Below are 54,484 nucleotides of genomic sequence, written 5' to 3' on the forward strand. Positions count from 1 at the left end.
GTTCTTCGGGATGGGTCGCACCGACGACGGCACCGAGATAACCGAGGTTAGCGTCCCATTCCATGATCTTGTCGGCCACGGAATAGAAGGCTTCGGCAACGTCGCGCGGGTCGTCGCTACGGGACACAGGCAAATCCTGGAAATCATGGGCGCCCTTGTTGCTCGTGCGGAGCAGCACGTAGGCTCCGTTTTCGGAATTTTCGCGAATGAACGGACCCACGGAATCGGCGCCCATCCACGGAGAAACCGTCACGGCATCCGCCTTGTACACGTCATAGGCGGCAGTTGCGTAAGCGGCACTGGACTTACCGATATCACCGCGCTTGGCATCCAAAATAACGGGGATACCGGCACTGCGATAATCAGCAATCAACTGCTGCAGCACGAGCATCGCCTGCACGCTCACGCACTCGTAATAGGCGCTATTCGGCTTCACCACGGCGGGCATCACGTTACGCTTGAGGCCGCATTCCAGAATTTCGGAATAGAAACGCTTGATCTTGTCTTCGGCGGAACCTTCGGGACAGCATGGGTCAATCAGCTTCATGACCGGATCCATGCCGAGGCAAATCGGATTACCGCACTTCGCGATACGTTCTTCTAAACGGGCCTGAAAGTTCATTACTTAAGTTCCTCTTGAATCTGTGCAGCTTCGTAGCTGAGGATACCGTGAGCGACAGCGACGTTCAGGGATTCGAGTTCACTGCTCATCGGAATCTTCACCGTTTCGTCGGCAAGCTCGATGAAGTACGGATTGGTTCCGGCACCTTCGTTACCCACCAGGAACGCCATCTTACGAAGCTTATTCGAAGGAATCTGGCGCAGCGACTGCTTGGCGTGCAAGTCAGTTGCGATAATGGTGTAACCCTTGCTGCGCAAAAAGTTGATCTGGTCAATTAGATCCACTCCGAATTCGAAAGGCACGCGCAGGAAAGTTCCCGAAGAACCGCGTACCACCTTCGGATTGAAGGGGCTCACGGTACCACGGCCAAGGATCATTCCATCGGAACCGAAGCCAAGGCTTGTGCGGAATAACGTACCGAGGTTACCCGGATCCTGCACCGCATCCACGAGAGTAATCACGCTACGGCTTGTTTCGTATACGGGCTTCTTGCTCGCAATGCGAGCGACAGCGATAATCCCCTGCGTCGTCACAGTCGAAGAAAGACGCTTCATCTGTTCATCGGTCAGAATATTCAGCTTGATTTCCGCTTCGTTGATTTCTTCGATCAAGGCTTCGTTCTCGAAGGATTCAGTCACGTACACGCCTAGAACGATTTCACGATGATGGCTGACCAGTTCCTGTACCACATGCACGCCTTCACCCAGGAAACGGCCTTCGCGGTCTCGGCCCTTTTCAGTAGTGAGGGACAAAAGTTTCTTGAACCAAGGCGGATTGAAGCTAGCATCTTCGCTCGCTTCTGCAGCGGCCACGCGGGCTTCGAGTGCGGCCTCGTCCAAGACCTCTTCGACAACTTCTTCTTTCTGTTCCGGACGCTGACGGTAAACCGGTGCACCGGCATTAGCAAATTCGCGGCGTGGGCGGCGGTCGCCACCAAAGCGACCCTTGTCACCGAACGGACGGCGGCCTTCGCGTCGACCGAAGGAACCATGGTCATCACCATCGCGATGCGGACGACGTTCACGATCAAAGCGGCCTTCGCGGTCACCAAACTTCCTATCGCCAAAGCTCTTGCGTTCACCCTTACGGTCGTCGAAAGAACGGCCACCGCGTTCGTCGCGGTCATCATCACGACGCGGACGGCGGTCAGGCTTTTCGCTCACGCCGAACTTACGGTCAAGGGTCACTTTTACGGTGCGTTTGTTGTTATTTTCTTCACTCATACTTTTTCCATGATTTGTTTGGCGACGGATTCCCCGTCAATTTTCAAAAGCTTGAACAAGGCCGGTATTTCGCCCTGTTCCACAAAATGGTCCGGCAGGCCGAAGCGCAGCAGACGCTTATCGGTGTAACCAAGATCCATGAGCAGTTCACCCACGGCAGATCCATAACCACCCACCAGCGTATTGTCTTCGAGGGTCACAATCGTCTTGTGCGCATCAAAGAGCTTGCGGTAAACCTCGGTATCCAGCGGCTTGACAATGCGTGCATCCACGAGAGTCGGGTTCATGCCGTTTTCGCGGAGGACGGCAGCCGTTTTCTTGAGTTCGTTTGTCATGAACCCTGCCCCCAAGAGCAAGATGTCCTTGCCTTCTTCCAGAACCTTCGGAAGCCTCACGTCCACGGTTTCGGGAGCGGGCTTCAGGTGTTCTTCGAGGGCGGTGCCGCGCGGATATCGAATCGCGACAGGGCCCTTCATGTCGATAGACGCGCGCACCATGTCGCGCAGTTCGTTTTCGTTGCTCGGCGCCAAGATGGTAATGCCCGGCACCGTGCGCAGGTAAGACAAGTCGAACGCGCCATGGTGGGTCGGGCCGTCGGCGCCGACAAGCCCCGCCCGGTCAAGCACCATCACCACATGCAAGTTCTGCAAGGCGATGTCGTGCATAATCTGGTCGTAGGCGCGCTGCATAAAGCTCGAATAAATCGCGACCACCGGAACCACGCCATCGCAGGCGAGGCCCGAGGCAAACGTGAGCGCATGTTCTTCGGCAATGCCCACGTCAATCACACGATCCGGCAATTCCCTTGCCACGATATCCATGCCGCAACCTGTAGGCATGGCGGCCGTAATGCCGATAATGCGTTCGTCCTTCTTCGCAAGTTCCAGAAGCGTCTGTCCGAACACATGAGTCAAAGACGGGTTCGGGCTACCCGGAGAAAGCGGAAGTCCGCTTTCGGGGTCGAAAGGTCCAATACCGTGCCACTTGGTCGGGTTCTTCACGGCCGCATCAAGTCCGCGTCCCTTCTCGGTCAGGATATGCACCAGGCACGGGCCCGGCTGTTCCTTGACTCGCTGCAACAGCATAATGAGTTCATTGATGTCGTGACCATCGATCGGACCAAAGTAGCGGATACCGAGGTCCTCGAAGAAACGGCCCGGTTTCACCGCAGTCTTCGCGGCACGTTCCGCCTGCAAGAACAAATCGCGGAACCTAGAACCGAGTACGCCCGGAAGGCGCGTCATCAGGCGATCCAGGTCCGAGCGCATCTTGTTGTAGACCGGATCCGAAATCACCCTGTTCAGGTACTTGCTGAAGTTACCTACGTTCGGGGCAATGCTCATCTTGTTGTCATTCAAGATGATGGTCATGTTCTGCTTCGAAAGACCGGCGTTGTTGATGGCTTCGTAAGCCATACCGCCCGTCATGGAGCCGTCACCGATGACTGCGACCACGCTGTTTTTGCGCTTGAAGTGGTCGCGCGCCACGGCAAAGCCGAGGGCTGCAGAAATAGAGGTCGTCGCGTGTCCGGCGCCGTAGCAGTCGTACTCGCTTTCGTTCCTCTTCAAGAATCCGGAAATGCCACCCTGCTGGCGAAGCGTCTCGAAACGGTCGAAACGTCCCGTCAAAAGCTTGTGCACGTAAGCCTGATGTCCCACATCCCACACGATCTTATCGTCGGGCGCATTGAACACGTAATGCAAGGCAAGCGTCAGTTCCACGACACCCAGGCTAGAAGCCAGGTGACCGCCATGCTTCGCCACTTGACCGATGATGGTCGAGCGGATCTGCGACGCCAGGTTATAAAGCTCCTCCACCGAGCAATGCTTTATGTCCTGGGGGGACTTGATATTCTTAAGGTCCATTATTTAACCCTGGTGATGATGAATGCGGCTATGGAGCGCAGGATCGTGGTATCGCACTTGAGGCCATCCAGAGCCTTGAGCGATTCCTCGTACAGTTCATGCGCTCGCTCGCGGGACTTTTCGAGCCCCACGAGAGCCGGGTACGTTGCCTTGCCCTTTTCGATGTCGGAACCGGCATCCTTGCCCAGTTCCTCTGTCGTAGAAACGATGTCCAGAATGTCGTCCACTATCTGGAACGCAAGGCCGATGGCGCGGCCGTAGTCGCGGATAGCCTCGATAGACTTGTCGTCGGCACCGGCAAGCATCGCACCCACCTGGAGAGCCGCCTCGATGAGGGCCGCCGTCTTGTGGTAATGGATGTAATCGACCGTATCAAGGTCCACCTTCTTGCCTTCGCACTCGATGTCGATCATTTCGCCACCGATAAGGCCGTAGGTGCTGAGCAGGTGCGCAAGCACTTCGATCGCCTTCGCATTGCCCGTCTTGCCCATCAGTTCAAAAGCCAAAACGCAAAGGGCATCGCCCGCCATGACGGCTGTAGCCTCGCCGAACTGCTTATGGCTCGTGGGCTTTCCGCGCCTAAAGTCATCGTTGTCGATGCAGGGCAGGTCATCGTGAATGAGGGAGAAGGTGTGGATCATTTCAAGGGCGCTCATGGCGTAATCCACCGAGTTGCCCTTTCCACCGAACATGTCAAACGCAGCGCGAACAAGTGCCGGACGGAGTCTCTTACCGCCTGCAAACATCGAGTAGCGCATCGCCTCGTGGAGCCTTTCCGGACGGTCGGACACGGGCGGCAAAAATTCATCAAACTTCTTTTCCGCTTCCTTAGAAATGCGGGAAAGGTAATCAAGAGCAACAGATGCTTCTTTTTCAAGATTTTCCATATGTACAAAGATACTTAAATTCAGAGTTTCACACAAGTCTAGAAATATCAAAACAGCACTTCTACATGTGTTAAAACACAATAAAAAAACGCCCTAGCCGGGCGTCTTTCCGATGTAAGAAAAAAGTATAAGCAGTCTAGAACAAGGCGCCATAAAGCGTCACATCGTCGATGTAGAATTCGGTGCCATCCTGCACAAAAATATGGAACTGCTTGACATAATCCTTGATGGTACTCCAGGTAGTGAAGCAGCTTTCGTCGGTGGCGCTACCCACGCACAGTTCCGCCGGGTTCACGCTAATGCGCTGCCACTCCGATGAAAGCGAAATCCATTCGGTTGCAGCCTTCAGATTCTTCGTCGGATCGATATAGTTTTCAAGCGAGAGCCTAATGTTGCCATCGCCCTTTGCATAGAACACGACGGAATCGATTGCGGAGAAGTTCATGTAATGATCGAACGAAGAGCCGACCAGCACCCACGCGTAATCGTCATCGGCAAGTTTATACTCACTGTGGAACACTTTGGACTTGCGATCAGAATCATATTCGATACCATCCTTGACACTGGATGCCGAAATGACGGTTCCCTTCTTGAGCGAATCCGAATTCAAATACCAGCCGTTCACATCGCCCTCGAAATCCTGTAGCACCATCACGGGGCTCAGGAATTCGGTACTATAAGGTTCCCCTACCGCGTTCCATTCCTTGTACAAGGCCTTGGTGCTATCGGCCATCACGAAGTAGATTTCAAGGGAATCATTCGCTGGAACATTCGGAAGTACATAGGCTCCCAAGTCATTCGTCTTGACTAAAAGATCAAGCCCATAGACACCCACCCACAAATATTCGAAGCTAGAACGAAGTGTCACCTTGCTCGAAATCGAAGCGGTCGCATCTAGGCGCAATGTATCGATTTTCGAAAGATCCTTTGCGGCAAACACCTTGGAGAACGCATAGCCATCCGTCGTCACCGTCAGGCGGAAATTTCCCTTGTCCGGCCAGTCCAAGTCAAAACGGCCCTGACCATCGGCGCGCAAATCGGACTCCACCATCGAGTTACGGACAACATAATCATCAACCATTGCATCTGCTGCGCGAAGAGCGATTGTCGCATAGGCGGCAGGAGTCCCATCGTCCAAGAGAGCAACAATTTTTGGCAGCGAATCCCGGGAAGTTGTATCCGGGTTGACCTTTTCAATGCGGTAATCCTTCATCGCAGATTCCCTCGGAATCATGTAGACGGATTCCTCGCCCAGGTTCTGGTCAAAGTCCTCATTCATGAAATAAAGCTTCAGAGAATCGTTCGCCGGGAGCGACGGAAGCGCGAACCAGCCGCGTTCATCAGTCTTGACGAGAACATCCATTCCGACGACACCGACCCAGACCGCGGACGAGCCTTCGGGAATATCCACGACACCGGCCATCACGGCCGTCGGATCGAGCTTCACCGTATCCGGTCTAGTAGCCTCGCCCACCTCGGCAAAGTCTCCGTGCTTCACAATTCTAGAATATGCCACGCCGTCATGCACCACTGTCAGGCGATACTTTCCTTCGGCCGGAATATCCAGATTGAACATGCCGTTTTCATCGGCATAGATGTCGGCCTCCACCAGCGCGTTCTTTTCGACAGGTTCTTCAGCCTTAAAATCAACCTTGCGAAGAGCCACCGTCGCATAGGATGCGGCACGGCCATCGACAAGCGCAATTCCATTGGTAGTAATGCTACCCGGTCCACCGGCAACGTCGTCTCCCTTATCGGAACAGGCGACCAAGCCTACTACTAGAGGCAAAAGAAAAAACAGTCTTCTCATTTTTCTTTCTCCTTTAGAGGTTTAGTGAACGCGAGCGGGAACATCTGGATATTCAACTGGAACACAGTGTCATCATCCGTCCCTTCTTGAGATAAACGTAGTAAATCTTCACGGAAAGCGTTTATCTTTTCGCGAAGCAACTGAATATCATCCATGCAAAAAGTCATGGTGACCGTACTAATGTCTCTAAGGAACGGCTGGTGGCGGTCCAAGGACTCGTCAGCGAGACGGATGGTTTCATGCTGAAACGCGCGCACAGCCTGCGAGCGCCAGTTTCCACCGGTACTCACAAAGGTATCGTTGACCTTCCAGTAGCCATCGCGGTCCGTCGAAATCATGTTCAAGTCCGAAAGCAGTTTGACCGCGTCGCGGGCTTCCTTTTCGGAAATGTTCGGGGTACAGCTCTCGGCAAGGCCCTGGTAATCGTCCTTGAACTTGCAAATACCGATGACGGAACGAATCGCGTTGTAGTACCAGTGGCGGTAGAACTCTAGTTCCTTCTTCTGCAAAAGCTTGAGCGAGACGCCCTTGAGCGCCTGCATGCGCTCGTAATGCTGAAGAGCGTCGGCATCGGTCTTTGCACGACCGAAGTATACCATCTCGGCCCAGTAATCGGCTTCCTTGCCCTCCAGTTCGAAGAACTCGGCCGCGGGCTTAATCAGGCTCAACGGCAAGTGGATCTTGCCCTGAGACACGCGAAGCAGGTTGCCTGGATCGGCCCCCATCTTCATGGCCATGTAACGCCAAGAAATGACAGTCTTTCTCTGTTTAAAGTCGTCAAAGGCATCGCGCAACCATTCCCGATAGTCGGTATATTCAAAAATCTGCTTCATACCTAAAAAGATAAATCCTTGACTACCAAAAACCTACGCTGCCGGACTAATCTCCGTTGTGGAATTTTACAACAGTTTTTAGGTCCTGGTCGCAGCTGGCATGCCACTTGCACTCCGGTTTGTCCATTATGGTCAAATCCCTGCAAATTCCTTCAAATTCAAGGATTTCGGAGTTTTCGAGATTCCTAGATATCGTTACGTCGTAGCTAATTTCGTCAATGGAGGACCCCTGTACCGCAGACTCCCCCATCAAGCGCGAAGTGAGCAAAATCACGCAGTTGTCCTTGCGGGGCATAAGGGATTCATCCTCACCCTCGGCAATCTTCCAGCGCAGCTGGAGAGGACGAAAATCAGGTTCTGGAACCCGGTTCGCACAGGAAAGGAGCAATAGCGACAGAAATAGGAGGGTAAGTGGCAATTTCATAGGGAGCTTCCCCAGAAGAAACTACCTTGCACGCTTGGAAATGGCAATGGTAACGCGGTTGCGTCCATTTTCCTTGGAATCGTACATGGCCTTGTCGGCCCGGTCGAAGAGACGCTTGGGATCCTCGCCCGCAATCATCTCTGTCACGCCAAAGGAGCACGTAATCTTCTGCTGCTTGATCAGCTGCGCATTTTCGATTTCAAGGCGGAGCTTTTCGGCAAGGATCTGGGCACTCTGCAAGGGAGTCTCTCCACAGAGAATAACGAATTCCTCGCCGCCCCAGCGCACGAGGCTGTCGCTGTTACGAATCTTTCCATGAATAAGCTTGGAGAGATTCACCAGGACTTCGTCGCCCACGTTATGGCCGTAAGTGTCGTTCACTTCCTTGAAATGGTCAATGTCAAGCATGATGAACGAGACGGAACTGCCATTCTTGTTCTGGTTTTCCTGTTCGCGCATCAGCACGCTACTGAAGCCCGCACGGTTGAGACATCCCGTCAACGGGTCCTCGCGGCTGGACTTCTTGTAATCGTTCATCTCGATTTCAAGAGCACGCAGGTTCTTTTCAAGTTCTTCGCGCTTTTTCTTGTTGTAGGCGCGTTCGCGGCTATAGTCAAAGAAGCGGATGACAAGGATTATAAGGAAGGTCACGAACCAGAGCGCAACGAGAGTCGTCACTAGATTGACCTTGGAAATAACCTTTCCCTTGAAGCAAAGGCCCCTGATTTCGAGTGTTCCGTAGCCAAGCGGGGCATTGGTACCCGTCTGGATTTCGATGAAGGAAACATTGGAGAGATCGACGCCTGCCTTGTGAACGTTAATGTTGTTCTGCGCAACCCACCAGCCCGCAACACGGAATTCGTTCGGAACGAACACTGCCGGATAGGTCTCTTCCAGCGGGAAGAATTCAATTTCGTTGAACTTGAGAGAAGATTCGTCGCCCGGCTTCGAGAAGGTACTGTCGTAATTACGCATGTAAAGACGAACGGAGCCTTCGCCACGGGGTTTCACCCACACGAAAACACTGTCATAGTGGGAGAGATCGCGGCCATGCACCAGTTCCTTGTCGGGAGCGGAACCTTCTGCACCCAGGAAAATCTTAAGGCCCACATACGGATACGCATACCCTTCCTTCAGTTCATAATCGACGATAATCGTCGAATCGGTACGGGTAAGCTGCACGACAGAGGTTCCACCGACAACGGAGTCACTTTCCGCCTCGACATAGGCATACTTGGACAAGCGGATATATTCGATATCGTCCAGACCATTCTGATACGCCAAGAGCGCTATGACCGTAACGGCCAAAAGCACAAAGATCAAGACATTCATCCTGAACAGCATGTATATCTTTTCCAATAATCTGGACATAAGAACTTTCCTAGAGTCTAACCTAACCTAAATATATAAAAAAGCCCTAAAAGTCAACCCAAATTGCACTCATTATGGCAGCCGATTGCCCCAAAAAGAGCAAATTTATCTAGAAAGCCACTTACCAAGGCGTCCCACAATGGGGCGCAAGGTCTGCGCCATATCCTGATGCGAATGAAGATTCGGGTGTCCCAAAAGCGCCGTATTGTCCGTCTGGACCGTCACGAATTCCAAATCCTTCCTGCCAGCCGCAATTTCAGCATCGTATACGGCCTTGACAGTCGGAATAAGGTCATCATTGGGCCAAATCTTGGTAGACACTAGCACAAACTTGACACCCGGGTGGGCCTTGCGAAGTTTTTCAAGCAAATTCGCATAAGCCTTCCTGAAAGCCCCCTTGTCACCATAAGGTGGGTTTCCCTGGAAATCGTTGATTCCGATAAAGAGGACTATGACCTGCGGATGAAAGCTATCAAAATCATAACGAATCGAAGCATCGTCCACCCCATTGGCAACATCCCCCGGAGCCTCGCCCGGAACCGTATACTCGTAAAGGCGCTGAATGGTCCAGTCAGGAACGATGTTGTCGTAGTTGCGCACAAGACCGCGGCCGCTAAAGGCGTTCACCTGGAAATCGGCCTTATAACCGTCGGCAAGCAAGAACGCATAGCTTTTGGACGCGTTCGTCTTTTCAAAAAGGAGCGATTCATCCTGACCATTCTCACCCTCGTTACCGAAACCCACCGTAAAGGAGTCACCGATAAACTCGATACGACGGTTCGCATGCTTCGGAGGGGCCGCAAACTTCCCCGACTTATCCGTCGCTACCTTGTACAGGCGTACGCCACCGGGATTGCTCTCGTTAATCTTGATCAGACGGTAACGGTGGACCGCTCCATCACCGGAAAGCTTTATCTTGGAAACGGCTCGGCTGTTCGTCGTGAAAATCGTCACCAACTTGCCATCTTCGTCAAGGCGGAAGCGGCCTTCGCCCTCAATCTCAAAGGACAGTTCTTTCGCCGATGCATTGAATTGCACCATGGCGGCAGGCGCACTCGTACGGCTGTATTCCTTGCCATGTTCCCAACGGCCGCTAAACAACAGGTTTTCAGAGAACTGATTCACGAGGACCTCCGCTCCAAAAGTAAATGACGCCGTAGCCAGGGCAAGCGACGCCCAAAGACGAGATAGATATTTCATGGGGAAAATGATAGTAAAGTCTTTTCGTCTTTTTCTACATTGTTTCTCATGAATCGGGGTAAATGGACATTGACGGGACTGACGCTATTCCTGGCATACGGACTGCTGCTGGGCGTCTGCGCCTTTGCCGACGATTCAGCCCCTGCAAAGGCCCCCCTGCCGGGGTCCCCGGGCGACACGCTCACCCGGGAAGACGCCCGCATGGCCCTTCTTGTCTATAAGCTGCTCGACAAGGACGGCAAAATCAAGGGAGCAAACATCAAGCGCGGCGAAAAGCTGTTCTACCAGAACTGCAGACCATGTCACGGAAGCGACGGCAAGCGCATCAACTTCGCCCCCTATTATGAAGCGCCCGCCTATATCGGGCAACGCGCCCGCGAAGAAACGCCCACCTTCTGGTATCAGGTGAATTTCGGCGATAAGGAACGTGGCATGGAAGCCTACATTGACGAATTCGAATTGCAGGAGCTCATCGACATTGCGGGATTCGCGCAGACCTTGCCTTAAAAAAGCCCGCTGCTATGCGGGCAATTCATTTACTTAGGGTTGCTTGCCGTTATAGACCTTGACTTCCTGAATGAATGAAAGGTCTATAAACTCCGACTCTTCACTACCATAGGGCTGAATTTCGATTACCTGCGGGCTCTTCGCGAGCTTTAGCGCATGCACGAAGAAGTTTCTCTCAAACTCCTTCTCGCCACGTCTAGCCGGATTCCTAATCTTGGCTCCGATAAGGTTCCCCATGGTCTTGGCATAGCGCAGAACCTTGACCAGGTCAAACTGGCTCAGGCGCTGGTACGTATTGCCATACTTGGTCGAATTTATCGCAGAGGATTCGTTCCCGGAAACATCCTTCAGTTCGTAGTCAGGAGCCTTCGCTTCAGGCCAGACGGCGACAAAGTCCTTGCGCCATTCTTCCGTCGGAGCCGCAGAACGGCCCTCATCGCTCCTTTCGACCGATGGACAGTAGCCATAGTTCGTCAGGATTTCAAAGGCACGGGACTCCATTTCGGGTTTCAGGATAAAGCCGTAATTAGGAATATGCTCCAAGGTACAGTCCATAAACTGCGGAAAGCGCGACAATTCTTCGACCACGTCCGAACTTTCAATCTTGAGCAAACGGACGGTCTGCACGCGGGCTCCATAATAGGCCGAATTCCATTCCGCAATCGTCGATTCCACGTTTACAGGGGGCTTAAGCCAGTTCTTGAAATTTTCAATTTCCGATTCGGCGATGCCGCTCTTCAAGCCGCGCAGGTACGAGTCGCGGTCCAGGGAAAATCGCAGGAAGGTCTCGTCGTTTTCCACCTTGGCAAGGCATGCGAGCAAAAGCAGCACGCGAGGCGAGGTCCCCGTCGAGGCAACCAGTTCAAAATTCGGGAGACAGGAAATGTTCTGCTCCGGAATCGATGCAATCGACGACTCAATCCAATCTTTCGCCGACTGTTCCAAGGAAACAGACTGAATCTTGGAACCGTTCATGTTGAAACGAAGCAGACCGAGAATCCACATTTCACGAAGCGGACGCGGAAGAAATTCCCAGGCGACATCCCCCATCTTTTCCTGCAACCTGAATGTCGGATCAAGACTCCAGAACAGATACGACGCATCCATGGCAGAAACCGTACCATCCAATTTGCGAAGCAAGCGGACGCAGTGGCTACGATCACCACGGAAACGTTCCTTGAGCCACCATGACAAAAGATCCTGATGCAGGCGGAAACCGTTCTTACGAATAAAATCTAGAGCCTTTTCGGAGGGAACAAGGCACGAGTCCTGCTGCTCGATCCAACCATTGCCGAGCATGAAGTTGAAAATCAACGACAGCTCAGCCTCGGCAGCCTTTTCGGAAATACGGTGGGCCGTTGAGAAGGCGTCCACGCAAACCTGAAAGCTGCGACGATGCATCAGATTGCTGTTGTTCACCTTGAGCTCACCCTGCAACGCAAGTGCGAGCACTTGGCAAATATGCCAATCCACCAAATTTTGATAAGCGACGCCAACAACCTTGGCCGAGCACTCGGCAGATGTTATCGGCAAGCTGAAGCAGCCTTCAAAATTCGAGAATCCGTAATAAACTGTCGTACTGGTAGACGGAGAGCGCCATAGGAAAAATTCACGGCACATGTTCAGCAGGAATGTCTGCAATTCTCGAGTCTTGCTAACAGGCACCGCCAGACGCAGTTCGTTAAAGGTAAGTCCTCTGGATGCGCTATCATAAATCAAGTTAAGGCAGCGACGCTGCCACAATTCCATTTTTTCAAAAGCTTCTATCGCGCGCTTTTTGTCACTATAGAATGATAGCGTTTCATCCTGAATCAAGGCATTGTTCAAAAGGCCCTTGTGGCCAAAAGCCTTTGCATGCGCATTACGCAGCAACGGCTTGGACATCCCGTCAAAAAAAGCGTTCAAATCAAACATCTAATTCACCCTTCGTAGGGTGGCCAAATATAGAAAAATAAATGTCAGGACGCAGAGCGTAGGCTGCGAACATCTACTTCAGAGCAGCTTTCACTTCGTCTACGGATCCGGCCAGTATCTGCTTACTGTTCCAGATGCGCATAAAACTCTTACCGTAGTGTTCCGTCACGACACGGTTGTCAAGAATCAACACCTTGCCAGAATCCTCTTCGGACCGAATCAGACGACCGAGTCCCTGACGCAATTCCATATAGGCTTCCGGTACAAAAAATTCCTTGAAGGCATTCTGGCCTTCAGCCTTCATCTTGTTCGTGATTCCCGCAACTAACGGATCGACAGGATTCGGGAACGGCAGTTTCGGAATGACGAGCAATTTGAGCGCATCACCCGGGAAATCGACTCCTTCCCACAAGCTCTGGCAACCGAGCAGGCATGCGCCACGCGACTTGCGGAACATTGCCACGAGACCGTCGAGAGCACCATCTACATGCTGGCAAAGGAGTAATTTTTCCCTTGCGGCAAATACGGGGGCAAGTGCAGCCTGCGCCTTCATCATCGCAGAAATACTCGTAAACAGCACCATCGTATTCTCGGAAACATCCGGCAACAACGCGCAAAGCGTTTCGTTCACGGAATCATTGTACTCAGGTACAGAAGGCTTGGGCAGATACTTTGCAACAATTACCGACTGGCGGGAATCCTTGGCATGCGAATCGGCATAAACGCGAACGAACGGATTCTTCTTTCCCTCCAGGGCATCCATTCCCATTTTTTTAATAAAGTAACCCAATTCTCCCTGCACAGAAAGCGTCGCCGAAGTAAATGTCGCCGATTTGATCCAAGGATAGAACTTTTCCTTCCATGGGCCACTTGCGCTGAGCGGACATGCATGCAGCTTAATCGTATGCGGATTGAAGGGTTCTTCCATAAAGAACACCCAGTCTTCGCGTCCCGCCTTCACCAGGAACTCAAAATCCTGCAGGAATCGTGACAGTTCCGTCATGCGACCGTTCAAGTCACTCAGAAGTCCCGATTCCTTGTCCAAGTTACGCAAGGAATTCGACAAGGTTTCCGCAAGCTTGATAACATTGAGCCCCTGATCCATAAAGTTGGCAGGATCAGCATCGTAATCAGCGAGAATTCCCGACACGTAAGAATATCCGTTACGGTTGTTCTTCTGCTTTGCAAGCTTCTTGCCAATCTTCATGAAGAACCGGTGTAGAGCCTTCTCGGTTTCGCAAAGCGACTCCGACAGGTTTACACATAGTGCGTGCAGCTCCGTCTCTTCTGCAGGAATGCGGGCTTCAATTTCAGCAATCAGACCATCTCGGTTTTCTGCATCACGGTTGCGGGACGGAACTAGAGTCTTGATGATGTTACGAAGCGCAAAGAACGACACCGTACGGCCGAATGCCTGGCTACTCACCTGCGGAAGGCGATGGGCTTCATCAAAAACAATATGCTCATACAACGGCAAAAGCGCAAAATCCAGCGAAAGGTCTGCAAGGAATAGCGAATGATTCACTAACAGCAAGTTCGAGTTCATGGCACGACGCTTAGCAGCGAGAGCCGGGCATTTCCCATAATAGGGGCACTTATCGCCAAGGCAGGATTTTGCGGAACTTGCCATTTTGGACCACAAAACGCGATTACGGCCCTGACTAAAGGAATTACATTCGTTTACGTCGCCCGTTTCGGTAGTGTAGGCCCATGGCACAATAGCCATAAAGGAATCTATTTCATCTGGCGTCAACAAATTGCGAGGAGCCTTCATAATTTCCTCGAACTTGCGTACGCATAAATAATTCTCGCGACCCTTGAGCACGGCAGGTTTCAGCAAGCCGTCGTACAGGCCCTCAATCAGCGGAATATCGCTTTTCAGTAATTGCTCCTGAAGGGCGCGAGTCGCCGTACTAATCACAACGCGTTCGCCCGACACGGCCTTGTTCGCCGCAGCCACGAGATAGGCTAGAGTCTTTCCAGAACCCGTCGGAGCCTCCAAAATACAAAGGCCGCCCTTGTACATGTTGCGTTCCACTACCGAAGCAAAATCCTTCTGGTCATGACGCTGCTGGAACTTCTCGACCTTCTGCGACAAAAGGCCGTCTTCAGCAAAGAACTCGCTCACGCGCGGGACCTTGCCCTTTGCAGGAACATCTTCTAGCGGGACATCGGGCAAGCGGTAAACGGGCTTGTCCTCATCCGACTCCACAGAGGACCACACGCGTTCCCAATCGCTTCCCTTCGCAATCTTCGACAGCACTCCGACAAGCCACGGATCACTGTCGGCAATCTTATCCAGAGCCATTACAAAAAGGCGGCCGCAGGCAACAGCATCGGGAAGGGCGCGGTGTGCGCGGCTACGCTCAATTCCCAGTTCCTGAACGAGAGTGTCCAGACGGTGATTCGACACATTCTGATAGGCTATACGAGACACCGTCAAAGAATCCCATACCGGATGATCGTCAAAAGAGATTCCCACCTTCGCGAATGTCTGCTTGAGGAATTTGGAATCGAACATCGCATTGTGAGCAACAATCGGTAAATCGCCAATAAACGAAAAAATCTTACCCGCTACGGCGGCAAACGGCTCGGCATTCTCAATATCGGCATTGCTGATACCCGTCAAACTTTCGATAAAAGGACGCAACACAGCCGAAACCGGCTTCACTAGGTAATCCACAGACTCCGTTTCAACACCGTTCTCAAAGCGGACAAGCGCCACTTCAATAATCTCGTCTTTTTCGAAATCGAGACCGGTCGTTTCAAGGTCTATTGCAACAAAAGATTTCTGATTTTGCATGTAGTTCCTCTATAAATTCACTCACACTCAGCAAATACCCGTTCACTTCAACGAAGGTATATGTTCAGTAAGACTTTCAAGGGCATTTTCGCCGTTTGTAACCTTGAGCGTATCATCAATGGCTCGCCATGCGGAACCATACCGCAAAGGCTCGACAGCACCACCATCGGGCAGATCTTTCCCCTCCTCAGGGAAATAGTAATCCATCAGGTATGCACCTTCGACCAAGTCGTCAAATACGAAACTGCCATCTTCCCTGCAACGTTCCAAATAATACATTCCCGTTTCAGCCGAAAGCAGACGCACCATCGCCTTGGAATTTCCTCCCGGAATAGTCCCCTTCAATTTAGCGAGCTTAAGCTTGCTCACCGTTTCAAACTTCTGAAGTCGCTGATACTTCAGTTCGATAACCGTATCGCGCTTGCCGCTGCTATCGGCCGCAGCCAGGGTCGTGTCCATGTATCCTTTCAGGAAGCTTATCGCTACATCGGTTCCCCACGGAGCCGGCTTTTCAACAACAAAGCGCACCGGATCAATTTGTTTCACCTGTACCTGTATCGTATCCTTATTTACCGACAGGTAAAACGTCTCGGTAAGCGAATCCAGCTTTGGCTTGTCAAAGTACACCACTAACGAATCGTCCGGGAAAAGCACCTTCGCCTTGGAAAGCGCCTTCACGCCCTTTACAGCAGGCGGAAGCGTATCGGATTCCATCTTAAGCCATTCCCATTCAACCTCGTTATGCAGCGTATCAAGCGGACGGAAAAGGGAATCTTTCGCGGTATTGCAGGCAAATTTATAAAGGATCTCTTTTTTGGGTGCAGGATCAAAATAGAACTGAGGCTTATTGGAACTGGAACCGAGATAGACCTTCTTCGGATAAATTTTCTTGTTCTCGGGAGAGGTCAAGCTGCAATTAGTCGTATCGGCAAAAGTCGAATCAAAATACACGTTACGTGAAAAGCTCGCTTCAAGCACATTCGCAAAAGGCTGACTCACTGATTCCAGCTCAAGCTTTGTTGAATCCATATCGGCCACGGCAAGCCATAAGGTATCGCTCGATTCCGCAGTCAGCAGAAGATCTCCAGTCCAGAGCCCCACCTGTTCCGTCGAAAGTTCCACCTTCTGGTTTCCGTTACCATCCATAAAAGCCACGACGCGGTAATGCCCCGCCTTGAGCCCCGTCAAGGTAAAGTGTCCCGCGCTGTCTGCACGAGTCACATAGAGTGGCGGTTCCTTCAACAGCATCGGTTCCGCCCCAATTTCCTTCGTCGTCGAATCGCGGAACTTGTCAAGATAATGTCTCGACTTACGCTCCGCCCCCATCAAAAACAGACCCACGCTCGGGTATTCCTTCTTGCGCGACATTTCTTGGTTCACCAAGACGCGTCCCGAAACTGTCAGCGAATCAATGACAGAACCCGTCGAGAATACGACCTGGAAAGGCTTTGCAAGCGCATTCCCATGCAAGTCCTTGATTCCACCCGCAAAAGTAATCGTGTAAGTCGTTCCCGTATCAAGAACGGCTCGCGAAGTCAGCAGCAAGGTCCTACCACTGACCTCGAAACGCAGCTTCTTGTCTATCGGCGGGGATATCGATACGGCACCGCGCGGAATCGATGCATTGATCCATTCGTCAAACTCCAATTTCACCATGAGCTCATTCGGATGATTCGTCGTATTCGGAGCTGGATACACGCCGGCCACACGCGGCGGCAGCTTGTCTTCGGGGCCACCACTAGGAGCCACCTGTGTCGCACAGGCAATAAGCAACAAGGCCGCAAGGGCGTATAATGGAGCAACGAACTTCATCAGTCTATCATGTGAATGATCTTGCCAAGACGGTTCCAACGAATCTTGAACGGCAGGCGCCACCAGGTAAACGGATTTCCAAGAGAGAATGTTTGATCATCATTATCAAACGAGAAGTAGATGACAAATGCCTTGGCGCGGATATTACGGAGCGAAACAAAGCCCCAGTAACGGCTATCCGCAGAATTGTCGCGATTATCACCCATCATGAAGAACTGCGGAGTCTGTACGACATAGCTTTCCAGAGGCTTTCCACCGAGAAGCAACCTGCGGCGGATTTCAAACCTAGATTTCGGGGCGGCATCCAGCGTGTCGCCGGCAACGCCTTCCACCGTCGTCGTTCCATCCTGAGGAGCATCGACATCGACCCTTTCTTCCGTTCCCGCGATATCTTCTTCGGCCTTGTTCAGCAAGGCGACATTCCCCTCAAGATCGCGCAACAACGAAGCCTCAAAAGCGACATAACTCACCTGACGAGTAAAACCGCCTTGAATATTCGGATCAATCATCGGCAAGTAAGCGATACGGGCCAGTTCCCTAAAGTAAGAGAAGGACATCGCTCCCGAAACCGTATCGCCCTGAATCAAACGCTGCTGCAGTACGACATGATTGCGGCGGAAATACTCGTTCAGCGCAAGGCCACGGTCATTCTCGACAGGAATTCTAAAATTTTCAAATTCATAATTGTTGACTTCCGTACTATCCTGCCACAGCGAAATATCCAGCGTCACGATTTCGTCGGGATTTTCCTGCGCCACCAGCGAACGCAGCCACCATAGTTTTTCTAACGGGAGAGAATCGACATAAAAAGTATCCCCCACCGAAGGAACCACAAAAGTTTCCCTTTCGTCACGAGGCGAGAAAGTACGCGCACTCGCCGTCCACATGCCACGACCGGGCAGAGTATCCTGTCTTACGCCATTAATGTAGAGACGTCCCTTATGAACGGCAACCGTATCGCCACTCACAGCCACGCACCGCTTAATATAGTCCTTTGGGCCATCCGCATAATGGACCAAATGCGGCTGGCCACCTTTCGGTTCGTGGTCCCAGTAAAAGTTTCCGAACATAAGCGCATTGAACAAGTGCGTATAGCGTTCCGGATTTCCATCGGGATATTCCGGCTCACCCGGATAGCGGAAAATCACCACATCGCCCTTCTCGGGCTGCGCATATCCAGGAAATTTCTGATTGCTAAAAGGAATCGGCGAGCCGTAAGTGAACTTAAGACCAAGCAAGAAGTCTCCCGTATGCAGGCTTTTCTCCATCGATCCGCTCGGAATCTGGAAAGCCTGGATTACATACTGAATCACAATCAGGGCAAGAGCCACCGGGACCACAATTTCCCTCAGAAGTCCCTTCAAAAATTTCACGGCCGAAAACTTTTCTTCTTTCTGTTCCATCAGATTACATCATTAAAGGTTACGAATTTTTTTTACCAAAGAACGGCTCACAACCAACTGAGTTGCCGCTTTGTCCCGAAGCATCATCACCATGCGGCCAGCGTCACCCTTGCGGCACTCGGCGATGTAGTCTATCGCCACGATATGGGAACGGTGCACGCGAGTAAATCGCCTCGGATCAAGTTTCTTTTCAAGTTCAACAAGCGGAGTGTCGATGACATACGACCCATTCACGGTATAGACCGTCGTATACTTTTCTTCACTGTGAAAACGAATGACTTCATCGATATTCACGAACAGAATCCTGTCGCCCACCTTCACCTGGAGGCGCTGCAGATAAAAGTCACTCATGTCAACCAGATTTCGCAATTTTTCCCAGCTGAATCCCGGAGGGAATGCCGTGTCATCCACTTGCGGGATCATACGACGCAATTTTTCGACAGCCGTCGCCAAGCGTTCGGTCTCTACCGGTTTCAGCAAATAATCAACAGTATTTTCCTCAAAAGCCTTCAACGCAAAATTATCAAAAGCCGTCGTAAAAACGACCAAGGGAACTTCATCCGGCCGCAAGGAATGCAGCACCTCAAAAGCATCCATGTCCGGCATCTGGACATCCAGGAATACGACATCCGGAAGCATCTCCTGAATAGCCTTAATCGCTTGAGTTCCTGATCCCGCTTCACCGACAATATCTATTTCAGATGCATAGGGTTCCAACAACGACAGCATGCGTTTACGCGCTAGCGGTTCATCATCTACAACAAGTGCGGTACATTGCATCGCTACTCCTTCAGACTATCGGTTTTATCGCTATCTATTTTTACGCTATCCTTTGTCGGATTTTTCTTTCCTGGAGCCACTTTGAAAATCTTGATGAGCTCGGCACGCAGGCCATCCTTGTCTTCGTACACGGTACCAGCACTCGTCAAGTAAGCGAGATTACCGAATTTGCCACGCAAGAAACTCCAGCGGATCGACTTGTCGGAAAGTTCTATCGTGACAACGCTATCGCTTGCCGCAAAGGTTCCCCTGAGCGTATCCACTTCGAGCGTATCCCGGACTATCGTCTGCACCACTTCTGCAGAATTATCTTCGGAAAGCGTGACCCGGACCATCTTCGCCGTACAATCGTCGCAAGGAAGGCGACCCGAATAAAGTCCCGGCAGTTCCTTGGGGATTTCGATGGGCGGAAGGTCCGGCAATGGTTCCGATTTTTCTTCGGAACAGCCAACAAGTGCAATTGCAACAACAGCGAAGGAAAGGGCAACACCCAAAAGATAGGCTTTCATTTTCAAAATACTCATAAGTTCCAATTTAGCAATTCAGGGATTATCAAGACTGCGTTTTCTCCTAGAAACCCGTCGAATAGACAATCCTGAACCCTACGGTTTGTCCTGCATACAGAGGAATTTTCTTGTCCCGTTCCCCCGAAGCAAGTGCTGAAGCCTTGTCAGACCAGCCACCACCTCGTACAACGCGATACTCGCCATTTTTCGGACCTGTATAATTTTCACTAGCCGAAGTCGGATAGACGCCAAACCAGTCATTCACCCATTCGGCGACATTGCCGCCCATATCATAAAGCCCGTACTCATTCGGTTCATACTGAGCCACTTCCACAGGGCCCTTACTTTGTGCATAATACGCATATTTGGAGGCTTCTGCCGTCCCCCAATAATAGGTCGTATTCGTCCCTGCGCGAGCAGCCACTTCCCATTCCGCTTCCGTCGGCAAGCGGACCGAGACTACATCGTATGCAATTCTCAAGCCGACCAGTTTACCATCGACCCCTACAGAATCGTACACATAAGCAGTATCTGCGCCGATCGTCTTGGAAAGGGCATTGCAGAACAGCACCGCTCCATACCAGGAAACATCCGTTATCGGCAAGGCATCGTCTTCAGCAATCCGGTTCTCCTTAGGAGTCATCACCTGTCTATAGACACCCCTTGTCACTTCCGTTTCGCTAATGAGGAACTCGTCCACATCGAAGTCGGCAGCACTGCGCACAAGCCTAACCGCCGGCACGCTCACCATTTTAATGTAATCATCCAAAGACGCGTCACCAGCATCCGAACTTCCACTTGACGAAGTAGGAACATCGTTATTCGAGTTTCGATTGATGTCATCGCCAGGATCAATCCGTTCGTCTTCCATAGACTCTCCGTCTGCCGTACACGCGACAAAAACGAGCGCGAACAGACTTGCCAACAATACGCTAAATTTAAACGGTTTCATATATTCCCCTATTTCACTACACCGACACGATAAAGCTTCTGCTTGGTCTTGCCGCTTTCGAACTTCACCTTGAGTCGCGCCGTGTATACATCGGAACCGAGATGTTTCAAATCAAGATTTTCAAACTGATTGCGGCCTTGTTCCAAGTCACTCATCTTAGCCTTGAATACACAAAGCCCCGTAATGTCATAAAGTTCTAGGGTGGCGTTCTTTGCTGCAGCGCCAATTTCGAAACGAGCTTTTGCTTTGCCACCACGGACAGGATTCGGGAACATGAAGAATTCAGAAATTTCATCCTTTGCGGTCTGTTTTTTCACATCGCCAAGTTGCGATGCGTCAAAGTAGCCGGTGCGTTCGTTTCCACCCGCCGGGAGCGTCCATGCCGCAACCGATTCCGCAGCACCTTCCGAAGCCTTGCGCAGACGGTAGGCAGACAGATTACTGCGATGCAAGGCATAAAGTTCCGGGCCTGCAGATTTCTTGTCCGAAACCGCATTCACCACAAAGATGCTCATCGGCTGCAAAGCCTTCGTAGAATCGATATATTCAAAACTTCCGGCCGAAAGGGGGAACCCATCTGTCGCCTTCTTTCCATTACCGGTATAGGCATAAACTAGACCATCACTGCTCGGTACGAGAATTTCGGGAGAGTCATCGCCCGTCACATCCACGAGAAGAGGGTCGCTAAAGAATCCATATATTGATGTTCCGCGAGAAATCTTCACCGGAAAGCCTGTGATAGGAAGCCCCGAGCGATCGAGGGCGTACACCAGGTTATCGCCCAGGAAGACGATTTCCGGATATTTGTCGCCATTGATATCCCCGATGGCAATACCCGAAGTTTCATCCTTTAAACCGCTAGTGCCTGCGGCACCGCGTTTATAGGCCTTTGTCCAGTTGAGGACATTCTTGCTATCGGCGATACCCGATACCGTTACGGTTCCGCGACTTCCCACAGCAATGACATCGACAATGCCGTCACGGTCCATGTCAGTGCAGGCCAGACGGAATGTCTCGCCATTTTTGCCATTCAACTTGATTTCGTGGTCCTGCACATAGGCGACGCCCTTGTCGGTCGCATAGGCAAACGCATCCTTTCCGTCAACCGTTCCGCAGTATACGATATCGTCAATGCCGCCACGTTCGTCGAGCAATTTCATTTTCCCGTCCGCCTTGTTGAAAGAGACAAGTCCCTTTTCCGTCGCAAAGCGAATCACACCGCCAACAATCACCGGCCCCGCCAGGGCGGAATCAATCGCATAGTCGTATTGCACCGGAACTCCTCCCGTAAGCGATGTCTTGACAAGCTTATTCCTATGCAAACTATAGACATCCTTGCCGTCGCTTGCCATGCCCACCAACGGGCCATAACTTGCGCCCACGCGGTACAGCGAAACTTCGGCAGCGGTATCCCTCTGCGATATTTTTCTCTGAATAACCGAGGTATCCGAAACAAAGAGCGTATCACCTAAAGAGCCGAAAGCCTGCAATGTACCGTCTTCTGCTCCCACCACGATAATCTTTTCTCCGTCGTGTTCCGAATCATCCACAAACACCGCCCCGCGCACCGCAGATGCAAGCCCCACATTGCGCGGGAACTGGGCACCATCAATGCTTCCGTCATCGATACTGATGGTCACACTGATTTCGTTGGCTGCGAAGTTCACGACACTATCGCCCATAAAACTGTTTTCCGTCTTTTCGATGCGCGCATTTTTCGGAACCGCAACCGTAATCTTGATTCCGGTATAGCCCCCCTGAGTCGTCATGGTATTCGCATATCCCGTAGCCCCAATAGTCTTTACCGTATCAAACTTCTGCTTCGAATCTTTGCTAGGCTTGCGCAAATGCGGCAACAGATCCGTACCCGAACCGTAGTCGTAAGTATCTTCGCCAATAGCATTCTTGAAAGTCTTGCCGATGCTTAATATCCCGTCGGCTTCCACCATCGAAATGCCAAACTGGTGATCTCGCAAGGTGTCTCCACCCCAGAAGTTCGCTACACCGTACTGCAGCGTTTCGCGCAAGTACCAATCATTCACACGCCACACTACAATTCCGCTCGCCGGGAGCCCTGCATCAAAGCTGCTCACATCCAATATGATGCCGCTTGCCTTCTTCTTGTTTACTTTGCAGGAGCCCTTCACGCACACGCTATCTTCAAAAACGAGGTTCAGGCTGTCCACCGGGACCGTCTTGATGATCGTATCACGGCTATCATCGGCTTCGCCGAGAGTCACGCTCACCATTCCGTTCTTGTCCCAGCTACGCTGGCGGTTTTCAATCAGCAGATATTCACTTGCGCTCAGAGGAACCTTTACGATTTCCGTTCCCTTGCCCGTTCCCGCTGCAGCAATCTTTACCGTCACGGGCTTACCCGCCACGGGGCGAACTTCCTTCACCGGAGTCCATCCCATATAGGCGCGTCCCCAAGCCGCAGGCATCGATGGCAAGAAACCATTGCCCGCATTGTAGCCCGCAAAATCCATCATGTCGTAATAACCCAGACGGCTAATTCCCTTCACCACATCGTAGGTATTCGGGAGTCCGATTTCACGGGCAATCTGGTTCACGATAATTCCATTCACACCCCAGTTGAGTCCATCCTGCGATGCCGTTTCGCTAGTAATCATGATGCTGCGCAAAGTATCAATCGCCGCATCCTTTAGCACCAGGCCATCCACCACCGACGAATCCTTGCTAACCTGCCTGACAGCCACCGAAGCAAGCGTATCGGGCAAGTACTCCCAGGCATCGCGGCTAATGTACACATCCATAAAGTCACCCGGCGTATCAGCGCCACGCGTCCCCATGCTACCACCGTCAACAAGCCTGCTCGCTCCCGCATGAATAATCATGAACACGCGTTTTACGTTAGGATTCTTAGAAAGCGGTTCGCTAAAAGGAGATTCGCCAGACTCGTGCGCCGCCATCACGGCATCGTAAACAAACTGCAGGTAATCGCGGCTACGGGCCTCGTCAAATTCCGCCGTCTTCTCGCCGTCCATTCTGCTCGTGCGATTGTAATCAATAATCTGCTTTTTCAGTTTGTAGGCGCTAGATGATAGCGGAAAAATTTTGGAGGTCACCACCAAATTTCCGTTGCTAGCCTTGTTAAAATAGGCATTCGCAAACTCGAAATGTTTTTCCCAGTAGGGAGCGCCATTACGCATTCCCGAAGGATCCAGCTTATAGTTGTCCTTCGTTCCCTTGTCGGAATCAAAAAGTCCCGTACCTGTCGTAAGGCTATTGTCCGGCTTTTCTTCAGCAAACTGCACGCGGATAGCGTATACCTGCAATGTATCCACCGCAAACAACGGCGTAAAAGAGAATAGCCCAAAAACCAATGCGAAAATCTTAGCATTTAACTTCATAACCATAATTTACAAAAGTAGAAAGTCCGAAGCAGACCGCAATGCAGGCTTAGGACCCAGAAAGTTCCCCGACTCGCTTGAAACTCTTCGGAATATTCAGGCGCCAGGTTCCCGAGCTGAAGGTCTTGTTGCGATTAACCTTCTTTATGCGAATTTCAAGGAACCGCTTTCCATCCAATTCGAATACGATTCTAGACGGTGTCTCAACCCCTTCAAATTCCTTGAAGTCGTAATAGCGAATCGTTTCGGTCTTGCCACCGACACCCAGGCGAGAAAGCCAGGAAACACGCGAACCGTCCTTCATGAAAGAGAACGGGCGTCCCGTCTTGTCGCGGGCATACACGGCGCCATCGACCTTCGTCGAATCATCTGGCGGAGCGACCTTCTCAAAACCTTCGGGCAATAGGCGACCGTCAAAAATATCGGCGACCTGGTGAATGTGCACCATCGGAAGCGCATCGCTATTCAAGAGCCCGACCATGTAACCGACGCCCTTCATGTAAAGCTTTTCCGTCGGGAAAGTCATCTGCCAGCCTTCTTCCTGCCACAGGAGCGAAGCGACACCTATTCCGAGCGGTCCCGTAAGTTCCATGCGATAGCGTTTTCCCGGCACCGAGAATAGCACCGCATCAAGTTCCTGCTCCGCCGTATCCTGGACAATCGTAAGCTGGAACTTAGCACGCAGGCTATCGCGAGGAGCCTCGACAGCAGCATCGGCACCTTGCGCCACAGGTTCCACTGCAGGCCTCTTACCAGCACATCCGGCAAGAACGCACAATGCAAGTAGAATGACAGATATAGAACAAAAAAACTTCAACAAAAGATCCTTTGATTTGATCAATTTGACACTTGTGACATGCAATGTGTAATGTGTGATTTGTCATCTCACATTTCTCATTTCAAATCTCACATTAGCCTCAGTTTACTTCCTACCGTCTACAGTCTACTTTTTATAGTACTTCTTCACGGCAGGGTGTCTCGGCTGCAGCTTTTTCAGCTTCTTGTAAGATGCCGCCGCTTCGGACTTCATACCGAGAGCCTCCTGGATAGCAGACAAATGCTCCCAGTAGACATAGTCCTCCTGAAAGCGGGGACTCTTTATCAGCTTCATCGTTTCCAGCGCTTCGGCAAACAGTCCCTTGCGATAAAGTCCCCAGGCCTTAGAATCAAGATACGCTTCCGTTGGCACCTTCTCTCCGGACAGAGCCTCGTTGACCATGGCAATTCCCCTGTCCAACTCTTCAGGATTACGATTCATGTCAATAAGCGTATAACCGTAATAATTCAGCACCTCAGGACGGTCGATTTTCTTGGCATTCGCAGGAAGCAACAACATGTCGAATAGGGCGAAGGACTCTTCGAAACGCTCCAGGCGTTCCAAGTTCATCGCCATCAGCATCTTCAACTCCATGTTTGCCGAATCGACGGCAACAAGCTGACCATACCAGACTTGAGCCCTTTCACGCAGGCCTCTCGCCTTCTTTATGCGGACAGAATCTCCCACATCCTTCAGTTCCAACTCCTGTGCTTCGATACACAGGAGACGAGCATAAACACTGCGGAACTGCAACTTGTTCTTTTCGACTTCAGCATTCACACGATGCAGCGATGCCGAATCAGCAATTCCTGCCATGGGCACCCACTTGTCCCACACGGCTATAACGGAATCTAGAAGATCATAAGCCTTATCATACATTCCCGCCGTACCGTAGGCCATGGCAAGCATCGCCTTGTCACCACCCAGCGCCACCGAATCAGCCTTTTCCGCATAACGGACCGCTTCCTTTTTCTTACCTTCCTTGAAAGCGATTGCCGAAAGCGTATGGTAGGCGTTGGCCACGTGGGGACGCTGATCCTGGAGCTGTTCCACCACTAGTTTCAAGTGCGCCTTCGCACTATCCAGTTCCCCATGGAGATGCTCATAATATCCTAGGAAATTTGCAATCACAGGAGTCCGCACCTGGTCCTCGGAATATTTTTTCTTGAGCATCGCATAAGTGGAATCGCGATCGATCTCGGCTAAGGCGGTCATCCACAAGACAACGATGGATTCGTCTTCCTTTGTCGATTCCGACAACGTATCGACAATGGCAGCCACTTCCGCATAGCGCTTCTGGAACACAAGTCCCTGTACCATCTGCAAGAGCATTTTCTTGTCACCCGTTGCGTCATGTCCCTTTGCAAAAAGTTCCACGACGGCGGAATCCTTACCCTGATCGAGCAGCAGCTTCAGCTGACGCTGGAACAGCGACGGCATATAGTTCACATGCGGCAGGAGCAAATCGTATATACGAACAAGTTCCTTTTCGTCCTGCACCGCTTCCAGGAACAGGCTGTAATCGTAAAGGAGCGTCATGTCCTGATACCGGGACGTATCGAGGGCGGCGTTGAAATACTTGCGGCACGAATCGGCGCGACCATCTTTCACATACAAGTGAGCAAGCAATCCAAGTTGCGAAGCAGTTACACGGCCATTCAATGTCTGGGCGCGCTGTGCCTGGAGCAGAGCCAAGGAATCCGCTCCCTGCGCAAACATGATCTCGGCTAGTTTAAAAGCAAGATACCGATCATAAGGATCCGATTCCGCAGCATGTTGCCAGAAAACATTCGCAAGAGCCTTTTCACCACGAAGTTCCATTTCCAGCGCACGGATAAAAGACTCGTGCGCGGCGTCTATATTTTGCGGAAGCTTGTCCTTTTCAGGCATAGCGGTATCGCCCACGAGCTTCGCATTCACGGCAGCGGCTATTGCAGCCGAATCTGCAGCCGTCAAAGAATCCTTTTTTGCAGAAGTGGCGCAAGCATTTAGCAACAGCGCTACGGCAACGGCAAAACAAACAAGCCAGGACCTCACTAAACCGCTCCCTAATCCGCAATTACAAAGTTAATCTTGGTGTCCGGAGGCAGATAGTCGCCATACTTCGGCATCGTCTCGATTACGGTTCCCGGCTGACGTTTTTCCTCGTCTTTCTTGCGTTTGATACTGCCAACCTTGAAGCCAAGCTTTTCGATCTTGGCATAGACATTGTCAATCAGTTCTCCGCTAAAATCAGGAAGGAGCGTATTACCCTGCGTCACGCCAGCCGAAATCACGACCTTCACCGTATCACCTACACGAGCCTTGACGCCCGCCATGGGAATCGTGCGAATCACGACGCCTCGAGGAATACTCTGGTGAGCCCCCTTCACAATGGCACCCTGCACAAGGCCTGCACGGCTTAAAGAAATCGAAGCCTGTTTCTGGCTCTTTCCACGAAGGTCAGGAATTTCGACTTCGCGCAGTCCCATGCTCTTCGTGAGCTTGACCGTGCGCCCGAGCTTCGCCGTGCGCCCGGCGGCGGGCATCTGCACAAGAACCATGCCCGCCGGGATCTGCGCACTGTAGCGGCCTTCTTCGAGCCACTCGTACTTAAACCCCGCATCGGTCAGGGCCTTTTCCGCCGCTTCCTGCGACATGCCTTCCAAATTCGGGACCTCACCCGTCGAAGTAAAATGTCCCGAGAAAATGGGCATTACCAACTTGTCTACAGCAAAAGCCAGAACAACCAGCAGTACTATCCAGATACCAATCGCTTTTACGACCGGCGCAGTCCTGAACCACACTAATAATTTACTCAAGAAGCGTTTTACTTTATCCATAATACAATCAGCAGCTAAGCCGCATACTAACCACTATCCCTTAGTAGCCTTTTCCTGCAAGGCGTTTTCATCGAAAATGACGATATCCTTGCCCGTCATAGCAATGGCGTTCGCTTTCACAAGCATCGAGCAGATGCGGCTAACCGTCTCGCGAGTGGTTCCCGACATATCGGCCAGCTGCTGCTGGGTAGGACGGTTGTGAATCACCGTGACCATCGTCCCCTTATCAGTATGGATGCGCACACCGTGTTCTTCCATCAGGTTCAGGAGAGTTCCTGCCACGCGACCGCTCACCGACATCGTCGAAAGCGAGCCTATTTGCTTGTTCGCCTTGCGCAGTCGCTTGCTCATTTCCGAAAGAAGCGACATAGCAATTTCAGGCGTTTCGTGAATAAGAGTCAGGAAGGATTCCCGATGGATGATCATCAGGCGGGCATCTGTTACCGTACGCACCGAGGCGGACCTCGGTTCGCCGTCAATCAGCGACATCTCGCCAAAGAAATCGCCCCTTTCCAAGAAAGAGAGAATTGTTTCGCGGCCATCGACGCCAGTCATATAGACCTGCACCGTACCCGATGCTATCAGGTACAGAGCCTTCATCGAGCAGTCTCCTTCCAGCACCACGGTCTCGTCGCGGCTGAAATCCTGAACCACGACTAGATTAGCAAGCAATGCGAGCTGCTCTTCCGTCAGTTCAGAAAAAAGTTCTACACCCTTCAACAGGCCACATATAGAATCATCCATCTCAACCTCTCCTTCAATATGGATTTTTTAGTCCAAATCTACGATGATGCTCTGGTCGCGCTTTGCACCGATCGAAATCATGCCAATCTTCACGCCAACGAGTTCCGCCATGCGGTTCAGGTACTTGCGGGCATTTTCCGGCAATTCCTCGAGCTTGCGGCACTTGGTGGTATCGCACTTCCAGCCCGGCATTTCTTCGTAGACCGGCACGCAGCGACCAACCTTCGAAAGCTGGTTCGGGAAGTTTTCGATCTTCTCGCCGTCACATTCGTAATGAGTGCAAATCTTGATGGTATCGAAGGTGTCAAGCACATCCAGCTTGGTAATAGCCAAGTGAGTGAGGCCGTTCACTACGGCAGCCTTGCGGACCACGGTCGCATCGAACCAACCGCAGCGGCGGTTGCGGCCCGTGGTTGCACCGTATTCGTTACCGATCTTACGGAGCGTTTCGCCCGTTTCATCCAGAAGTTCAGTCGGGAAGGGGCCGTTACCCACGCGGGTCGTGTAAGCCTTCACCACACCCACAACCTGGTCAATCGCCGTGGGGCCAATGCCTGCACCGCAGCTTGCGTAACCTGCAACCGTGTTGCTGGAGGTCACGAACGGGTAAGTTCCCTGGTCCACGTCCAAAATAGTGCCCTGAGCACCTTCGAACACCAGGCGCTTGCCAGCCTTCACAGCGGCGTAGAGCATGGCGCTCACGTCACGCACGAACGGCTTGATCTTCTGGCCCAGTTCCAGGTAGTCCTTGATGACCTGTTCGGGGTCGATTTCGGGAACATCGTACATCACCTTGAATTCTTCGTTGTGGACCTTGGCCATCGCTTCGACACGGGGGCGCAGTTCGCGTTCGTCCATGAGGTCGCCTACGCGGACACCGATACGGTTCACCTTGTCGCTGTAGCAGGGGCCAATGCCACGGCCCGTGGTGCCGATAGCACCCTTGCCAGCCTTCTTTTCCTTGGCCTTGTCGAGGGTAGAGTGGTACGGGAGCACCACGTGTGCGTTGTCCGCAATGAACAGGCGGCCTTCCGGGTTAATTCCCTTGGTATGCAAGTCGGCAATTTCGGCCAGAGTCTGCACCGGGTCCAGCACCACACCGTTACCGATCACGCAAATCTTGTCGTCGTGCATAATGCCCGAGGGAATCAGGTGGAACACGAACTTCTTGTCGCCCACTTCTACGGTATGGCCGGCATTTGCGCCGCCCTGGAAACGCACGATGTAGTCTGCGTCCAGCGTCAGAAAATCAACAACCTTGGCCTTGCCTTCGTCACCCCACTGGGAACCGATTACAACACGATTTGCCATATATCCTTCATTTTTTTGACCCGACGAACGAAACCCGAAAAGGCAGCCCGCAGGTCGATTGCTTGTTAAACGACGAAATTCAAACGCAGGGGACTTCCCTGCGCCCTTTTTCGCCATAAAGATAAAAAATCGCCATGTTTTTAGGACGCCGCAGTCAGGGTAAATGCCCCAAAAAAGAAAAAATTGGCATTATTGGCGCGTATTCGGAACAGACGACATCGGCGAAAAGCGTTTTTTCCGTCCGTCGCATACATTCGTCATACATCGAACTCTCGCACGGGTCCGAATGCGAATGGCCACATGCACACAGAGCAAGCAAAAGGAGACTTGCAACAAGTCCCCTTTTTATAGCACGTTTAGAACAAATTAATTCTACAACGATCTAATTGTTACGGCACTTTACATGACCGCAACGCTCCTCTGCAAAAGATATTCCTCCGGTAAGAGCGTTGCTCTCGCTTCCACGACTCGTCAATACGAGTCGCTCCAGCTCACTAAGGAACCTCTACAGAATCGAGAATCTTCTGCACCACAGTCTCGGCGGAGACTTCTTCCGCTTCGGCCTCGTAGCTCAAGATAATGCGGTGGCGGAGCACTTCCATGGCGACGGCCTTCACGTCTTCGGGCGTCACGTAGGCGCGGCCCTGGATGAACGCATGGGCCTTCGATGCCTGGGCAAGGCCGATAGATGCACGGGGCGAGGCGCCCACTTCCACAAAACCTACCAGATCGCTGCGCTTGATGCTGCCCGGATCGCGGGTCGCAAGCACCAGGTTCACGATGTATTCGCGCACGCGTTCGTCCACGTACACCTGCTTCACCAGCTGGCGGGCGGCGAGGATATCTTCCTTCGTGGCGACGGCCTGCGGCTCTCGCAGTCCCGCACCGGCGACGGCATCGAGAATCTTCATTTCGTCGGCCTTGTTCGGGTAGCTGACCTTCACCTTCAACAGGAAACGGTCCACCTGGGCTTCGGGCAGCGGATACGTACCTTCCTGCTCGATGGGGTTCTGCGTGGCAAGCACCAGGAACGGCTCGTCCAGCTTGAACGTCTCGTCGCCGATGGTGATATGGCGTTCCTGCATGGCTTCGAGCAAGGCGCTCTGCACCTTCGAAGGAGCACGGTTGATTTCATCGGCCAGCACCAGGTTCGTAAACAGCGGGCCCTTGCGGGTCTCGAACTTCGCTTCCTTCGCATTGTAAATCGTGGTACCCAGCAAGTCGGCCGGCAACAGGTCGGGAGTGAACTGGATGCGCTTGAAATCCAGCGACACGGCATCGGCAAAAGCCTTCACCGCAGTCGTCTTGGCAAGGCCCGGCAGGCCTTCCAGCAGCACGTGACCGTCAGCCAAAATACCCGTCAAAATGCTTTCCACCAGAGCCTTCTGGCCAATCACCGTCCCTTCCACTTCACGCAGCAAATTCATGCAAAAAGCACTCTGCTGGCGCACCTTTTCCGAAAGTTCCTGAATATCCATTTAGTTAACCTCTTCTGTTTTCGCGAATTAAGATACAAAATTCCACAGGAAAAGGCAAATGAGACTAGAAAGTGGTTAGTGATTAGCGAACCAGCAAAAAGAATCTTACGCTTTTTATCCTAGAATATCTTCCTTGAGCAAGAAATCACATAGTCCGATGTGATAGACGCCCTTGTCATCGTACCAAGGCGACAACTCTTCGCGGGTAACGACTATTTTCTTGAAGGAATCCGCGACTATATTGAAAGGAGAAAGTTCTGCATTTTCCTTTTCGGGAGTATCCATGCGGAATGCGGACTGAATATAGCACTGCGCATTGCCTTGATTTACAACAAAGTCAATTTCCTTTACTGCGCGGGTCGATTTCCCGTCAGGCCCCTTCGAGAATTTTTCGACAACACCAACATCGACGGAATAGCCCCTCTGCAAAAGGTCATTGAAAATGACATTTTCCATGATATGGGTTTCTTCGTTTTGGCGCATGTTCAAACGGGCATTGCGCAGCCCGACATCCACGCAATAGAACTTGCTATTGGAATTGAAAAACTGCTTGCCACGGATATCGTAGCGTTTAGCTTCCTTGAAAAGGAACGCATTTTCCAAATGAGCCAAATAGGAAGCAACCGTATTGTTGTTCACCTTCTCGTCCTTGCCACTGTGATAGCGGGAATTGATGGTATTGGCAAGCTTTGTCGGGCTAGTGAGGGAACCTGTTGCAGAACAGATTTCGTCGGTAAGCGAATTCAAAAGCCCCTGGTTGCGGATACTATTCCGCTCTACGATATCCTTGATGTATGTTTCTTCGAATAGATTCTGCAGATAGCTAATCTTGGATTCCGGCGACGGACGCGAAAGAATGAACGGCATCCCGCCATACAACATGTAGTCCTTCAGCGCATTCTCTTTAGAATCCTCCCTTGCAGAACAGAACTCCCTGAAAGAAAGCGGGTAGACGCGGACCTCGTCCCCACGACCGCGAAATTCCGTCAGCACATCCTTCGATAGCATCTTGGAATTGCTTCCGGTAACGTAGATATCCAAATTGCGCCTTGAAACAAAGCCATTCAATACATCTAGGAATGTGATGTAGTCGCCCTCCACATCCTTGTTCCTTATTTTCTTGACCAGCTGGATCTCGTCAATAAAGATGAAGTAATCCTGGTCGTCCGTAATCCTAGACTTGATGTATTCCGACAATCTTAACGGATTGCGCAGCGCAGCAAATTCACTGTTGTCCAACTGGATGCGGACAATTTGACGATCCAGGACCCCCTCACTAACAAGATGCCTAAAATACAAGTCGAACAGGAGAACCGACTTGCCGCACCGCCGCACGCCGGTAATAATTTTTACAAGGCCGTTCTGCTTACGGTCTATCAGTTTCTTGAGGTATACCGGCCTGTCTATCATTTTCGCCACCTTGACACATAAAATATAAATAAAAATACGTAATAAAGCAAATTTTATTTATAAAAAGTGTGTTTAGACACAAAAATTTTAAACAAACCTACAAATACAGCCCGAATCGAACATCATCATCGCTATCAAACGGCCAATAATGCAAATTCGATACTTTCGTCGGGAATATTTTTCAAGGAGTTCCTTCGACTTCGTGCCTTAAGGCACTCCGCTCAGGATGACGCTGCGCAAACCATCGTTTATTCTTTCTTCTTCACTTTCGCGGCAGGCAATTCCGGGAGCATTGCGTCCAAAAGCCGCGCCAAAAATCCGCTGTCTTCAATCAGCTCGTTGGTCACGCGGAGCATGGGCTTCGCACCTTCGTAGGGCAACTGCTTCTTTGCGCCGGGGAGCATCGCCAAGGCCGCGGGCACGGGCTTCACCAGCAGGCGGTCATCATAAATCCCGCCGAAGATTTTCCCGTCGGCATAGAGGATGTATTCACCCATCATCTTGCGGGTCGTCACGCGGAAACCACCTTCAAGCAGCTTTCCGTTGAACTGCTCCAAAACGTGGTCACGAAACTTTTCAGAACTCGGCATATAAAATTCTTCAATAGATTGCTTCGGCCCCTTGTTTGGGCCTCGCAATGACGTCTTCCCACAATATAAAAAATTAATTTGTATATTCTCCCCATGCTCAGCTACGTATTCCTCATCCTCGCCATTGTCGCAGAAGCCGCCGGCACCACGCTGCTCAAGATGTCGGAGCAGTTCACCAAGCTCGTCCCGTCCATCGCCTCGCTCGTCTGCTACGTGGCGTCGCTTTACCTGCTGAGTCTTTGCCTGCGCACCATCCCCATCGGCATCGCGTACGCCACCTGGTCGGCACTGGGCATCGCCCTAATTACAATAAGCGGCATCTTCATTTTCAAGCAGATGCCGGATTTGGGAGCCATCGTGGGGCTAGTCCTGATTATTTCCGGCGTAGCGGTTCTCAACCTGTTTTCGAAGATGGATATCCACTAGGTTCATAGGGCAACTTCATTTTTTTGTGTATCTTTATGAAGACTAGCTTATAAGGAGGCTTCCATGACACTCATGATTATCCAGCTTTTAATCGTTCTCCTCGCCCTCTACGTGGGCTCGCGCTACGGAAGCCTTGCGCTCGGAGCCATTTCGGGTATCGGCCTCGCCATTCTCGTTCTAGGCTTTGGCCTGCAGCCCGGCAAGCCCCCTACCGATGTTATCTACATCATCATCGCGGCAGTGACATGCGCGGGAATCATGCAGGCATCGGGCGGCATGGACTGGCTTATCCAGATTGCAGAACGCCTATTGCGCAAGCACCCGAACCACATCATTATCCTCGCCCCGCTCTGCACGTTCTTCCTCACGGTACTCGTGGGCACCGGCCATGTGGTGTACACCCTCATGCCGATTATCTGCGACATTTCGCTCAAGAAGGGAATCCGTCCGGAACGCCCGTGCGCCGTAGCTTCGGTCGCTTCGCAGGTCGGCATCACCTGCTCGCCCATTGCAGCAGCCGTCGCCTCGTTCGTCATCATCTCGAACGCAAACGGGTTCAACATCAACAACCTGCAGGTCATCGCAATTACGATTCCCGCATGCATCTGCGGGCTCATGGTCGCAGCGCTTGTCTCGTACAGGCGCGGGCTCGACCTCGACAAGGATCCCGCCTTCCAGGCGCGCCTCAAGGACCCGCAGATAAAGGAATACATGTACGGTAGCACCGCTTCCGTGCTCGACAAGGAAGTCTCTAAAGAAGCAAAGCGCGCCGTGTTCATTTTCCTCGGTGCACTCGCTGTCATCGTGTTCTTCTCCATCATGCAAATTGCGGGCCACGACATTCGTCCCAAGTTCCCTACAGGTAAAGTAATTGACGGCGTGGCGCAAATGAAGCCGCTCGCCATGAACATCATTATCCAGATCGTGATGATTGCCGCAGCCGCGTTCATGATTATCTGTTGCAAGGCTAGCCCCAAGAAGGCCGTGGCAGGCGCCGTGTGGCAAAGCGGCATGGTCGCCGTCGTCGCGATTTACGGAATCGCGTGGCTTGCCGACACCTACTTCGCGAACTACCTCGACGTGATGCAGGGCGGCCTCAAGGATATCGTGCAGCACTACCCGTGGGCCATCGCGTTCGCCTTCTTCGCAGTGAGCGTGCTTATCAACTCGCAGGGCGCCGTCGTGGTGGCCATGCTCCCGCTCGCCTACAGTCTCGGCATCGAAGGCCCCGTGCTCCTGGGCGTACTCCCGAGCGTGTACGGGTACTTCTTTATCCCGAACTACCCCTCCGACATCGCGACTGTGAACTTCGACCGTTCGGGCACAACCGTCATCGGCAAGTACCTGCTGAACCACAGCTTTATGCGGCCGGGCCTCGTGAGCGTCATCGTCTCGACAATCGTGGGCTCACTGCTCGTAAAAGTATTCTACTAGGTTCACAGAGCCTTTTCCATGTACACGCATTCGAATGTGTCATGATGGGCCTTGCCGCTTTCATTAAAGCGGTAGCCCATTTTTTCATAGAAGCCCGCCGCATTCACGCGGCTGGAAATGCAGGCCTTCTTGATACCAGCCTCGCGCATCCACTTTTCGGCTTCGGCGACAACGGCCTGTCCCAAATGTTTGCCACGGTATTCCGGCAGCACCACGACGCGCCCGATTTCGGCAACGCCATCAGCAGCATCACCTACTTCAAACCAGCGGCAGGTAGCCACCGGATAGATATCATCCAGCGCCAAAACATAGTGACAGCTTTCGCCGTCATGGACATCGATTTCGGCATCCAGGGGAATCTGGTGCTTGCGCATCATCGCGGCGATACGCACGTAATACGCCCCCGCCCTTTCACTTTCCTTTGTAACACGGATAATTTTCATTAGTTGCCTTTCACCAAGCCCGCATTTTCTTCTTTGCACATTTCACGAGTCTTCTTTGAATCAAAAACATAGTCCAGTTCGCAAGCTCCATTATCAGATGTCATGGTTGCTCCGACTTCGAAATAGCTTCCACGACTGTACTACAACCGCTTAGCCTTCGTATATGTCTTTTCAAAAGATATCACCCTCCTAATTTTTTCGCCAAATATATTAATTTGCAAACGGCCCCAAAAACGGGAGCATTGTTCCCAACTATCTCGCAATTCCCGCTTTTTCAAGCACGACTTCTTCTATTTTCATAAATAAAATGCTTTTTACGAGCTAAAATGACCTATTTTTACAACATCGGCAAAATCGGCACGGATTTTGCTACTACTAGGGCGAACACCACTAACCTACGAGGTAACACAATGAAAACAAAACTGATTCCCGTTCTGGCACTGTCCCTGATGGGCATCTTTGCAACGACTTCGTTCGCCCAGGAAGAAGTCTCTCCTGCCACCGGAAACACTGTCGCCCAGGAAGTCGTCACCGATAACGAAGCCGCATCCGAAAAAGTCTCCAAGGCCGACAAGGAAGATCCGCGCGCCGACCGCGCCAAGGAACGTTTCGAACGCAAGGCCGCCAAAAAGGCAGAAATCGCCGAACACAAGGCTGAAATGAAGGCCCTGAAGGAAGAACGCAAGGCTGCACGCGCCGAACGCAAGGAAGCCAAGAAAGCCGAAAAGGAAGCCCGCAAGGCAGAAAAAGACGCCCTGAAAGCTGAAAAGAAGGCCGCCAAGGAAGAACGCAAGGCCATGCGCGACGAAAATAAGGATGCCACGAAGGCCGAAAAGGAAGCCTTAAAGGCAGAAAGGAAAGCCGACAAGAAGGCTGCCAAGGAAGAACGCAAGGCGCAAAAGAGAGCCGAAAAGGAAGCCCGCAAGGCTAACAGGGGCTAACTCGAAACACACCAAGAACTTTCTCTTCCCTAAAAGAAAGGACGTGATTCAACTCGCGTCCTTTTTCTTATATATTCCATTTTGCACCGACCTTGAACTCCGTATAGGTACTCCTTTCCGGATAGCCGATTGTATATCCCGAAGGAAGGACATAGGCCTTGTAGAACTGCTCCACCCCGAGATACACTCCTAGAACACTCGGCATCCAGGAAACGGAGCAGGACCAGGATGCATTAAACTTCTGAACCTCTTCGTAGTCCGCGTCGGGACCATCTACGACAAAACCGTAAAACAGGTTCAGTTTTGCATCTATGGATATTTCCGTCTTGAACCGGTACGAGAAAGATGGCTTCAGGGATGGGCCGACCCATTTCAACCAGTAAGGATAGCTAACAGAATCTGCCTCGAAGCGTCCGCCTAAATAAATGGAACTTTTCCATCCATATTTGACATACCGATGCCAGGAAGCATAGACCGCCGTCGACAGGGGCCCCTCCGTATTTTCATAGGCCCACAAGGCGAGGCCTATTTTCTGCCTGTCAAAACGGGCGAGGTACTTTTCGAACCATGCATAAAAATCGGGCGCCCAATCCTCTCCATCCGCAAAGTTAATATTCGTACCGAGATCCAGGATCAACCCCGAGCCGACAAGGCTGTATGCTACGCCCATAGAAGCTTCCCAGGCGTTCGTATCCAGGGAGGGCATGTCATCCTTATCGATAAACCAGTCCCCCGCCATGTTGATTTCAAAGGAATGGTTCCAGTTTTTCGAATCGTACTCCGCAGAGACACTTACCGAAGAAGAAATTTCGCTTCCCGTTTCAGCTTCGGAAATGTCACTCCTCTTATAATGCAAGCCCATGAAGCCGATATTGCCATAAGTATGGAATTCCCAGGAGTCCGCAGGTTCTCCCTCCAGGGAATCCCCCCCGGACTCTCCAAGAACTTCACGATAATCATCAATAATTTCCTGTATTTCAGCCGTATAGGGTCCCGATACAGCAACCGCTTGCTCAAAGAGATTCAATGCACGGGGAATATCCCCTGCCTCTTCCGCCTTCAGGGCACGATAATAGAGTTCTTCCTGTGGCTGCGCCACCGCCATGGAGGACAAGAGAAGAATAACTATCGCAATATACCGGATTAAATGGCGTCCCATAAATCAAATACAAGAATAGAAAAAAAAGAAATCCGTCAGCCTTTCGAGCCCAATTTCTTTTCCGTTTTCGATCTTAGAAACCGGGAACACGGTTTTTCCACAAGTTCGTGCAAGACGACCGCCATGATACCGCAAAGAACCACCGACAGCACAATCCTTGATACATTGTCCCGGATACCCCATTGTAAAAACAGAAATTCCTCTATTTCGGTGTTGAATGTCTGCACTAGGAAAAACGCATACGAAACGGCACTCGCGTAGCGGAGAACCCTCGACCCCTGCAACCTGGGAGAACGAAGTTCCGACAGGGTCAACACCATGCAGGCAAACACGGGAACCGCAATCCAGTCATAAAGCATGTAGTTGCCAACAAAGAGATTCATGCGCACTGCCATGGAAACGCCCACGATCAGGACAAAAAGTTCAACGACGAACGCCGGCCACGAGCAAAGAAACTTAGGCCTAGAAGAAAGAGAACACAGAAGTACACCTATAAGGAATTCCAGTCCCCTGAAAAATGGATTTGAATAAATACCGTCTATCGAAAATGTACGAACGACGAGCGGAGCCCATAACAGAACGAAAACGCACAGCCCCATCGAGACCAGCTTCGCCTTCGTTCCCATCTGCTTGACGATTTCCTGCATCAGGGGAAACACGAGATAAGCTAGCAGCAAGCACGAAATAAACCAGGTTCCGCTATTATGGCTCACCTCGAACAAGGAAGAAAAGACAGACTGCAATCCCAAAAGTTCGATAGGCAAAAGAACAATATTCTGGAAGATGTTTTCCTGACCTAGAGTCAGGACATACAATACCGAAACCAGGTAATACAGGGGAATGATTCCGATTAGCCGTTTCAGATAGAATTTCTTGAGTGGCTCCGACTGAACTAGCGACTGTTCCCGATAGGTATAGAAGAGAACGTAACCCGAAAGCATGAAGAAGGCGGACATGAATATCGCGCCCATCGAAGCAAATCCCGTCAATGGACCGTAACTAAATCCGTGATGGATATTGCCATGAAACAGCAGCACCATGACAGCGGCCATGACACGGAACAAGTCCAAGCCCGCAGCACGCCGGGATATTTTCGCGGAATCAATAATCATACCGAATCGTCGTCTTCGGAAATTCCCATGAGCATCATGGCTCCTTTCCAGGTTTCCTTGTTTTCGAAACCATCGCGCTTGCCACCTCCGTAACGGGCGTGTGCAAACTCCTCGAGCAGAGCATCCCAGCCTTCGAGCTTACCGGATTTAGCCAAAGTTTCCAGGTTCACATCAGTCACGGGAAGACCGAACCTGCTTGCGGCATACTCCCTGCACACTCCTTCCAGTTCCAGGAGCCACTCGCGGCTGTCGGCAGAATTCACTCGCTGCTTGAGCACCAGCATCTGAGCCCGGAGAGCAGTCTCTGCGGCATTTTTGGCAGCAGCAGCCTTATGCGAGGCTGCGCGACGGCGAGCACGCCAAAGCCCCGCCAGCAGGACACACACGGCAACGGAAATTCCCACGGCTATCGGCAACGGATTAAATGGTTCATTGACACGCACGGGCACGCTTTCGCTACGCAGGTCGAGCGGTTGCCCCACCTGCGTCGGAATTTCGAACCGAAGCGCAGGAATGTTCAAATTTCCCGTATCCTGAGCTACAAGTTTGTACGTAAAAGTAATCGAGGCAATCTCGGCGCCGTCCCTGACGGACCTCGCCGACTCCTGCGAAACACCCAGCTGCGTCAGGCCCTTCGCGTTAGCCGAACCCGTAGGCACCACCAGAAGCGCACTTCCTTGCACATTCCAACTGACAGTCACCGGAAATTCAAAGGTATCTCCCACCGTAAGGGCGGGCATTCCTCCGTCAAAGCCGGCCTTAACCGAAATTCCCAACTGTTCCGGCGTCGGCATCGCCATCTCGGCCACGGTCGCCGTATCGGATAAAGAATCGTTTTCCATACCGCATGAATATACAAAAATCAAATCGAGCGCTGTTCAGAATACAAAAAGGTCCCGGAATTTCCGGGACCTCATTCCACAATTTTGTGAAAACTAGTACGGACGCTGGAAGCCACCATTCAGCATGGAACTGTACAATCCCAGCAGAATGTCGCTGAAGTAGCTTGTGGGCAGGTTGACGGATTCTTTCGTCGTATTCAGGAGGTTTGTACAAGCATCAAGCCAGCCTGCATTCGTTCCCATACCGGTTGCGCACCAGGCACCAAGCCAGTTGGCAGAAACCACTCCACCCGTACCCGGCTTGTCCGCCTTGGCGGGATCCCAGGAGTAGCTCGTAGAAAGAGCGTCGATGTTAGAAGGATCGTTGCCGGACTTGGCGACAATGAACTCGTTCAGCTTGGAAAGCACCTTAAGGGCCCTTTCATCCTGATACCAGTAGTAGTCCCATGCGATTCTCCACGGAATGCGAACAGATTCCTTGTTGAACGTATGCCATGTATAGGTTTTTTCGTTTCTTCCGGCAGAGTTGTTGGGCGGATTGGCAGCAACACCCGTCCCGTCACTCCAGTCGGGGAACACGCCCGTGCCCGCAGTCTGCACCTTGTCCATGTAGACATACATGGCATCCAGGACTCCCTGCCAGTTGTGAGACGGATCCACGACAGCAAATAGACGCAGAGCGACCGGAGAGAAGTAACTCAGGTTGTACACCGGATTATTGAGCTTCCAGATATTCTGGTCACCCGAATAGATGAGCAAGTTTTCCGGATTGATTTCAAGATCCCAGATTGCAGAGGCAATCGACACGGCATCATCCAAGAACGCCTGGTTCTTGGTCTTGTAATACATCAGGATAAGGGCCGTTGCGATATCCAGGTCCGCATCGGTTGCGCTGGAAAGGTCCACATCTTCCCAAGAGAAGCTGCGCGTAATCCACGGAGTCAGGCGAATCTTGTTATACGCCCTAAAGCCCCTGGAGTAGTTCCACAGGCGAATAAACGTGTCGGAGTCGTCGTTGAAATAGGCGAGGAGCATGCCATAGCCGATACCTTCGGACACGGTGCAGGCGCGGAACTTCATCGACGGCTCGGTCGTCCCATCATCACTGCAGTGATCCTTATACCCCGTGCTACCCTGGTTCGACCACACTACGCGGCCAGCCGGAACATATTCTGCAGTAAAGACATCCTTCGTGAAATCAGCAGCGATGTCGACATAGTAGGTAGATTCCGTTTCCATCGTGACAAAGTGATACGACTTCCAGGAAGCGTATATATTGCCCGGCATGGCGGCATTCGCCGTAGACGGCAACGCAACCGGAGAAACAAAAGGAGTTGCCGGATCGGTCTGGCCCGGGTCAGTCTGACCGGGGTCTGTCTGGCCCGGATCTGTCTGGCCGGGATCGGTCTGACCCGGATCCGTCTGACCGGGGTCTGTCTGGCCCGGATCAGCAGGATTATCAGCATTGGAGGAAGTAGAGTCATCTCCACATGCAGAAAAATTCAGCGCGAGTCCCAAAAGAAGGGGGATGGTTGCGGGGAACAAAAACTTCTTCATATGTAACCTCGTTAAAAATCCCTATAAATATACATTCAATTTTGATTTTCCGAAAAAAGGCAACAAAAAAAAAGGATTAAACGTAATCCTCATCAAACAAAAGGGCCGCTATGGAAACCATAGCAGCCCTTTCGAATTCGTTTACCGAAGTTGAATTACTTCAGCATGATCTGCTGAGAAAGACCAGCAGCACGAACCATGTAGACACCAGCCTGGAGCTTGGAGAGGTCCATGGAGCTCACGGAGGAAGCAGCCATGACAACCTGGCCCTGGAGGTTCACGATTTCAGCCTTGGCAAGGGTCTTGCCGAAGGAGAGGGTACGGCCAGAGAGCTGAGCCTTCAGAGAAGACTGGAGAGCCTTTGCACCGATAGAGGCGACAGCACCAGGAGCCTTACAGCCACCCTGGTAAGCACCGACGGAGGCAATGTTGAAGCTACCGGTAGAACCGGTCTTGGCCTGAATCTTGAACTTGATAGAAGCGATACCGGTGGTGGCTTCAGACATGGAAATCTTTTCAGAAGCCCAGCTCGGCTGTGCAAAGTCAGCCCAAGCAGCGTCCACGACAGCACCCGTCGCAGCAGCCTTCAGAGTTACAGACGGGTTAGCATAACCGATGGCGGCATCCTTTTCGTCACCGAGGCCGAGTTCGAGAGAAGCCTTCGTGTCAACGGAGTAACCGATGCAAACGCCACCCATAGCGGTCGCGTCAACGGGGATAGCAGCGCCACCTTCATCGGCACCACCCACGTTGAAACCAATACCCACGAACGGGTCATAAGTGATGGTACCAGCGTCAAGAGTATAGGTACCGCAGACACCACCGCAAGCGGCCACGACCGGAGCCATGGAACCTTCGTCCCATTCGTCACCCTTCGGGACCTTCCAAGTCACGGAAGACTTGCCGTCCGGACCGTCGTTATAGTCATACCAGTAACCGGAGTTGTCTTCGGCGTTAACACCAAGTTCAGTCATGACCTGCTGTTCACCTTCGGAACCATACCAGGTAATGAAGCCAAAGGAAGCCGAAGCGGCTGCGAGGCCAGTAATAGCTGTAAGAATTTTCTTGTTCATAATTCTCTCTCTTTTTTGTTATGCCCATTAGGGCGGTTTGCACCATAATATATCTTTTTTTTCGAGCAATAGGGAAAATTTTTTTCTTTTTTTTTCATTTTGTTGTTTTTGGGCCTTACAGCCAATTCCGTTTACATAATTTTACAAAAGTGCTTTTACCAAATTTCGTTCTCTCTGTTGCTTTCGTCACACTTTCGCAACGCAACTTTTTTATTACCATATAAAAAAGCCCCTTCGCGCCGAATAAAATTATTTTTTAGCAGAATTGTCCCTAGTTCTCGCCCGTATACATATTATTATATGGGGACTGAGCGCTGGGAGCCATTTTTTATTAGGTTTTCTACATAGAACCAAAGGGATTGCGGTTTTATAAAGGTGCACAATATGAAAATAAGCAAACTACTCCCCTGCGCACTCGCGCTTGCGGCTATTCCCGCATTCGCAAGCGCCGCAGATGCAGTCGCCAAGCGAATCGGTCCGGTCAGCTACTATGGCGCGCTCCACACTAGCGGCGGCAAAATTATCGGATCCAAGAACAACCAGGAAGCTGTCCTACGCGGCATGAGCCTGTTCTGGTCCGACGCGACAGGTCTCCCCTACTACAACAAGACCGTCATTTCATGGGCGACCGAAAATCTGAAAATGGACGTCTTCCGTTTCGCCATGGGTATTACTTATTACGATAGCGATGGCGGCACGTCGAACAAGCTGGACGAATCCTATTCTTACTCAGGTGCCCCCGAAGGCTATACGGGCGTTATCGACCAGATGGTCGAAGCGGCTATCGAGAACGACATCTACATTATTCTCGACTGGCACAGCCACCGCGCCGACTACGAAACCGAAATTGCAAAGAAATTCTTTGCCCAGGTGGCCGAAAAGTACAAGGACGTTCCGAACGTCATTTTCGAAATTTTCAACGAACCGAGACAGAACCAGGCTTGGAGCTCCATTACAGGTTATGCGGGGCAGGTCATTCCGGGTATCCGCAATCATACCAAGAACCTGGTGCTTGTCGGGACCCCGAGCTGGTCGCAGCTGGACCAATACGGTGGCGTGAGCGGCGAAAACATCGGCTACGTGTTCCACTTCTACGCAGGCACGCATTCGACCAATACCTATAGCAGCAGAATTACCCAGGCAAAGAGCAGCGGCAGTCCCGTGTTCATCACCGAATGGGGAACCGTGAATGCAGATGGAGCGGGCAACGCCGATCAAAGCAGCACCAACAGCTGGATGACCTTCATGGACAACAACAACATCAGCAACTGCAACTGGAGCCTGCGTCATACTCAGAGCGCCTACTCCAAGGACGGCAAGGTGGAAACTTCCGCCATCTTTGACGGCACCGAAAACCTGAATACGGTAGCCCTCCTCAACGGAGCCACCTATAGCGAATCGGGTAAGCTCGTCAAGGCCTACCTCCAGAAGCACGCACGCACCTGGGCCGACTCGCTTGTCAAGGGCAAGAACACCGGCTCCTGCGCATTCAAGACAACGACCGTCAAGGAAACCGACGGAACGGCACCCGGCGTACTCAAGTCCGGCTGTACCTATGTTTCCAGCAACGAGTCTGTCGCAACGCCGTCGGGTAGCGACATCGTCATCGGCAAGGCAGGCTTTGCCATCCTGACCGGTAGCGACAATTCCCAGTCCGTAATTGTCGTCTCGGAAGTTCCCAAGCAGACCGTGCCCAACCTGCAGGAAAAGCTCACCTGTAGTTACTCCGGCGACTGCAGCAACAACAGAGCCCTGAAATTCTCCGGTGGCGAATACAAGGAATGGATCCTGACCAGCGCCGAAAACAACAAGACCCTGGAAGGCGCCACCTATACGCTCACCTCGCTGAACCCGGACATCGTTTCCGTCAAGACGGCAACATGTACCGCAAGCGGCTGCATTGCCTCGCAGAAGGGCAAGCAGCAGATCATGTTTGAATTCAGGAACTTCGGCGAAGCCAAGATCGTGGCTACTGCACCGGCCGTCAATGGATTCGCCGCCCTGAACGATACCGTTACCGTCGTCTGGAACAAGTCTCCTGCAAAGCTTGCCAATACCTTCAAGAACGTGACCATCGCCCTCGGCGGCGTAGCGGAAAAGCTGTTGCCGGACACCACGACTGCAGGCGCCAAGATAACCTACACCTTTAATGACAGCCCCACATCGCCGTACGTGACTCAGCAGGGCAACAACCTTGTTGCAGGCAACCAGAACGCGATCGTCAAGGTGACTGCCACCGCTCCCGAAACGGACTTCACCAGGGCACTAGAAAGGTCCATTGTCGTAGTCGTGGGAGACAGCACTCAGGCCGTCAACAAGGAAGAATACAACATCGCCCACATCTTCAAGACTGCTCCGACTCTCCCACTGCGCGCATCTATCGCGGGCAACATGCTGAGCATCGGATCTCAAAATGCAGGCGACATCACGGTCGACGTGTTCTCCGTTAACGGACAGACTATCATGAGCAAGACTCTCCGCAGCGAAGAAAACGCATCGGTGTCGCTCGCAGGGCTCCCGACCGGATCCTACCTCATCTCGATCAGGCAGGGTATCAGGCAGCTGAACATCAGGTGGAGCAAGTCCGCCAGATAGTTCTAGCCTATCGGAAAATTCAAAAGCCGGGTAACCCGGCTTTTCTTTTTTTTATTTCTACCGCAAAAAGTTCATTTCTACCAGAAATCGATAGAAGCAAAGCGCAGATACGCCCAAGATAAACAGCAATACGATGACAAACTGAATAGGGTGTTCGCGAAAATCGTAATCCACCTTGCCGTACGAAAAACGTCCGCGCACAATAGCACTAATGAAGAGTGCCAGGAAAAGAACTGCCAGCAAAAGAGCCATACGGAATGAATATAGAAATTTTCTATCATTGAGAACATGGAAAGATCTCAGGTAATCGTGCATCCCTACGACATGTCGCAACCGGACTGGGTCCGCTGCGTCATGCCATTCCTCCAGCTTATCGGAAACAAGGACTACAAATTCACGCCCTCCATCACGCAAATCATCTGCAATAACAAGGAGGCGCTCAAGCAGACCAAGGCTGTCATACTGCAAAAGCCGACGGCACCGGGACGAGCTCAAATTGCATTGTACTACTACCAGCTGAAAAAGGAATGCGGATTCAAGCTCGTCACCGACATGGACGACCTGCTGTGGGAACTCCCGCCGATCATCGCAGAACATGCAAAGCATATAGAAAATCATGACCAAAAGATGCTCACGAGCCTCAAGCAGGTGCTACGCGTATTCGACACGGTAGTCTGTTCCACGCGCTACCTCGCGGGCCGCATCAAGTCCGATCTCGGCGTAAACGCAGTCGTGATGCCGAACGGAATTTCAAGATCGCTTTTTGGGCTGAATCAGAGAACGTCCGCTTTTTCCGGAGTCCCTAAAGTCATGTACGCAGGAAGCCTGGGCCATTTTGCCGATGGTATCAAGGGAGACCTGGACGGTCCATGGATTCCATGGATCCGCAAGCATGTCGCCGACGGAAGCATCGACTTCTACATTTTCGGCGAACCGGATTTTCTGAAAGACCTCGAAGGAAAGTACACGAAGATTCCTTACACGAACTTCTTGCCGTACGCATCAACTGCGGCGAATTTCAAACCGGACTTTTTCCTGGCACCGCTCGCAAACAACAATTTCAACAAGGCTAAGAGCGATCTTAAACTCAAGGAAGCCGCAGCACTCGGAGCAGTCTTCATCGGTAGCGACTTCGCGAACAGCCCTTACAGCTATGCCCCCAAGGAGCAGCTCGTAGGGATAGATGCCTCTGTAGACGACCTCGAAGTCATCTTTAAAAACCTCTGCGAGCCGAACCACTACATGCAGGCTATCAACTGGCAATATCAGGCGCTTGAGGAAAAGCACTGGGCCCATGAAGACCCGGAATACCAGAAAAAATTTATCGCCACCTATCTCGGACTAGATTAAAAAAGCACCCCTTCGGGGTGCCTTTCATTTTCAATTTCGTCTGGCGACTACTTTTTCTTGGAAACCTTGTAGTTCACCTCGGGACGAAGTTCCAGGCCAATCGTCACCAAAAGGGAAACAATCGGTTCGTGGTGGTCCTGGGAAAGATCATAGACGGCGACTCCGGCCATGCCTTCGCTCTTGACCTGCTGTGCAACAGCCTTGACAGAAGGAATACCCATGAACACGATGGTCTCGGATTCGCTCACGGCCACTTCGGACTTGGAGGATTCATCGAAAGTCACCTTGTATTCCGGGGAATCGAACTTGCCCATCAATTCGGCATAGGTCACGTATCCTTCGTTACCGCTACCTGTACCCTGGTGAGAGGTTCCAAGGCCCTTGGCTCCGCTCCAGGTCTTACCGTAAAGGAACACGATCGGGACAAGCAGGTCGGCATTCACGCCGGCTTCCTTCACCTTGGAAAGAGTCTCGTCGATGGATGTGGCGCTCTGGTTAGGAACCACTTCGGAAGATTCTTCGGTCATCAGGTCTGACATGAACACGTCCACATAGGCAAGACGGTTCAAAGCATCGGCCTTGTAGACTTCCATTCCGGCGGACGGATAGACGACTGCAGTGACCGTCGAACCGGAAAGTCCATCAGCCAAGGCATTGAGCATCTTGGCGTGAGCTTCGGAATCATCGGCAGTCATGTTCTGCCAATCGAGTTCGACACCATCGCCGCCCTTTTCGGAAAGCCAGCTGCTCAAGTTCGAAACGAATGTCGACAGAAGCTCGTCAGAAGAGGCGATTGCCTTGAGATTACCTTCATTTTCCATGCCGCCCACAGAAACAATCAGCTTCACGCTGTTTTCCTTGGACATCTGGACGAGCGTCTTGAAATTTTCGGCATCGTTTTCATCGGCAAAGGCGACCGAGCCATCTTCACCGGCGGCCAGTCCCACATAGTGGATGTCCGTTACGGTATTGTAGCGGATGTCCTTCGGGTAGAACTGAGAATACTGGCTCCAGTAGGTGTAGAAACCTACAACCTTGTCGGCTGCAGCCTGGGCCGTAACGGCGGCACCAAGAGCAAGAGTAAAAACAATCGACTTGATATTCATATACTATTCCTCGCCCTACTTGATTTCCCTAGCAACGCCATTGTCGTCGCAATAGAGCTTTTTAACAGGATAAACTTCGGTCTGCACCGGATTGGACTTTTCGGCTTCCGTGCAGAAGCGATATGCCCAGCCATAATCTCTACCGTACATGACGAACTGGTAGCTGATCGCAAACGTATCGACAGGAACGGCGCGCAGAGAATCGTAATCGGCAGAAATGCCAATCAGGTTCAGCTGCTTAGCCATCTTGATATGGTCTCCGGAAAGACCACCGGCAACTTCTTCCGTCTTCACCTCAATGTTTTCGCCCACCGTGTCAAGAACAATAGAATTGCCCTTCAGCTTATAAGGCTTGCCTTCACCGACTTCAGAAGTGAAAGCAGAGGCTGCGTCAAGGGTAGAATCCGTGAAGCCCTCAACAGCCGTAATCGCCCCGCTGGAATCCCGGGAAATGGAACCCGTCATCGAGGAATCACCCTTGATGGCAAAATACACAACCAGGGTGTCTTCGCCGACAAGCACAAGCTTGCGTTGTATGGTTATCGGAGTCTTGACCGTATCCGTCTTGACGGACGGCTGCCAGCTGAGTTCCCAGCTTTCTTCGGTAAACCCGCCAAAGTAGGGATCCGTCAGGAGGCCATGGAGCATTTCCGTATTCTCCAGGAATTCCGCTTCGTCCGTTTCCTTCAAAGCCTTGAAAGCAGCGGTAGCTTCTTCGCCGGCCTTCTTTGCTTCCGCTTCCAGGTTGGCATTATAAAGCGTCACGTAATCCCTATACTGCACGCGAGCGAGCTCGGGATGAATGGCCATGTAGTCCGCACTGCGGAAATCGGCAGGAAGGTTGCCTTCCAGCGCTTCTTCATCGTCAACGGCCATGGAGGAGCAACCGACAATAGCCGAGGCAACCGCAACAGAGAATAAAATCTTAAACTTTTTCATTGCACTACCTCTTAGAAGTTCACCGTTACATCGGCGATAATCACGTTCTTGTCAATCGAAAGTTCGTCTGCGACAGGGGCTCCTTCCTCATTAAACGTATTGAAGGCAACCTTGTCAGTCAGCAAGCCATACTGGAGAGACAGGTAAGAATTAGGTGCGATCTTGAGCTTCGGACCGACCAGAATCAGGCTTTCTTCGGCCTTCGTCACACCGGCAATAACGGGAACCCCGAATTCGCGGGTGGACTGCTGGAAACCACCAAGGAGAGCCAGGGGACCAATCACGTCCACGTCAATGCCCGCCATGATGCGGTCGTTCTTGCGCTTGAGCCATTCGCTCTCTTCGCTATGGTCATAGGAACCCTGCAACTTGATTGTGCGGCCAAGATCCACGAAGCGACCGATATCGACACCGAGACCGGCAGCATAACGCGTGTACTTGTTTTCGTTTTCCACCGTGGCGCTCTGAGTCATCATGGAGAAGAGCACGTTCAGTTCGACGGCATCGTTCCAGGAGAGGTCCAGATTTACACCGACACCCTTGCGGTCGGGAGTCGCAATTCCGTTAGGCAGAGCCATATCGCTCGTCGGATCGAGCTGGAACAGGGCCGCAGCCATTTCGGTACGCTTCAGGACATCGGCGTTGTAACCGTTACGGTAGAAGTGCGCATTCTTGTAGTTGTTGTACAGGCGAGTATACAGGTAGCCCGATTCCTTCTCGTCGCTCAAGGCGTTCTTGGAATAGGAAGTCATCAGGTTCGTCGCGTTCAGCGGATTGGAATTGTACACGGCGAGATACATGTTTTCGAGACTTGCCATGCCGAACTGGCTAACGAGATCGGTATAAGTGGCATTGCTGTAAAGAGCATTGGAGTTCAGGATCACCGAGCCGCCACGATAGACAGGGCTGGAGGCCATTTCGCTCCAGAACTTTTCGTCGTTCTGCAGGTACATCACCTTCAAGGATCCGTCGATCTTTGCCACATTGAAATTCACGTAAGGTTCGACATAGAATGCCTTGCCATCCGCATCTTCCAATTCTTCGTATACGACGTAGTTTTCGTTCTTTTCAAGCTTCTTGACATAAACGAACGAAGTATCGGCCGGATTCAAAATGGCCGGATCGCTCTTTGTCTTGTATTCGTTCAAACCATACTGAGCCACCTTGCGGGTATCCATGCGATCCATGGCAAGTTCCCACCAGCTCATGGCATATTCGCCGTTGAAGCCGAAGCTGAACGGGGAATCCTTGAGGATACTCTTCGAATCGAATCCAATTTCCGCAGAAAGGACATTGTTGTCATCATAGTAGACGGAGTCTTCCGGCTCGATGGCACGAGACCTGCGGCTCAGGAAGCGGTCGAACACGCCCGTATAGTTCACGCCCAAATGAGCGCCATAGGCGTCGGCACCGAGGCGAAGGCCGTAGAAGTAGCGGTCAGTCCAGTCGAAGTCGAAGAACACCTGATCGAGTTTCTTCGGAGCGTTACGCATGCGGGCGCCAGTCGCCTGAGCATGAACATCATCGAACACGCCAAGCTTTCCGCTATGGAAATCCACATTGAGACCCTGCATCAGACGACGACTCGTCGTATCCAGGTTACGCTGAGCCAGCGTCTCGACACGCTTCTGGGCAAATATTTCCGGTTCCTGAAGCAGTTTCTGCTGCGGGGTATAGAGCGTATAAGGCGTATAGCCAACGCGCATGTAACCCAAGTTGAAATCCAGGTGCTTGTTCAGGATCGAGCCATCGTAGCTGAACCAGTGACCAATCACCGGATTGTTGTTTTCGTCATAAGCGCTCTGCCAATCCTTGTGCAGGCGAAGCTGAACGGTCACCTGCGTTTCGGAGCTCGGACGAGCCGTAAGGACCAGGTTAGCATCCGTGTAGGCCTGGTTTTCTTGCGTCGGAGAATCATCACTAAACTGGTCGGACTTCGCCATGGACATGAGGGCGCCAGCCTTGACCGTTCCGTTGAGCTTGAGGCCAAGGACCGCGGCATTCAAGGAATCCAGCTTTTGCAACAAGGAGGTTTGCTGCTGTTCTACACCATCGCCTTCAGCGAAAGCGGTCACAGCGGAGAACAGGACGGCAGAAGCAAGACCGAAAGAAATTTTCTTATTAAACATCATATTCATACCCTCCCATTAAAATTCCACGTTAATGGAGGCTTCAAGAAGCATCTGCGAGAACTCGTGCTTAAAGTTCCCTGACGCATCCTTATTGACATCGTAGTAATCCGGCAAGGTTATGGCACCCGCTGCAGAACCCGCTGCAACAACTGCAGACGTGTTATACTCGTTTTCGACATTGATCATGCCGAAGTTGACGGCAAGCCAGGTATTCGCGGCGATGTTGTAGTCAAGCCCCACCATCCACTGCATCTGCTTGCTATTGGTAAGCGGAGCGAGAGCGGTAAACATATTCGCCTGTTCATACTTGGAATCGATCATCTGGAATCCGGCATTGATACCGAGACGCGGCAGATACTGCACGTACAGTCCCGCATTAATGAAGTCAGACTGCAGCTTGAAGGACTGGTCAACTCCCGTAACGGCCGGATCGGTATCGACAGTGCGTTCGGAGTGCTTGTAGGAGCCGGAAATTTCAAGCGGCTTCGAGAAGCCAACAATCTTGAATACATCGACCTTGGCGCCACCGCCGAATTCCATGAACGAGGCTTCCTTGAAGCCCTCGATCGGCTTGACCTGCTGGAACATGCCAATCAAGCCCTGCACTTCGGCAAAGTCCTTGAAGTTAGCGATAAGGTTTCCACGGCCACCGACGCGGTTCGATGTTGCAAGGCCATTGGGCAGGGACAGCTGGAAAGCCGGGTCAGAGAGCAACTCGAGCAGGGCCAACTGGCTGCGGGTATAAACATTAGTCGTCCAGGAGTTCTTGTTGTAGTTGGCAATGTTATAGCTATTGATATCGCTATTGGCAATGCCATTGTCATCGGTACCGAGTGCGGTAGAGACCGGACTGAACTTAGGTGCAAAATTGTAGAGAGCGTCGAAGGAGGAATAGAGCGGAGAATGGACGCCGTACTTGACCGTCTGTCCATCCTTTTCGGAGTTCAGGATGCGCTGAGCGAAGAACTTCGGCGACTGGGCCAGGTTGTTGAACCAGTTGCTGTCATTGAAGATCACGTCTACGGCAAGCTTCACGCCCCAGGCATCCGCCTTGTAACCCACGTTGGCATTGACAAGCATGGCCATACCGTCGAGAGACTGTTCCGACCATTCCTTGATTTCGAGGTAGTTTTCGCCATCGTCGTTCTGGGCAAGAACCGGAGCACCGGCCTCGTCGAGGACGGGATTTCCCTCGGCATCGAGTTCGTACGCATAGTCATACGTTGCGGAGTAGACCTTGTCGTTGGAAATCGCAAGTTCACCCATCACGTCGAGGATCAGGCTCTTGCTTCCGATCAGAGCGCCAACATCGGCACCGATACGGCCGCTAACCACCATAGTCTTCTGCGGCTTTAATTCGTAGGGGTTGATATCTTCGCGTACATACGGAGAGTTCAAGTCATTCTCAGGATGACGATACGTGTAGGAGTAGCTGTCTTCGTTGTCGAAGATGTACATCGGAGTTGCACCGATATAGAGGTTCCTGTTCATGGGCAGCAATTCAAAGTTGCCCGCCACGAGGAACTTATCCATATTGGAGGCCTGCGTAGAACCCGGAAGCGTTTCGCTCGGAAGGATGTTGCCTTCGGCACCGGTCAGGTCAAGGACTGCGGTGCGGTTAATTCTTGCAAACATCGCTTCGGCACGGATTTCACCGAACATTTCGTTCAGGTTGTGGCGGAACTGGACGTTCGCACCCTGAAGGTTACGCTGATTGCCATCGATCAGCTGCTCATGTTCGGCCATGTAGCGCTTGCGGGCAAAGATCTGCGGTTCATACATGATGTCGATACCGGGCAGGAACAACGTCAGCGGAGAGTACTGCTGACGGAAATCACCCACGACCCAGTAGAAGGAATTGTCGATATTGCCTTCGACATTGAGCCACGGAACCGAGACCGTCTTGGCGGCAGCGGCAAAGTATTCCTGCATGCCTGCTCCCAAACGGAGCATCGCATTGGCGCGAACGTTTTCCCAAGGACGGAAACCGAAATTGATGTCCGCCGTGACAAACTCGTCCTTTTCCACATTCGGCATCTTGTTGAGGCCGGACGGGTCGGCGTCAGGAGCATCGAATCTGGACGTCTGAGCGACAGCCCGGATGCTACCGGTGATTTCAACACCGCGTTCGGCATTGATCGTATCAACCTTACTTTCAAGCAGTTCCTGATTTTCAGCTACGGAGGCAGCCGAAGCAGCCACGGAGGCGGCGAGGATCGCAGCAAAAGTCTTATTCATATTCATAATCTTTTTCATCTTCAGCACCCCCTATTAGAACCAAGCCTTGGCTTCGGCTGCGATATAATGAGAATGCCAATCATTATCCGACAAGACTTCGTCGGAATGAGTCATCCACTTGTAGCGAACATGCAGACCCGCACGGTCGGCAAAGTCCCAATCGAAACCAATACCAATTGCGGTTTCGAGATAGTTGATCGGGGCCTTTTCGTAGTAAGTCGTATTGTAGCGATTGACCAGGGTCGAAGTCTGAGCCACGTTGGAAGTGATAACGGTAGACCTGTAAGCCTTGTCGGAACGGAAGGTTTCCATACCGAGGATACCCACCATGTGGAAGGTCGGCGTCACGGCAACGGCCGGTTCAAACTGTCCGTAGAAGCTCCACAGGAGCATGTCGGACTGGGATTCGCTGTAGGCAATCGGAGCAATCGTTGTCGAGAGGCCCGAGATGGCCGCATAGCCGGTCATCATGATCGTACGGTCGGTGCCGAACCAGCCACCGATATCGTAGCCGCCCATGAAGGAGAGGTAAGAAGACCACTTGGTATGCGAGGGAACTTCGCCAGAAGCAATCTGTTCTGCACTTTCGTATGCAACGAAGCCTTCCCACATTTCCCAGGTTCCACCATAGAGACCACCGGCCTGACGGTACTGCTTGATACCATCACCAGCGGAAGCATGAACACCCGTGCGGGCCAGATAGGCGGCACCGGAAGCGTTACCGGAGTCGGCGATAAAGAGCGGCTTGTGCTTGGTCCAGGAGTTGGAACCTTCCCACATGTTACGTCCATTCAGACGGTAGTTGAAGAAGAGCATGTCCTGACCGTCTTCAATCTGACGATGCAGGCCGTATTGCAAGTCGAAGTAGCCACGATTGAACGTCGGTTCCAACTTGAAGTTAAGACCGGCCATGTTCGGGCTGTAGCGGAGAGAGCCACCATTCAGGTAGGCTTCGTCCTTGCGCCAGCCATTGAAGCGGGACGGGTTGCTGAGAGAATACGGAGAATAGAAATCCTTGGGCAGGTAGATCGCTTCGACCGTGATGGGCCAGCCTTCGATATACTTGGCCTGAGCCTTCAAATAGACACCAATCTGCGGGGTATTCGTGCTAGATTCCGTTGCATCCGAAATAAAGCCGCTGCTCGCGTTGGCCGGATTGTAACTGGCGGCATCTTCCGTCTGGAAGAACTTGACGGAGTCCGTCACGTTCACGGCCACATCGGTCATCAAGTAGAGTTTCGGAGTAATGTTACCCTTCAAGTCGATAGAGGCCACATGGTTGTTGAGAATCGTAGGACCGACATCGCTAAAGAGAACCCATGCCTTACGGAATTCATCTTCATAGATGATTTCGTTGTCGAAAACGACACCCATGTAGTTAACACCGAGCGTTAAGTTGTCCGCAATCTTTTCCTTGGCGATACGGCCATGGTAGATGGAACCGCGGAAATCGTAGGTACCGGACATTTCAAGTTCGCCGGGCTGGCCGCCATACATACGCAGACCGTCGCGGGTACCGATATCGGCATCGGCCGGCTGCGATACGAGGAACTGAGCCTTCATGTTGAACGGGAGCTGGTAGACATTAGCAAACACGCCACCGAAGCTACGGTTGGTCCAGAAGGCACGGCCACCTTCCTTAACCGGCTTAAAGACCTTTTCCTTATAGTAAGTGGAAA

The 54,484-nt window shown here is 51.9% G+C and carries 43 protein-coding genes; 6 read left to right on the plus strand and 37 right to left on the minus strand.

All coding sequences use genetic code 11. The features are described from left to right. From pyrF to Q0628_RS07590, 9 genes are all read right to left on the minus strand, one after another. A partial coding sequence (gene pyrF / locus Q0628_RS07550) for an orotidine-5'-phosphate decarboxylase (protein WP_298769706.1) occupies positions 1-622 on the minus strand: 622 nt, incomplete at its 3' end. After that, the gene (locus Q0628_RS07555) at positions 622-1,845 is read right to left on the minus strand and encodes an RNA methyltransferase (protein WP_298769708.1); all 1,224 of its coding nucleotides are present in this window, start codon (positions 1,843-1,845) and stop codon (positions 622-624) included. The genes Q0628_RS07555 and pyrF, both read right to left, overlap by 1 nt. Further along, complete coding sequence (gene dxs / locus Q0628_RS07560) at positions 1,842-3,710, minus strand: 1-deoxy-D-xylulose-5-phosphate synthase (protein ID WP_298769710.1); 1,869 nt, start codon at positions 3,708-3,710, stop codon at positions 1,842-1,844. Before dxs ends, Q0628_RS07555 begins: the two co-directional genes overlap by 4 nt. Then, positions 3,710-4,597: a polyprenyl synthetase family protein gene (locus Q0628_RS07565; protein ID WP_298769712.1), complete on the minus strand. Its 888-nt coding sequence runs from the start codon at positions 4,595-4,597 to the stop codon at positions 3,710-3,712. Before Q0628_RS07565 ends, dxs begins: the two co-directional genes overlap by 1 nt. Positions 4,598-4,733: 136 nt before the next feature. Next, positions 4,734-6,407 carry a hypothetical protein gene (locus Q0628_RS07570; protein WP_298769714.1) on the minus strand — a complete coding sequence of 558 codons (1,674 nt, stop codon included), beginning with the start codon at positions 6,405-6,407 and terminating at the stop codon, positions 4,734-4,736. Beyond that, entirely contained in the window at positions 6,404-7,240 is an 837-nt protein-coding gene (locus tag Q0628_RS07575; protein ID WP_298769716.1) for a TIGR02147 family protein, read from the minus strand. Before Q0628_RS07575 ends, Q0628_RS07570 begins: the two co-directional genes overlap by 4 nt. 46 nt (positions 7,241-7,286) lie before the next feature. Beyond that, positions 7,287-7,664, minus strand: a complete 378-nt coding sequence (locus Q0628_RS07580; protein WP_298769718.1) for a hypothetical protein — start codon at positions 7,662-7,664, stop codon at positions 7,287-7,289. Positions 7,665-7,685: 21 nt separating this feature from the next. Continuing rightward, on the minus strand, positions 7,686-9,035 hold the full coding sequence (locus Q0628_RS07585) for a GGDEF domain-containing protein (protein WP_298769720.1): 1,350 nt from the start codon (positions 9,033-9,035) through the stop codon (positions 7,686-7,688). Positions 9,036-9,140: 105 nt separating this feature from the next. Further along, positions 9,141-10,235 (minus strand): GDSL-type esterase/lipase family protein, encoded by a 1,095-nt coding sequence (locus Q0628_RS07590; protein WP_298769722.1) that lies wholly within the window; start codon positions 10,233-10,235, stop codon positions 9,141-9,143. A gap of 48 nt (positions 10,236-10,283) precedes the next feature. On the opposite strand from Q0628_RS07590, the gene Q0628_RS07595 reads away from it, so the two are divergent. Continuing rightward, positions 10,284-10,742 (plus strand): cytochrome c, encoded by a 459-nt coding sequence (locus Q0628_RS07595; RefSeq protein WP_298769724.1) that lies wholly within the window; start codon positions 10,284-10,286, stop codon positions 10,740-10,742. Between the two features lie 33 nt (positions 10,743-10,775). On the opposite strand, the gene Q0628_RS07600 is transcribed toward Q0628_RS07595, so the two are convergent. The 16 genes from Q0628_RS07600 to Q0628_RS07675 form a co-directional block, all read right to left on the minus strand. Continuing rightward, positions 10,776-12,656: a hypothetical protein gene (locus Q0628_RS07600; RefSeq protein ID WP_298769726.1), complete on the minus strand. Its 1,881-nt coding sequence runs from the start codon at positions 12,654-12,656 to the stop codon at positions 10,776-10,778. A 73-nt stretch (positions 12,657-12,729) separates the two neighbouring features. Next, positions 12,730-15,459 carry a helicase C-terminal domain-containing protein gene (locus tag Q0628_RS07605; protein WP_298769728.1) on the minus strand — a complete coding sequence of 910 codons (2,730 nt, stop codon included), beginning with the start codon at positions 15,457-15,459 and terminating at the stop codon, positions 12,730-12,732. A 42-nt stretch (positions 15,460-15,501) separates the two neighbouring features. Continuing rightward, complete coding sequence (locus Q0628_RS07610) at positions 15,502-17,271, minus strand: Ig-like domain-containing domain (RefSeq protein WP_298769730.1); 1,770 nt, start codon at positions 17,269-17,271, stop codon at positions 15,502-15,504. Next, entirely contained in the window at positions 17,271-18,674 is a 1,404-nt protein-coding gene (lepB, locus tag Q0628_RS07615) for a signal peptidase I (RefSeq protein ID WP_298769732.1), read from the minus strand. The genes Q0628_RS07610 and lepB overlap by 1 nt, the downstream gene beginning before the upstream one ends. Before the next feature lie 12 nt (positions 18,675-18,686). Further along, a complete protein-coding gene (locus Q0628_RS07620) occupies positions 18,687-19,454 on the minus strand; it encodes a LytTR family DNA-binding domain-containing protein (protein WP_298769733.1) in 768 nt (255 codons plus the stop codon). 2 nt (positions 19,455-19,456) lie between these two features. Further along, positions 19,457-19,978, minus strand: coding sequence for a copper resistance protein NlpE N-terminal domain-containing protein (locus tag Q0628_RS07625; RefSeq protein WP_298769734.1), 522 nt, complete (start codon positions 19,976-19,978; stop codon positions 19,457-19,459). 46 nt (positions 19,979-20,024) lie between these two features. Beyond that, positions 20,025-20,912 (minus strand): SUMF1/EgtB/PvdO family nonheme iron enzyme, encoded by an 888-nt coding sequence (locus Q0628_RS07630; protein ID WP_298769736.1) that lies wholly within the window; start codon positions 20,910-20,912, stop codon positions 20,025-20,027. Between the two features lie 8 nt (positions 20,913-20,920). Continuing rightward, on the minus strand, positions 20,921-24,286 hold the full coding sequence (locus Q0628_RS07635) for a hypothetical protein (RefSeq protein ID WP_298769738.1): 3,366 nt from the start codon (positions 24,284-24,286) through the stop codon (positions 20,921-20,923). 49 nt (positions 24,287-24,335) lie between these two features. Next, positions 24,336-25,025 (minus strand): hypothetical protein, encoded by a 690-nt coding sequence (locus tag Q0628_RS07640; RefSeq protein WP_298769740.1) that lies wholly within the window; start codon positions 25,023-25,025, stop codon positions 24,336-24,338. 204 nt (positions 25,026-25,229) lie between these two features. Then, complete coding sequence (locus tag Q0628_RS07645) at positions 25,230-27,140, minus strand: hypothetical protein (protein WP_298769742.1); 1,911 nt, start codon at positions 27,138-27,140, stop codon at positions 25,230-25,232. An 11-nt stretch (positions 27,141-27,151) separates the two neighbouring features. After that, positions 27,152-27,904, minus strand: coding sequence for a PASTA domain-containing protein (locus Q0628_RS07650; RefSeq protein WP_298769744.1), 753 nt, complete (start codon positions 27,902-27,904; stop codon positions 27,152-27,154). 54 nt (positions 27,905-27,958) lie between these two features. Then, positions 27,959-28,669, minus strand: a complete 711-nt coding sequence (locus tag Q0628_RS07655; RefSeq protein WP_298769746.1) for a Crp/Fnr family transcriptional regulator — start codon at positions 28,667-28,669, stop codon at positions 27,959-27,961. A 27-nt stretch (positions 28,670-28,696) separates the two neighbouring features. Beyond that, complete coding sequence (locus Q0628_RS07660; RefSeq protein ID WP_298769748.1) at positions 28,697-29,980, minus strand: adenylosuccinate synthase; 1,284 nt, start codon at positions 29,978-29,980, stop codon at positions 28,697-28,699. 494 nt (positions 29,981-30,474) lie between these two features. Further along, positions 30,475-31,458 carry a MoxR family ATPase gene (locus Q0628_RS07665; protein ID WP_298769750.1) on the minus strand — a complete coding sequence of 328 codons (984 nt, stop codon included), beginning with the start codon at positions 31,456-31,458 and terminating at the stop codon, positions 30,475-30,477. Positions 31,459-31,572: 114 nt separating this feature from the next. Beyond that, complete coding sequence (locus Q0628_RS07670) at positions 31,573-32,868, minus strand: ATP-binding protein (protein ID WP_298769753.1); 1,296 nt, start codon at positions 32,866-32,868, stop codon at positions 31,573-31,575. 248 nt (positions 32,869-33,116) lie between these two features. Beyond that, entirely contained in the window at positions 33,117-33,458 is a 342-nt protein-coding gene (locus Q0628_RS07675; protein ID WP_298769755.1) for a TfoX/Sxy family protein, read from the minus strand. Positions 33,459-33,551: 93 nt separating this feature from the next. On the opposite strand from Q0628_RS07675, the gene Q0628_RS07680 reads away from it, so the two are divergent. After that, on the plus strand, positions 33,552-33,884 hold the full coding sequence (locus Q0628_RS07680; protein WP_298769756.1) for a multidrug efflux SMR transporter: 333 nt from the start codon (positions 33,552-33,554) through the stop codon (positions 33,882-33,884). Between the two features lie 63 nt (positions 33,885-33,947). Further along, positions 33,948-35,318: an anaerobic C4-dicarboxylate transporter gene (locus tag Q0628_RS07685; protein ID WP_298769757.1), complete on the plus strand. Its 1,371-nt coding sequence runs from the start codon at positions 33,948-33,950 to the stop codon at positions 35,316-35,318. A gap of 2 nt (positions 35,319-35,320) precedes the next feature. On the opposite strand, the gene Q0628_RS07690 is transcribed toward Q0628_RS07685, so the two are convergent. After that, complete coding sequence (locus Q0628_RS07690; RefSeq protein WP_298769759.1) at positions 35,321-35,761, minus strand: GNAT family N-acetyltransferase; 441 nt, start codon at positions 35,759-35,761, stop codon at positions 35,321-35,323. Between the two features lie 410 nt (positions 35,762-36,171). Between Q0628_RS07690 and Q0628_RS07695 the strand changes: the two genes are divergently transcribed. After that, positions 36,172-36,702, plus strand: a complete 531-nt coding sequence (locus tag Q0628_RS07695) for a hypothetical protein (RefSeq protein WP_298769761.1) — start codon at positions 36,172-36,174, stop codon at positions 36,700-36,702. Between the two features lie 67 nt (positions 36,703-36,769). On the opposite strand, the gene Q0628_RS07700 is transcribed toward Q0628_RS07695, so the two are convergent. From Q0628_RS07700 to Q0628_RS07720, 5 genes are all read right to left on the minus strand, one after another. After that, entirely contained in the window at positions 36,770-37,861 is a 1,092-nt protein-coding gene (locus tag Q0628_RS07700; RefSeq protein WP_298769762.1) for a hypothetical protein, read from the minus strand. Between the two features lie 35 nt (positions 37,862-37,896). Further along, positions 37,897-38,973 (minus strand): acyltransferase, encoded by a 1,077-nt coding sequence (locus Q0628_RS07705; RefSeq protein WP_298769763.1) that lies wholly within the window; start codon positions 38,971-38,973, stop codon positions 37,897-37,899. Further along, the gene (locus Q0628_RS07710) at positions 38,970-39,815 is read right to left on the minus strand and encodes a BatD family protein (RefSeq protein WP_298769765.1); all 846 of its coding nucleotides are present in this window, start codon (positions 39,813-39,815) and stop codon (positions 38,970-38,972) included. The genes Q0628_RS07705 and Q0628_RS07710 overlap by 4 nt, the downstream gene beginning before the upstream one ends. Positions 39,816-39,908: 93 nt before the next feature. Beyond that, on the minus strand, positions 39,909-41,372 hold the full coding sequence (locus tag Q0628_RS07715) for a glycosyl hydrolase family 8 (RefSeq protein ID WP_298769767.1): 1,464 nt from the start codon (positions 41,370-41,372) through the stop codon (positions 39,909-39,911). A gap of 155 nt (positions 41,373-41,527) precedes the next feature. After that, positions 41,528-42,445 (minus strand): T9SS type A sorting domain-containing protein, encoded by a 918-nt coding sequence (locus tag Q0628_RS07720; RefSeq protein WP_298769769.1) that lies wholly within the window; start codon positions 42,443-42,445, stop codon positions 41,528-41,530. Positions 42,446-42,829: 384 nt separating this feature from the next. Here Q0628_RS07720 and Q0628_RS07725 point away from each other — a divergent pair, with 384 nt between their 5' ends. After that, entirely contained in the window at positions 42,830-45,040 is a 2,211-nt protein-coding gene (locus Q0628_RS07725; protein ID WP_298769771.1) for a cellulase family glycosylhydrolase, read from the plus strand. Between the two features lie 57 nt (positions 45,041-45,097). On the opposite strand, the gene Q0628_RS07730 is transcribed toward Q0628_RS07725, so the two are convergent. After that, positions 45,098-45,292 carry a hypothetical protein gene (locus Q0628_RS07730; RefSeq protein WP_298769773.1) on the minus strand — a complete coding sequence of 65 codons (195 nt, stop codon included), beginning with the start codon at positions 45,290-45,292 and terminating at the stop codon, positions 45,098-45,100. Positions 45,293-45,328: 36 nt separating this feature from the next. On the opposite strand from Q0628_RS07730, the gene Q0628_RS07735 reads away from it, so the two are divergent. Next, positions 45,329-46,390, plus strand: a complete 1,062-nt coding sequence (locus Q0628_RS07735) for a hypothetical protein (RefSeq protein ID WP_298769775.1) — start codon at positions 45,329-45,331, stop codon at positions 46,388-46,390. Positions 46,391-46,437: 47 nt separating this feature from the next. Here the strand turns inward: Q0628_RS07735 and Q0628_RS07740 are convergent, their stop codons facing one another. From Q0628_RS07740 to Q0628_RS07760, 5 genes are all read right to left on the minus strand, one after another. After that, positions 46,438-47,496 carry a glycoside hydrolase family 18 protein gene (locus Q0628_RS07740; protein WP_298769777.1) on the minus strand — a complete coding sequence of 353 codons (1,059 nt, stop codon included), beginning with the start codon at positions 47,494-47,496 and terminating at the stop codon, positions 46,438-46,440. 15 nt (positions 47,497-47,511) lie between these two features. Continuing rightward, the gene (locus Q0628_RS07745; protein WP_298769779.1) at positions 47,512-48,435 is read right to left on the minus strand and encodes a hypothetical protein; all 924 of its coding nucleotides are present in this window, start codon (positions 48,433-48,435) and stop codon (positions 47,512-47,514) included. A gap of 11 nt (positions 48,436-48,446) precedes the next feature. After that, positions 48,447-50,567 (minus strand): hypothetical protein, encoded by a 2,121-nt coding sequence (locus Q0628_RS07750; protein ID WP_298769781.1) that lies wholly within the window; start codon positions 50,565-50,567, stop codon positions 48,447-48,449. 15 nt (positions 50,568-50,582) lie between these two features. Then, the gene (locus Q0628_RS07755) at positions 50,583-52,823 is read right to left on the minus strand and encodes a hypothetical protein (RefSeq protein WP_298769783.1); all 2,241 of its coding nucleotides are present in this window, start codon (positions 52,821-52,823) and stop codon (positions 50,583-50,585) included. A gap of 15 nt (positions 52,824-52,838) precedes the next feature. Continuing rightward, positions 52,839-54,484, minus strand: a 1,646-nt coding sequence (locus Q0628_RS07760; RefSeq protein WP_298769785.1) for a hypothetical protein, incomplete at its 5' end; no start/stop codon positions are given.

The organism is uncultured Fibrobacter sp. (assembly GCF_937877005.1).
Lineage (GTDB): Bacteria > Fibrobacterota > Fibrobacteria > Fibrobacterales > Fibrobacteraceae > Fibrobacter.

Excerpts from the sequence above, each read along its gene's own strand:
- Q0628_RS07555 (WP_298769708.1), bottom strand. The coding sequence starts at position 1,845 with ATGAGTGAAGAAAATAACAACAAACGCACCGTAAAAGTGACCCTTGAC.
- dxs (WP_298769710.1), bottom strand. The coding sequence starts at position 3,710 with ATGGACCTTAAGAATATCAAGTCCCCCCAGGACATAAAGCATTGCTCG.
- Q0628_RS07565 (WP_298769712.1), bottom strand. The coding sequence starts at position 4,597 with ATGGAAAATCTTGAAAAAGAAGCATCTGTTGCTCTTGATTACCTTTCC.
- Q0628_RS07570 (WP_298769714.1), bottom strand. The coding sequence starts at position 6,407 with ATGAGAAGACTGTTTTTTCTTTTGCCTCTAGTAGTAGGCTTGGTCGCC.
- Q0628_RS07575 (WP_298769716.1), bottom strand. The coding sequence starts at position 7,240 with ATGAAGCAGATTTTTGAATATACCGACTATCGGGAATGGTTGCGCGAT.
- Q0628_RS07580 (WP_298769718.1), bottom strand. The coding sequence starts at position 7,664 with ATGAAATTGCCACTTACCCTCCTATTTCTGTCGCTATTGCTCCTTTCC.
- Q0628_RS07585 (WP_298769720.1), bottom strand. The coding sequence starts at position 9,035 with ATGTCCAGATTATTGGAAAAGATATACATGCTGTTCAGGATGAATGTC.
- Q0628_RS07590 (WP_298769722.1), bottom strand. The coding sequence starts at position 10,235 with ATGAAATATCTATCTCGTCTTTGGGCGTCGCTTGCCCTGGCTACGGCG.
- Q0628_RS07595 (WP_298769724.1), top strand. The coding sequence starts at position 10,284 with ATGAATCGGGGTAAATGGACATTGACGGGACTGACGCTATTCCTGGCA.
- Q0628_RS07600 (WP_298769726.1), bottom strand. The coding sequence starts at position 12,656 with ATGTTTGATTTGAACGCTTTTTTTGACGGGATGTCCAAGCCGTTGCTG.
- Q0628_RS07605 (WP_298769728.1), bottom strand. The coding sequence starts at position 15,459 with ATGCAAAATCAGAAATCTTTTGTTGCAATAGACCTTGAAACGACCGGT.
- Q0628_RS07610 (WP_298769730.1), bottom strand. The coding sequence starts at position 17,271 with ATGAAGTTCGTTGCTCCATTATACGCCCTTGCGGCCTTGTTGCTTATT.
- lepB (WP_298769732.1), bottom strand. The coding sequence starts at position 18,674 with ATGGAACAGAAAGAAGAAAAGTTTTCGGCCGTGAAATTTTTGAAGGGA.
- Q0628_RS07620 (WP_298769733.1), bottom strand. The coding sequence starts at position 19,454 with ATGCAATGTACCGCACTTGTTGTAGATGATGAACCGCTAGCGCGTAAA.
- Q0628_RS07625 (WP_298769734.1), bottom strand. The coding sequence starts at position 19,978 with ATGAGTATTTTGAAAATGAAAGCCTATCTTTTGGGTGTTGCCCTTTCC.
- Q0628_RS07630 (WP_298769736.1), bottom strand. The coding sequence starts at position 20,912 with ATGAAACCGTTTAAATTTAGCGTATTGTTGGCAAGTCTGTTCGCGCTC.
- Q0628_RS07635 (WP_298769738.1), bottom strand. The coding sequence starts at position 24,286 with ATGAAGTTAAATGCTAAGATTTTCGCATTGGTTTTTGGGCTATTCTCT.
- Q0628_RS07655 (WP_298769746.1), bottom strand. The coding sequence starts at position 28,669 with ATGGATGATTCTATATGTGGCCTGTTGAAGGGTGTAGAACTTTTTTCT.
- Q0628_RS07660 (WP_298769748.1), bottom strand. The coding sequence starts at position 29,980 with ATGGCAAATCGTGTTGTAATCGGTTCCCAGTGGGGTGACGAAGGCAAG.
- Q0628_RS07665 (WP_298769750.1), bottom strand. The coding sequence starts at position 31,458 with ATGGATATTCAGGAACTTTCGGAAAAGGTGCGCCAGCAGAGTGCTTTT.
- Q0628_RS07670 (WP_298769753.1), bottom strand. The coding sequence starts at position 32,868 with ATGATAGACAGGCCGGTATACCTCAAGAAACTGATAGACCGTAAGCAG.
- Q0628_RS07675 (WP_298769755.1), bottom strand. The coding sequence starts at position 33,458 with ATGCCGAGTTCTGAAAAGTTTCGTGACCACGTTTTGGAGCAGTTCAAC.
- Q0628_RS07680 (WP_298769756.1), top strand. The coding sequence starts at position 33,552 with ATGCTCAGCTACGTATTCCTCATCCTCGCCATTGTCGCAGAAGCCGCC.
- Q0628_RS07685 (WP_298769757.1), top strand. The coding sequence starts at position 33,948 with ATGACACTCATGATTATCCAGCTTTTAATCGTTCTCCTCGCCCTCTAC.
- Q0628_RS07690 (WP_298769759.1), bottom strand. The coding sequence starts at position 35,761 with ATGAAAATTATCCGTGTTACAAAGGAAAGTGAAAGGGCGGGGGCGTAT.
- Q0628_RS07695 (WP_298769761.1), top strand. The coding sequence starts at position 36,172 with ATGAAAACAAAACTGATTCCCGTTCTGGCACTGTCCCTGATGGGCATC.
- Q0628_RS07700 (WP_298769762.1), bottom strand. The coding sequence starts at position 37,861 with ATGGGACGCCATTTAATCCGGTATATTGCGATAGTTATTCTTCTCTTG.
- Q0628_RS07705 (WP_298769763.1), bottom strand. The coding sequence starts at position 38,973 with ATGATTATTGATTCCGCGAAAATATCCCGGCGTGCTGCGGGCTTGGAC.
- Q0628_RS07710 (WP_298769765.1), bottom strand. The coding sequence starts at position 39,815 with ATGGAAAACGATTCTTTATCCGATACGGCGACCGTGGCCGAGATGGCG.
- Q0628_RS07715 (WP_298769767.1), bottom strand. The coding sequence starts at position 41,372 with ATGAAGAAGTTTTTGTTCCCCGCAACCATCCCCCTTCTTTTGGGACTC.
- Q0628_RS07720 (WP_298769769.1), bottom strand. The coding sequence starts at position 42,445 with ATGAACAAGAAAATTCTTACAGCTATTACTGGCCTCGCAGCCGCTTCG.
- Q0628_RS07725 (WP_298769771.1), top strand. The coding sequence starts at position 42,830 with ATGAAAATAAGCAAACTACTCCCCTGCGCACTCGCGCTTGCGGCTATT.
- Q0628_RS07730 (WP_298769773.1), bottom strand. The coding sequence starts at position 45,292 with ATGGCTCTTTTGCTGGCAGTTCTTTTCCTGGCACTCTTCATTAGTGCT.
- Q0628_RS07735 (WP_298769775.1), top strand. The coding sequence starts at position 45,329 with ATGGAAAGATCTCAGGTAATCGTGCATCCCTACGACATGTCGCAACCG.
- Q0628_RS07740 (WP_298769777.1), bottom strand. The coding sequence starts at position 47,496 with ATGAATATCAAGTCGATTGTTTTTACTCTTGCTCTTGGTGCCGCCGTT.
- Q0628_RS07745 (WP_298769779.1), bottom strand. The coding sequence starts at position 48,435 with ATGAAAAAGTTTAAGATTTTATTCTCTGTTGCGGTTGCCTCGGCTATT.
- Q0628_RS07750 (WP_298769781.1), bottom strand. The coding sequence starts at position 50,567 with ATGATGTTTAATAAGAAAATTTCTTTCGGTCTTGCTTCTGCCGTCCTG.
- Q0628_RS07755 (WP_298769783.1), bottom strand. The coding sequence starts at position 52,823 with ATGAAAAAGATTATGAATATGAATAAGACTTTTGCTGCGATCCTCGCC.